This window comes from Streptomyces sp. NPDC039609, assembly GCF_055596705.1.
The window spans coordinates 57,672-112,811 of the sequence record NZ_JBVIUJ010000018.1; the positions used below are offsets into that span (position 1 = coordinate 57,672).

Genomic DNA, 55,140 nt, shown 5'->3' on the forward strand with positions numbered 1-55,140 from the left:
GGACGTCCAGCGGCAGGGGCTCGTCGTCGGCGATGACCGCCATGCCGAGGGAACGGAAGGGTTCGCCCGCGGCCCGCTCGATGTCCTGGAGCAGCGGGAGTTCGGCCGGTGCGGCCGCTCGGATGCGCATGGTCCAGTATGGCGCGAGCTCAGTCCGAGCCGCCGCCCCCTCCGCCGCCTGCCTCGCCGGCGCCCCAGGATCCGTCGCCGCCGCCACCGAACCAGCCACGTCCGGTGGCGTAGCCGTCCGTACCGCCGCCCTGGCCCAGCAGTCCGCCGTCGCGAGAGAAGCGCGGCAGGAAGAGGGCGAGTGCCGGGTCGCCGTAGAGGGCGACGTACAGCAGGACCAGATTGCCGTCCGTCACCTCGCGACGATGCGCGGGCAGCGGGTGCCGCTCCCGCAGCCCGGCCAGCAGCCGTCGGGCGGCTCGGGTCGTGGGAGGGAGGAACAGCAGGGCGAGCGCGGCGACGGTCGGTACGGCGCCGAGGGCGAGCGCCAGGGCGAGCTCGGCGCCGGACGGGCGCGTGATCAGCAGGCCCGTCACCACCGTCGCCATCGCGCAGACCAGCAGCCCCCGGGCGACGAGCAGCCGACCGTGCGGGCGGAGGAGCCCCGCCCGGCCCAGCTCGGCGCGCAGCGCGTCGACGGCCCGTCGCGCCCTGGGCTGGGCGGCCAGCACTCTTATGCCCAAGGCCCGCCGCAGCGAACTGTGCACTCCCAGCTGGACCGGATCGCGGGTCCGGCCGGGTCCGCCGTTGGCCCGAATCGTGCCCTTCCGGCCGGCCGCCACGGCGCCGCGCTGGTGCAGCGCGACGAGCGCCACGACCACGGCCGCCCGCCGTCCGCCACGGAGCAACGCCAGTGCCTGCGGGGCGAGTTCGGTCCGCTCCGGGCTGCGGGTTCGCAACAGCGCGAGTGCCGCGGGCAGTTGTGCGCAGGACGCACCGATGAACCACCAGGTATCCGCCCCCATGACGCCCCACCCCCCCGAGGGTGTTGTGCCCGTGAGAGCCTGATCATCACGCGCGAATGGCTGAAATCTGAGGTTCTTTTGAGGTCTTCCCGGCCACCGGCCCGCCGCTGAGGCCTCAGGCGCCGGTGGTGATCAGTTCGTCCGCCGGGGTGTTCACCGGCTGAGGTGTTCCCGTGAGGTCGAGGACGAAGAGCGGGATGCCGAGCTCGTCGGCGCGGGAGCGGGCGTCGGGGGTGTAGCCGGCGAGGGAGAAGAAGACGCTCACGGACGAGCTGCTGAGCCCGTTCAGCCAGAGGCATTCGACCGCCCGCAGCGCGGCGGGGCGGGTGCTCGGGTCGACCTGGGCGACGAGCCCGGGCGCTCGGAGGTCGACCCCGGACGCGGTCCGCTCCTCGGGCTGGACGACGTTGCGGAACCCGAGCCAGCGCAGATACCCGGCCGACGCGGCCACCGCGTCCCTGGCGGTACGGATGGTCACGGGCCGGAACGAGGGCCTCGGCGCGGCGGGGTGCGGGGCCGTCGGCGGCAGCGGGATGTGCGCGGGGTAACGCTCGGTGAACGCCCGACTCCGTCCGGCTCCGAGGCCGTGGCTCGTGACGTCGTGGAGGTCGCCCGCGGACTGGTCGGGGAGGTCGCCCTCCGAGTCGTGGAGGTCGCTCTCCGGGGCGTCGCCGGTCCATATGCCCGAGGCCGGCGACGCTTCGTCCGTCCCGTCGGTCGGGGCCGGCCCCGGGGCCGCGCCCGGCTCGACGCCGTCCGTCCCCTCGCCGGCGCGTGCGCCCGGAGGGTCGCCGGCCCGGGACTCGGCGCGGTGACCGGTGTCCGTACCGCCTGGCAGGGCCCCGGGGCCGGGGCGGCCGTGGGAACCGAGCGTGCCGGGCGTCGCGTCGGTGGCCGTCGTGTTCGCGCGTCTGTCCTTCGGGTCCGGGCTCGGCGTCCCCGGGGCGGCCCGCCCGGGCCCAGGCTGCCGCGGGAGTGTCCGTGCCGGCGCCGGCACGCCCGGCAGCGAACCGCCGTCGCCGAAACCCGGCTCGCGGACCGGGACGCGGAGGACCGTGCCGCAGGTGCAGCCCAGCTCCGGGTGGGGCCATTCGTCCTCACGCCCACAGGCGACGCAGCGCACCGCGACCCATTCGTCTGTCCAGTTGCGGTGCGTGACCGGCTCACCCGTCGCTCCGGGGATCACCGGTGGCACCACCGGTGTCCCGCAGGCGCACGGGAAGACCGGCGCCGCGTACGGCTGCGTACGGAGGCATTCCGGGCAGCGCACCGGTACCGACTCACCCACACCGAACCCCACGCCGAACCCCCTGTCTTCCCGTCCCCATCGTCCACCAATCCGCCACGGGAGGGGAGGGACTTCGGCCAACGTCCGAGGCCGGTCCCTTGACGGCCCCGGACCCCCCGACCTACATTGCTTCCACATAGTAGAACAATACTTCCGCAATACGGAAACGGCCACCGAGACGGTGGGTGACCCGTTTCCGCCTGGCCGAAGCAGGAGCCCTCCCATGCCTCGTATGACCGCCGCCGCAGCGGCCGTTGAGATCCTCAAGCGCGAAGGCGTCACCAACGCGTTCGGCGTGCCCGGCGCGGCGATCAACCCCTTCTACCGCGAGCTCAAGAACGTGGGCGGCGTCAGCCACACGCTCGCTCGCCACGTCGAGGGCGCGTCCCACATGGCCGAGGGCTACACCCGTGCCAAGGCCGGCAACATCGGTGTCTGCATCGGTACCTCCGGCCCCGCGGGCACCGACATGATCACCGGCCTGTACTCCGCGATCGCGGACTCGATCCCGATCCTGTGCATCACCGGCCAGGCCCCGGTCTCCAAGCTGCACAAGGAGGACTTCCAGGCCGTCGACATCGCCTCGATCGCCAAGCCGGTCACCAAGGCCGCCACGACGGTCCTCGAGGCCGCCCAGGTCCCCGGCGTCTTCCAGCAGGCCTTCCACCTGATGCGCTCCGGCCGTCCCGGCCCCGTCCTCATCGACCTGCCGATCGACGTCCAGCTGACCGAGATCGAGTTCGACCCGGAGACGTACGAGCCGCTGCCGGTCTACAAGCCGCAGGCCACCCGCGCCCAGGCCGAGAAGGCCCTGAGCTTCCTGCTGGAGTCCGAGCGCCCGCTGATCGTCGCCGGCGGCGGCATCATCAACGCCGACGCCTCCGACCTGCTGGTCGAGTTCGCCGAGCTGACCGGCGTCCCGGTCATCTCCACCCTCATGGGCTGGGGCACCATCGCCGACGACCACGAGCTGAGCGCCGGCATGGTCGGCGTCCAGACCGCGCACCGCTACGGCAACGCGACCTTCCTCGAGTCGGACTTCGTCCTCGGCATCGGCAACCGCTGGGCCAACCGCCACACCGGTTACAACATGGAGGCCTACACCAAGGGCCGGAAGTTCGTCCACGTCGACATCGAGCCCACCCAGATCGGCAAGATCTTCGCCCCGGACTACGGCATCGCCTCCGACGCCAAGGTCGCGCTGGAGCTCTTCATCGAGATCGCCAAGGAGTGGAAGGCCGCGGGCAAGCTCCCCGACTTCTCCGCCTGGGCCGCCTCCGCTCAGGACCGCAAGGCCACCCTGCAGCGTCGTACGCACTTCGAGAACGTCCCGATCAAGCCGCAGCGCGTGTACGAGGAGATGAACAAGGCCTTCGGCCCGGAGACGCGCTACGTCACCACCATCGGCCTCTCCCAGATCGCCGCCGCGCAGTTCCTGCACGTCTACAAGCCGCGCCACTGGATCAACTGCGGCCAGGCCGGCCCGCTCGGCTGGACCATCCCGGCCGCCATCGGTGCCGCCACCGCGGACCCGGAGACCCCGATCGTCGCGCTGTCCGGCGACTACGACTTCCAGTTCATGATCGAGGAGCTGGCGGTCGCCGCCCAGCACAAGGTCCCCTACGTCCACGTCCTGGTGAACAACGCCTACCTGGGCCTGATCCGCCAGGCGCAGGGCAACCTGGGCATCAACTTCGAGGTCAACCTCGAGTTCGAGAACATCAACACCCCGGAGATCGGCGTCTACGGCGTCGACCACGTCAAGGTCGCCGAGGGTCTGGGCGTCAAGGCGATCCGCGTCACCGACCCGGAGAAGCTGGGCGAGGCGTTCGAGGAGGCCAAGAAGCTGGCCGTCGAGCACCAGGTCCCGGTCGTCGTCGAGGCCATCCTGGAGCGCATCACCAACATCGCGATGAGCAAGACGGTCGACATGAGCGATGTCACCGAGTTCGAGGAGATCGCGACCGAGCCCGGTCACGCTCCGACGGCGATCAAGGCCCTGAAGGTCTGATCAGTCGTCGGAGGTGACGGCCCCCGCTCCGAGAGCACCGGAGCGGGGGCCGCTCCACGTCCGTACTCCCTGCGCCCGTACCAGCGTCGCCCCCGCCTCCGTCCAGTCGTAGAGGACGGACCTCCCCGCCCTCCTCCGCCGTACGAGACGGGCGTCGAGCAGCACCTTCAGATGCCGTCCCACGGAGCCGAGCCCCTGCCCCGTCAGCGCCACCAACTGACTGGTGGACGTGGGGGATTCGAGCCGTACGAGCACCCCCGCACGCGCACTCCCGAGCAGCGCGCCGAGCGCATCGGGGACGGCCGGGCCCTCCGCGCCGGCCAGAGCCCCCGCACAGGGGTAGACGATCGCGAAGCGCTCCGTACCCTCCCATGACACCCATCCCCGGCTCGGTGTCACCGGCACGAGGAACAGCCGCCCGCCGGAGACCGACCTCGGTGGGAAGTCACGGGTGTTGACCTGCAGCCGCCCCTCACCCAGCCAGCGCGTCCGCCCCGGGGACAGCTCGTCGAGCGCCGCCGCCCACCCGCCCGCGGTCAGCCGCGCCGTACGCGCCATCACATCGGCCTCCAGGACGCGTCGTCGGCGCGGCCAGGTCGGCAGGACCGTCTCCCGCCACACCCAGGCGAGCAACTCCGCCATCCGGTACGGCAGATCAGTCGCCGAAGCCAGCGGCTCGGGGACCGGACCGCCCAGCGAGACCGCCAGATCCGCCACCGCCGCCGCGGGCGGCGTCTCCCGGATCCGGGCCACCTCCTCCTCGAAGGACGGCTCGCCCTCGCCCAGCGGGGTGGGGGTCACGAAATCCGCGTTCCACGCGGTCCCGAGCGCGGCCCGCACCAGCAGGGCGTCGAGCGGCTCGGCCGCGAGCCGCGCCCGGTAGGCGGGCAGACGGTCCGTCAGCCATGCGCTCTCGCCCGGGTGAGCGGGCTTCGGCAAGTCCAGCGCCTGCAGCGCGGCGATGGTCTCGGCCAGCGGGGACACCAGGAACCGGCTGCCCGCGAGCGCGTCGGCGTCGATCTGCCACCAGCCCATGGTTTCGCCTCCCGACGAAACAGTACCGGCGTCCCGTCGCGCTCTCGGAGACTCCGGCCCATGCGTAGCTATCAGGAGCTGTTCCGTACACCGGAGTTCACCCCGCTCTTCCTCACGGCGTCCGTCCAGGTCGCGGCCCAGACGGTGGCCGGTCTGGGGCTCGCCACGCTCGTCTTCCGGTCGACGGGCTCACCCTTCCTCTCCGCCCTCGCCCTCTTCGGTCCCGCGCTCGCCCAGGTCCTCGGCGCGACGACGCTCCTTTCGGCCGCCGACCGGCTGCCGCCGCGCGCCGCCCTGGCCTGCATCGCGCTGGTCTTCGGCCTCGGTACGGCCGCCCAGGCCGTTCCCGGGCTGCCGACGGGCGCGGTGTTCGCGCTGCTCCTCGTGCAGGGCCTCGTCGGCTCCGTGGGCGGCGGGGTCCGTTACGGACTTCTGGGCGAGATCCTCTCCCGCGAGGGCTATCTGCTCGGCCGCTCGACGATGAACATGGCCGTCGGCGTCTGCCAGATCGCCGGGTTCGCGACCGGCGGGCTGCTCGTGGCGACGCTCTCGCCGCGCGGGACGTTGCTGATCGGCGCCGCCCTCCACCTCGTCGCGGCGCTCCTCGCCCGTCTGGGCCTCAGCCGCCGCGAGCCACGGGTCGCCGGCCGGGCCTCTGCCGCCGAGACCTGGCGTACCAACGCGCTCCTGTGGTCCTCGCGCCCGCGCCGGCTCGTCTATCTCGCCCTCTGGGTCCCCAACGGGCTGATCGTCGGCTGTGAATCGCTCTTCGTCGCGTACGCCCCCTACGCCTGGGGGCGTGGGGGGACCCCCATCGACGGCGCCGGGCTGCTCTTCGCCTGCGCCGCGCTCGGGATGCTGGCCGGGGACACCGTCGTCGGACGATTCCTGCCGAAGAAGCGGCGGACCCGGCTCGGCCCGCCGCTCCAGATGCTGCTGGCAGCCCCGTACCTGCTCTTCGCGCTCGATCCGGGGCTGCCCCTCGCCCTGGTGGCGGTGACGGTGTCCGCCGTGGGCTACAGCGCGAGCCTGCTGTTCCAGGAGCGGCTGCTGGCGCTGGTGCCGGACGGGCTCAGCGGTCACGCGCTGGGGCTGCACTCCTCGGGAATGCTGACGTTCCAGGGGCTGAGCGCGGCGCTGGCCGGCGCCATCGCCCAGGTCACCTCGCCCGCGGCGGCGATGACGGTGCTCGCCGCCGCCTCGCTGGCGGTCAGCGGGGTGCTGGTGCTCACCGGGGGGCCTTCGAGCGGACCACGACCGTCTCCTCACAGGGCCCGTCGGCGAACAGCTTGAGCGCCTCCAGCTCATCCTTGTCCGCGCTCAGTCCCCAGCGCAGCTTGCTGCCCAGCCATTCGGCGACGTAGCGGCAGTACTGAGTGGAGGAGGACGGGACCCAGCCGGCGGGGTCGCGGCCGGCCTTGTCCTTCTGGCTTCGGGCGGTGACGGCGGCGAGGGTGCCGGGGGGAGCCGAGGTCGTTGGCGTACCTCTCGCGCCGGGCCGCGGTCCAGCCGGAGGCGCCGGACTCCCAGGCCTCGTTGAGGGAGACGACGTGATCGACGCGGAGGGCGGCGGGGTCCGTGACGGTCTGACCGTCGTAGTACGAGGTCCACCTGCCGCCCATGAGCGTGCAGCCGGGGCCGGTCTTCGGGGCGTCGACGGCCTCCTCCAGAAGGACCTCGGCGCGGGTGTCGCAGCCGTCGGCGGGGTCGAGTCCCTTGTTCCAGTGGGGGAAGGCGGACAGCTTGTAGCCGGCCGGGTTCTCGGCCGCCTCGGTGAGGTCGGCGAGCGCGTCGGGGAAGAGGACGACGTTCGCGGACAGCGCCGGGGAGGGCACGGCGAGGGGGACAGGATCAGCGCGAGCGGGGCCAGGCCCCGCACCAGGTTCTTGATCATGTACGAGTGGATAGTGGTGGGGGAGGGGCGCACAGGGGGAGAACCACGGTGCGCTCGCCCGTGCGGGTGTGGATCTTCACCGCAGAAACGATGCGTGGTCGCCCGCGAGGGTGGACGGCACGCGAAAGAGCGCGGAACCAGGGACCGTAAACCTGGTTCCGCGCTCTCGTTGTGCCCGCCCGACGGTGCGAGGCTGGCGCGACAGGACGTTCGCGCCGCCGGGCGGAGTCTTGGGGGGAGGTGGGGCGTTGGGACCGCGGCGGCGACGACGAGCTGCTCGGGGATCCCTTCCTTCAGGTCAAGAAGGGGCCCGGTTCGCCCTTACCACCGCACTGGCTCGCACACCGCCGCGGTCCTCACGCTGTCCGTTCCGCCGGCCACCCCTCATCCGGGCCGTCGGTTCGGACGGCGTACGGCAGCTGACCTCCCGTCAAGTGCCGTACGCGGTCTGGAAACCGTGGAGAGATCAGTCCTCGCGCAGGGCGCGGACCGCCTCCTCCACGCGCTTGCCGTAGTCCGCGTCGGCGGCGGCGAAGTGCGCGATGTTCTTCTCGATGACGTCCTCGCGGGAGACCTGGGAGAGGCCACCGGCGATGTTGGCGATCAGCCGCTTCTTCTCGTCCTCCGACATCAGGCGGTAGAGCTCACCGGCCTGGAAGAAGTGGTCGTCCTTGGCGTGCTCGGGCGCCGCGTGGGTGCCGGTCCAGCCGTGGATCGCCAGCGGGGCGGAGAGCGCCTCGTCGGTCTGCGAGGGACCGGCGTACGAGTTGGGCTCGTAGTTCTTGTCGTGGCGCGAGCCCTGACGGGTGGCCATGAAGCCGTCGCGGCCGTAGTTCTCGGCCACCGTCGCCTTCGGGGCGTTCACCGGCAGCTGGGTGTGGTTGACACCGAGGCGGTAGCGGTGGGCGTCCGCGTAGGCGAAGAGGCGGCCCTGGAGCATCTTGTCCGGCGAGGGACCGATGCCCGGGACGAAGTTGTTCGGGGAGAACGCGGCCTGCTCGACCTCGGCGAAGACGTTGTCCGGGTTGCGGTCGAGGACCAGACGGCCCACGCGCTGCAGCGGGTAGTCGCTGTGCGGCCACACCTTGGTGAGGTCGAACGGGTTGAAGCGGTAGTCCGCGGCCTCGGCGGCCGGCATGACCTGGACGTACAGGGTCCACGAGGGGTTCACACCGCGCTCGATGGCCTGCAGCAGGTCGGTCTGGTGCGAGTTCGCGTCCTGGCCGACGACCTCGGCGGCCTGCTCGGCGGAGAGCGAGCGGATGCCCTGGTTCGTCTTGAAGTGGTACTTGACGAAGAAGGCCTCGCCCGCCTCGTTGGTCCACTGGTAGGTGTGCGAGCCGTAGCCGTTCATGTGACGGTACGAGGCCGGGATGCCGCGGTCACCCATGAGCCAGGTGATCTGGTGCGTCGCCTCGGGGGCGTGCGCCCAGAAGTCCCAGACGTTGTCCGGCTCCTGCTTGCCCGTGAAGGGGTCGCGCTTCTGGGAGTGGATGAAGTCGGGGAACTTGATCGGGTCCTTGATGAAGAACACCGGGGTGTTGTTGCCGACGAGGTCGTAGTTGCCCTCTTCGGTGTAGAACTTCAGCGCGAAGCCGCGCGGGTCACGGACGGCGTCCGCGCCACCGAGCGAGTCGGCCACGGTGGAGAAGCGGATGAACGTCTCGGTCCGCTTGCCGACCTCGGAGAGGAAGGAGGCCTTGGTGAAGCCGGTGACGTCGTCGGTCACCTCGAAGTAGCCGTACGCGCCGGAGCCGCGGGCGTGCACCACACGCTCCGGGATCCGCTCACGGTTGAAGCGCGCGAGCTTCTCCAGCAGGTGCTGGTCCTGGAGGAGGATGGGGCCACCGACGCCGGCGGTGGCGGAGTTCTGGTTGTCGGCGACGGGGGCGCCGGACTCGGTCGTAAGCACGCGCTTCGACATCGTGACCTTCCGTACGGGAGCTGCACTGTTGGGTGCTCTGGAGCGTAAATACGCCCGGAACGAGACGTCAACAGTTTGTTGAAAATGAAGTGTGGTGTTCCGGACGGCGGCGGCGCCTGGGCGCGACAGGACAGTTGTCAGCGCCGCCGCCGTCCGGAAATCAGGGCCCCGTGAGGGGGATGGGTCAGACCTGCTGGCCGGAGAGGCGCTCGACGGCGCGCAGCAGGGCCGAGTGGTCCAGGCCGCCGTCGCCCTGCGCACGCAGGGAGGCGACGAGCTGGGCGACGACGGCACCGACCGGGAGGGACGCACCGACGTTGCGGGCGGCGTCGGTGACGATGCCCATGTCCTTGTGGTGCAGGTCGATCCGGAAGCCGGGCTTGAAGTCCCGGTTCAGGAAGTTGTCCTTCTTGCGGGTCAGGACCGTGGAGCCGGCCAGACCGCCGTTGAGGACGTCCAGGGCGGCCTGGAGGTTCACGCCGGACTTCTCGAGGAAGACCACGGCCTCGGCGCACGCCTGGATGTTGACGGCGACGATGAGCTGGTTGGCGGCCTTCACGGTCTGGCCGGAGCCGTGCGGACCGCACAGGACGATGGTCTTGCCGAGGGCCTCGAGGACCGGCAGGGCCTCGTCGAAGTCGGCCTGCTCGCCACCCACCATGATCGACAGGACGGCCTCGATGGCGCCGGCCTCGCCGCCGGACACCGGGGCGTCGATGACGCGGATGCCCTTCTCGGCGGCGTTCTTGGCGAGGTCGATCGAGGTCTGCGGGGTGATCGACGACATGTCGATGATCAGCGCGCCCTGCTTGGCGTTCTCCAGGATGCCCTCGGGGCCGTAGGAGATGGCCTCGACCTGCGGGGAGGCGGGCACCATCGTGACGACCACGTCGGCGTCCTTGACGGCCTCGGCGATCGACCCGGCGACCGTGCCGCCGGCCGCGGCGAGGCGGTCCAGCTTGTCCTGCTCCAGGGTGAAGCCGGTGACGGAGTAACCGGCCTTGATCAGGTTCTCGGACATGGGCGAACCCATGATGCCGAGGCCGATCCACGCAATCGCCGGGCGGGTGGGCTGGGAGGAATCAGGGAGGTTGCTCATTGGGGGTACCTCTCGGGGTTGTGCGATGTCAGGGGGAGCTGACGCCCGGCTCGGGCGGACGGGGGTGTCGGCCCCCGTCCGGTGTCAGCGGGCGGCGCGGGCCTCGGCCGGGAGCCACTCGAAGGACGCGGCGGCGTCGGCGGCCTTGTACTCCAGGCCGACCCAGCCGTCGTAGCCGGCCTTCTTGAGCTCGTCGAGGAGCTGCTCCAGCGGCAGGTCGCCCGTGCCCGGCGCGCCACGGCCCGGGTTGTCGGCGATCTGGACGTGACCGGTCTTGTCGGCGTACTGCGCGATGACCTGGCTGACGTCCTCGCCGTTCATCGACAGGTGGTAGATGTCGAGGAGGAACTTGGCGTTGTCGAGCCCGGTGGCCGCGTTGACCTTGTCGACGACCTCGATCGCGGAGGGGGCGCTCACCAGCGGGTAGAGCGGCGACTCCGGCTTGTTCAGGGTCTCGACCAGCAGGATCGCGCCGATCCGGTCGGCCGCGCGGGCCGCCAGGACCAGGTTCTCCAGGGCGAGGGTGTCCTGGATCTGCGGGTCGACGCCTTCCACGCGGTTGCCGTAGAGCGCGTTGAGCGCCTTGCAGCCCACCGAGGCGGCGAAGTCGGCTGCCACCTCGATGTTGGCGCGGAAGCGGTCCGACTCCTCACCGGGTACGGAGAGGGCGCCGCGGTCGGGGCCGGGCAGCCGGCCGGCGTAGAAGTTCAGGCCCACCAGCTGGGTGCCGGCGTCGTCCAGAGCCTTCTTGAGCGCGTCGAGCTCGCTCTGGTCGGGGGTGGCGGTGTCGATCCAGGGCCACCACAGCTCGACCGCGGTGAAGCCCGCCGCGGCGGCGGCCGCGGGGCGCTCCAGGAGCGGGAGTTCCGTGAAGAGGATCGACAGGTTCACATCGAAGCGCTGGTCCGTGTATCCCATGAGGGGCGGCGCTCCTTCCGTATAGCGGAAGTAAGTTTCTGTCTGACGGAATGTTGCAAGCGGGGCGCCCCACTTGTCAAGAGGGTCCGGCAGCTCAGGGCTGCCGTCGGCCGACTCCCGGCCAGTAGCGTGGGGGCATGGTGCGTTTGAAAGTGGAGTTCACGACCGAGCCGTTCGACCTCGACGAGGCACCGGCCCACGCGGTCGTGGCTCGTGAGGTCATCCAGGCGGCCCAGCTGGACGCGGTGGATGTCGGTCCCTTCGGAAACACGGCGGAAGGGGGCGCCGACGCGGTGCTGACGGCCGTGGACGCGCTGCTGCGCAAGTCCCTGGCGGCCGGCGCGACCCGTGTCTCCCTCCAGGTCAATGTGATCGGGGAGGAGTCGTGATCGAACACCCGCTGATCGCCGCGGTGAAGCCGCTGGTCGACGCCATGGGCGCGGAGATACTGGGCCCCGAGCAGGCCGAGCGCGACGACGTGGTGCTCGCCTGGGAGGGGGAGGACGTCCTCGCCGTGCGTCTGCCGCAGCTCTCGGACTCGCTGGACCACATTCTCGCCGCGATGGAGCGCAGGCACGGGATGCCACTGGCCGAGCTGGACCGCAAGACCAAGCAGGAGGCGGTCCGGATGCTCGAGGCGCGCGGCGCCTTCTCGGTGCGACACGGGGTGGAGACGGTGGCCGGGGCACTCGGTGTCAGCCGGTTCACCGTGTACAACTACCTGAACCGGGAGACCGCCCTGAGCAGGGAAAAGGCCCCCAAGGAGGGCTAGTTGATCATGATTGGCCACAAGCCGTCGTCCAGATGTCGGGACGACGGCTTCTGTGTGACCGAGTTTTCAACAAAGTGTTGACGTGGTGTTGCGGGAGGGCGTTAGCTATCCGCAGCCCGTCCGACGCACAGCGAAAAACAGCCACGGAGGCTTCCCGTGACTTCAGGTACGACACCGGGCCTGGCCCGGTTCAACACCTCGGCGGACAGCGACGCTGTCGCCGCCCTCCACGAGGTGTGCTCCAGCTCGGCGTGGGGGAGCAAGCTGCTCGCCCAGCGCCCCTACACCACCGCCGAAGCCCTGTTCCTCGCCAGCGACGCCGCCATGGCCGAGCTGACCGCCGAGGATCTGGCCGAGGCGATGGCGGGCCACCCGCCGATCGGTCGTCCGAAGGCAGGGGACCCGACCTCCTCCCGCGAGCAGAGCGGGATGGCCGGCGCCTCCGAGGAGCTCAAGGCCGAGATGCTCGAACTCAACCTGGCCTACCAGGACAAGTTCGGTCATGTCTTTCTGATCTGCGCGACCGGCAAGACCGGTGAGCAGATGCGCGACGCGGTCCGTGAGCGGATCGAGCACTCGCCCGAGCAGGAGCGGGAGATCGTCCGCACCGAGCTGGGCAAGATCAACCGCATCAGGCTGACCCGGCTCGTAGAGCGCGCAGAGAACGAGGAAGAGAACGCATGAGCACCGACACCACCGCTTCGGTGTCCACCCACATCCTGGACACCAGCATCGGCCGCCCCGCCGAGGGCGTGGTCATCACGCTCGCGGCCCGCAGTGGCTTCGACGCGCAGTGGGTCACGCTCGGTGGCTCCGCCACCGACGCGGACGGGCGCTGCAAGGACCTGCCGGCCCTGCCGGAGGGCACCACCCACGTACGTCTCGACTTCGAGACCGAGGCGTACTTCTCCAAGAAGCAAGCCGAGGCGCAGCAGGACGCCCCCCGCGTAAGGGACAGCGGTGCGTTCTTCCCGGAGGTGGCGATCACGTTCGCCGTCAAGCCGGGCGAGCATTACCACGTACCGCTGCTGCTCAACCCGTTCGGCTACTCCGTTTACCGAGGGAGCTAGCAGACATGCCCACGATTCTCGGCCAGAACCAGTACGGCAAAGCAGAGAACCGCGTCGTCAAGATCACGCGGGACGGCGCCACCCACCACATCAAGGACCTGAACGTCTCCGTCGCCCTCTCCGGCGACCTCGACGACGTCCACCTCACCGGCTCCAACGCCCACTGCCTGCCCACCGACACGACCAAGAACACCGTGTACGCCTTCGCCAAGGAGTACGGGATCGAGTCGGCCGAGCAGTTCGGCATCCACCTGGCGCGTCACTTCGTGACCAGCCAGGAGCCGATTCACCGGGCGCGCATCCGGATCGAGGAGTACTCGTGGGAGCGCATCGCCAGCTCCGACGCCAACTCCAAGTTCATCGGCTCGGACGAGGTGAACCACTCCTTCGCCCGCAAGGGCCAGGAGACCCGCGTCACCCAGATCACCTACGACGGTGAGAAGTGGGAGGTCATCTCCGGCCTCAAGGACCTCATCGTCATGAACTCCACCAACTCGGAGTTCTGGGGCTACATCAAGGACAAGTACACGACCCTCCAGGAGGCGTACGACCGCATCCTGGCCACGCAGGTATCCGGTCGCTGGCGGTTCAACTGGACCGACGACGACCAGCGGATGCCCAACTGGGAGCGGTCCTACGGGCAGACCAGGAAGCACATGCTCGAGGCCTTCTCGGAGACGTACTCGTACTCGCTGCAGCAGACGCTGTACCAGATGGCCACGCGGATCATCAACCACCGTTCGGAGATCGACGAGGTCCGCTTCTCGCTCCCGAACAAGCACCACTTCCTGGTCGACCTGGAGCCCTTCGGGCTCAAGAACGACAACGAGGTCTACTTCGCCGCCGACCGGCCGTACGGCCTCATCGAGGCCACCGTGCTCCGTGACGGAGCCACGGCGCTGATCCCGGCCGACATGACCAACCTCTAAGCGGCACCGCGTGGCCGCCCCCGCCCGCCCGCAGTCGGGCGGGGGCAGTCACCACCGGAGGGACGTACCCATGGCACAGCCCGCAACGGGGCCGGCACCTGCCGAAGGCCCGTGTTCCACACCGCCGGACACCTCCTCGGCCACGTCGACCGATGTCCACCCGGTGGACGAGAAGCTCCCCGCCTCACGGCTCGTCCCCGCCGCGCTCCAGCACATCGCCGCCATGTACGCGGGAGTCGTCACGCCCCCGCTGATCATCGGCCAGGCGGTCGGCCTGGACGCCGCGGGAATGACCCGGCTCATCGCCGCGAGCCTCCTCATCGCCGGCTGCGCCACCATCCTCCAGACCCTCGGGGCCGGCCGCTTCGCCGGGAACCGGCTCCCGTTCGTCAACGCCGCCTCGTCCGCGGGCATCGCACCGATGCTCGCCATCGCCGAGACCAGCGCCCCCGGCCACCAACTCCCCGCCATCTACGGCGCGGTGATGGTCGCCGGAGTGTTCTGCCTCGCCGTCGGCCCGTTCTTCGGCCGGCTGCTCCGCTTCTTCCCGCCGCTCGTCACCGGCGTCGTGATCACCCTGATCGGCGTCACCCTGATGCCCGTACCGGTCAGCTGGGCCCAGGGCGGGAACAAGGAAGCCGCCGACTTCGGCGCCATGAAATACCTGGCACTCGCCGCCTTCACGCTCGTGGTGATCCTGCTCTTCCAGCGCTTCGCCAAGGGCTTCCTCAAGCAGATCGCCCTGCTGCTCGGTCTGTTCATCGGAACACTCGCCGCGATCCCCTTCGGGATGGCCGACTTCACCGCCCTGCGCGAGGCGCCCGTCGCTGCCCTGCCCGGACCCTTCGCCTTCGGCGCACCGGAGTTCCAGCCCGCCGCGATCCTCTCCCTGTGCATCGTGATGCTGGTGCTCATGACCGAGTCCAGCGCCGGGATGCTCGCCCTCGGCGAGATCTGCGAGCGCAGGAGCGACGGCCGTACGATCACCCGCGGTCTGCGGACCGACGGCATCGCCACCCTGATCGGTCCCGTCTTCGGCGGCTTCCCCACCTCCGCCTTCGCCCAGAACGTCGGAGTGGTCTCGCTGACCCGGGTCCGCTCCCGCTACGTCGTCGCCGTCGCGGGCTGCGCCCTGCTCGTCCTCGGCGCCTTCCCGGTCCTCGGCGCGGTCGTGTCGATGGTCCCCATGCCGGTCCTCGGGGGTGCCGGCATCGTCCTCTTCGGCTCGATCGCCGTCTCCGGAATCCGTACCCTCTCGGAAGCCGGACTCGACGACAGCTCCAACATCATCCTGGTGGCCGTCGCGCTCGGAGCGGGCATCATCCCGCTCGCCGCGCCCACCTTCTACGCCGACTTCCCGGCCTGGGCACAGACCGTGCTCGGCTCGGGCATCAGCGCGGGAGCGCTCGTAGCGGTCTCGCTCAATCTTTTCTTCCACCATCTCGGCACCCGGAGCCGTCACACGGCCCCGGCACTCAAATCCTCCTAGGGTCCTGCCGTGCCCACACCACCCCCGAGGAATGAAGGAAGCACCGCCATGGCAGCACCTTCGACTGTCGAACGCATCGTCGTCGAGAACTGTGCGATCGCGACCGTAGACGCCAACGACACCGAGTACGCCACCGGCTACCTCGTCGTCGCCGGCAACAGGATCGAGTCCATCGGAGCCGGCAAGGCGCCCGAGGGCCTGGAGAACGTGGTCCGCCGGATCGACGCCACCGGTCATCTCGTGACGCCCGGTCTGATCAACACCCACCACCACTTCTACCAGTGGATCACGCGGGGCCTGGCCACCGACCACAACCTCTTCAACTGGCTGGTCGCCCTCTACCCGACCTGGGCCCGCATCGACGAGGCCATGGTCCGCGTCGCCGCCCAGGGTTCGCTGGCCATGATGGCCCGCGGTGGTGTCACCACCGCGATGGACCACCACTACGTCTACCCGAAGGGCTCCGGCGACCTGTCCGGCGCCATCATCGGGGCCGCCCAGGACATGGGTGTCCGCTTCACCCTCGCCCGTGGATCGATGGACCGCAGCGAGAAGGACGGCGGCCTGCCGCCGGACTTCGCCGTCGAGACCACCGAGGGCGCCCTCGCGGCGACCGAGGAGACGGTGAAGAAGTACCACGACGCCTCCTTCGACGCGATGACCCAGGTCGCCGTGGCCCCCTGCTCCCCGTTCTCCATCTCCACCGAGCTGCTCCGGGAAGGCGCCGCGCTCGGCCGCCGTCTCGGTGTGCGGATGCACACCCACGGCTCGGAGACCGTGGAGGAGGAGAAGTTCTGCCACGAGCTCTTCGGCATGGGCCCGACGGACTACTTCGAGTCGACCGGCTTCCTCGGCGAGGACGTGTGGATGGCCCACTGCGTCCACATGAACGACTCCGACATCGAGGCCTTCGCCCGCACGAAGACCGGTGTCGCCCACTGCCCGTCCTCCAACGCGCGGCTGGCCGCGGGCATCGCCCGCGTCCCGGACATGCTGCGCGCCGGGGTCCCGGTCGGCCTCGGTGTCGACGGCACCGCCTCCAACGAGTCGGGCGAGCTCCACACCGAGCTGCGCAACGCGCTCCTCATCAACCGTCTCGGCGCCCACCGCGAGTCCGCGCTCAACGCCCGCCAGGCGCTGCGCCTCGGTACGTACGGTGGCGCCCAGGTCCTCGGCCGCGCCGACAACATCGGTTCTCTGGAGGCCGGCAAGCTCGCCGACTTCGTGCTCTGGAAGATCGACGGCATCGGCCACTCGTCGATCGCCGACCCGGTCACCGCGATCGTGTTCGGCGCCGCTGCCCCGGTGACGGCCTCGTTCGTCAACGGCAAGCAGATCGTCGAGAACAACCGCCTGCTGTTCGCGGACGAAGAGGCGATCGCCCGCGACGCGCGCGCGGAGGCCCAGCGCCTGGCCCGTATCACGGCCCAGGGCTGATCCTCCCCAAGGAGTCCGACCGAGGGGGACGGCCCTCGGTCGGTCGCCACGGACCCGAGCGGGGCCCGTGGCCGGCCGGACGGGGGGTGCCCGTACGTAAAGAGGTACGGCACCCCCCGGACGGTCGACGTGTGTCAGCCCTCCAGGCCTCCCCGGGCACACGACGCATTTCGAAGGATGAAGAAGTACCCCCCACTTCCTCATGAGCCGCACCCGTGAGGCGCACGACCTGCACCGCTTTGCACCACCTCCATGACACCCACGTCCCCGCCGACGTGTTACCCGACCGGAGGAACCTCCGTGGCCACCAAGCCCAGGTTTCGCAATGATGCGCACGACGCAGGCGCCGACACCGAAGACCAGAAGCATCCGGTCGACGAGACTCTGCCGCCCCTGAAAATGTTCACCAGCGGTCTTCAGCACGTGGCCGCCATGTACGCGGGGGTCGTGGCCCCGCCCCTGATCGTCGGCGCGGCCGTCGGACTCTCCGGCACCGAACTGACCTTCCTCACCGGAGCCAGCCTCTTCACCGCGGGACTCGCCACCTTCCTCCAGACACTCGGCGTCTGGAAGATCGGCGCCCGGCTGCCGTTCGTCAACGGCGTCACCTTCGCCGGCGTCGCCCCCATGCTGGCGATCGTCGACACCACCGACAACAAGGCCGACGCCCTGCCGATCATCTTCGGCGCGATCATCGTCGCGGGTCTCCTCGGCTTCATAGCCGCCCCGTACTTCTCCAAGCTCGTCCGCTTCTTCCCGCCCGTGGTCACCGGCACCGTGATCACCCTCATCGGCATCTCGCTCCTTCCGGTCGCCTTCGGCTGGGCCCAGGGCCCCAATCCGACGGCCGAGGACTACGGTTCGACGACCTACCTCACCCTCGCGGCGATCACGCTCGTCGTCGTACTCGTCCTGCGCCGCTTCACGCGGGGCTTCCTGAAGCAGATCGCCGTCCTGGTCGGTCTGGTCATCGGCACCCTCATCGCGATCCCGTTCGGCGTCACGGACTTCAGCCCGGTGGCCGAGGCGTCCGTGATCGGCTTCCCGTCGCCGTTCCACTTCGGCGCCCCGCAGTTCGCGCTCGCCGCGATCATCTCCATGTGCGTGGTCATGCTGGTCTCGATGACCGAGTCGACCGCCGACATGCTCGCGCTCGGCGAGATCGTCGACCGTCCGGCCGACGAGAAGACCATCGCGGCCGGACTGCGCGCCGACACCCTCGGCTCCGCCATCAGCCCGTTCTTCAACGGCTTCATGTGCAGCGCCTTCGCTCAGAACATCGGTCTTGTCGCCATGACGAAGATCCGCAGCCGCTTCGTGGTCGCCTGCGGCGGTGGCTTCCTGGTCCTGATGGGCCTGTCGCCGATCGCGGCCTCGCTGATCTCGGTCGTTCCGCGGCCGGTGCTCGGCGGCGCGGGCGTGGTCCTCTTCGGCTCGGTCGCGGCGAGCGGCATCCAGACCCTGGTCAAGGCCGGCCTGGAGAAGGACAACAACGTGCTGATCGTGGCGGTCTCGCTGGCCGTCGGCATCATCCCGATCACGGCGCCGGACTTCTACCACGCATTCCCGGAGACCGCGAAGATCATCCTGGACTCGGGCATCTCGACCGGCTGTGTCGCGGCGGTCCTGCTGAACCTGGTCTTCAACCACCTCGGCAAGCGCGGCGACGAGGACACGGTCACCGCACCCATGGAACCGGGCGAGGAGATCTCCGAGGCCCGCACCTCCAAGGCGGCGCACGTCCACTGAACGCGCCCCGTCCGTCCATCGAGCCGGTCCCCGCGGATGCCGCGGGGGCCGGTGTCGTGCGTGGAACGGCAGACCTCGGTGTCCATGCGGAGCTCGCCGCTTCCGCCGACCCCGACGCGGTGCCGACGGTCGTCCTCATCAACCCCAACACGTCGACGGACACGACCGCGATGATGACCGCGATCGCCCGGCGGACGCTGGGACCGTCGGTCCGTGGGGTGACCGTGGCGCGCGGCCCGCGGATGCTCACCGACCCGGATGCCCTGCGCGCCGCCGCCCCGGAGGTGGTCGCCGCCGGCCGGCGAGCCCTGGTCTCCGGCACCTGCCGGGCGCTGGTGGTGGCCGCGTTCGGCGACCCGGGGCTCGCGGAACTGCGGGCGCTCACCCTGGCCTCGGCGCGCGGGCCGGTGCCGGTCCTCGGCATCGGGGAGGCGGCCGTGCTGGAGGCCGCCGCGTCCGGGCGGCAGTTCGGCATCGCGACGACCACGCCGGGGCTGGCAGGGTCCATCGTCGAGCGCGTCGCCGCACTCGGCCTCTCCGACCGCTTCACCGGCCTCCGTCTGACCGAGGGAGACCCGCAGGCCCTGTCCGCCGACCCGGATGCGCTCCGCGAGAGCCTGGCGCGGGCGGTTCGGGAGTGTGTCGTACGGGACGGTGCCCGGGCCGTCGTCATCGGTGGCGGCCCACTGGGCGAGGCGGCCGAGTCCTTGCGCGCCCGGTTCGAGACACCGGTGATCGCCCCGATCCCGGCGGCCTGCCGCAGGCTCGCGAAGCTGCTGGGACCCGGGCCGGAAGGCACCCCGCCCTCATGACCACGCGGAGCCGCGCGGCTCCCCACTACACCGGACGCCAGTCCGGGCGTCGGCCGCTCAGGCCCACCACACGGTCGAGCAGGGGAGCGCCGTCCGGGACCGGGACGATCGGGCCGAAGAAGCCCTCGTCGGCCGGAGCGTCCTCCTCCGGAGTCAGCAGGGCCTCGGACACGGCCAGTTCCTCCTCGCTCACCTCGTACGCCTGGCCCGTCGAGCGCGCCAGGTCCCAGCCGTGGATCAGCAGCTCGTTCAGCGCGACCTTGCCCATGACGGCCGCGGGCATGTCGATGCCGCCCGCCTGGGTGTCCCCCTCCCAGGCGCCCGGCTCGCGCCAGGCCGCCGCCAGTTCGTTCAGGGCCTTCGGCAGGGCCGCGCGCCAGTCGTCCTCCAGGACCGGCCGGACCGATCCGGGCGGTGTGCCGGTCGTCGCCCCGAAGTCCTTGCGGGCCGCGTCGCGGAAGGCCACGCTCAGGCTTGCGACATGGGCGAGCACCTCCCGCACTGCGTACTCGGGACAGGGTGTCGGGTCCCCGAGCCGCTCGTCGCCGATGCCCTCGGCGAGTCGTGCAACCCGCTCGGCGGCCGTTCCCAGATCGATGTGCTCCGTCTTCTCCATGCAAACTGAGACCGTCGAGGACGCCAGAACTCATCGGTCCGTGCCGATCCGGCGCCCGCACTCCTTCGCCAGCACGGGATAGGCCGCCGCGATCGCCTCGTACAGCCGTCGGCTCAGCAGTCGTTCGGCCTCCGCCCGGCCCGTCGACCCGTACAGCCCGTCGAGCAGCGTCTCGTACCGCGACAGCGCGTGCCGCAGATAGCTCACCTGCCACCGCACCAGCGCCCCCGCCGCCACCCCTCCGGGACTCCGGGCGCCGAGCAGATGGCGATGTCGCACGGCCCGCCGCTCCAGCTCGGCGGCGGGGAGACGCGGCACCTCGATCGGCTCCGCCCGGATCGCGGCGAGGACCGCATGCCGACGGGCCTCGGCCCCCGCCTCGCCGGCCGAGGAGCGCCGTCCCGAGGAGGCGGCGCACCGGGTGAACTCCGGTGTCCGCTCCACCGCCTCCACCCGCGCCAGGCGATACAGCCGCACCGGCGCGATCGACCACCGCCGCGGATCCCGCCCCTGCACGTCGGGCGCCCCCAGCAGGTCGCGCACCATCGCGTCGGTCCAGCCGCGCGCCCGCAGTCCGGCGAGCGTCACATACGTCATACGGTCCGTCATGCTTCCCCCTGCATTCGGTCACGGAGAGTGACGAACCCAGTGAAACGCACCCCACTGACAGTCGCACCGGTGGCCGCCCTCTTGCCGACCCGCCGGACACCTGTCATACAGGTCTGGACCATTCCGACGGACGGAGGCATTCCTGTGCAACGCCCGCTCGCCGCCGCCGTGTTGACCGTCGCCGCCCTCGCCCTCGCGGCATGCTCCGGCGGCCCGGAAAAGGACACCCGCAGCCCCACCGCCCCCACCGGAGTCACAGCGTCCGCCGGCAGCGCGAGCACCGTCCACGTCATGTGGGGCGCGGCCGCCGACGACCGCGGGGTCACCGGCTACGAGGTCTACCAGCAGGGCCGCAAGGTGAAGGACCTCCCCGCCACGACGCTCATGGTCGACATCGTGAACCTCGCCCCCGCCACCCCGTACACCTTCACCGTCCGCGCCCGCGACGCCGCCGGAAACCGCTCCGCGCCCAGCGCGCCCGTCCCGGCCACCACCCTCGCGGCGACCGCCCAGGACCGCACACCCCCGACGGCCCCGCGAGCCCTGCGCGCCGCCCCCGACGGCAGCCACGCGGCCACCCTGACCTGGACCCCGGCCCGCGACGACACCAGGATCACCGCGTACGACATCTACCAGGCCGACGCCCGCGTCCACACCGTCCCCGGCACGGCGACCACCGCCCGCATCACCGGCCTGCGGCCCGGCACGGTCTACTCGTTCACCGTCCGCGCCCGCGACGCCGCGGAGAACTCCTCCCCGGACAGCAACCCGGCCGACCTCACCACCACCCCGGCCCCCGGCGCCGCCCCCAACACCGCCCCGACGAACCTGAAGGCGACCGCCACCAAGGGCGAGATCACCCTCACCTGGACCCCGCCGGGCACCGGCGCCCCGGTCAAGGAGCACCAGCTCTATCTCAACGAATCCTTCGCCACGACGATCATCTGGGGCGCCGAGCCCCCACCCGGCCCCGCCACCTACACCTTCACGGTCCCCACCACCCCCGGCACCCGCTACAGCGTCAAACTCCGAGCCCGCCTCCCCGACGGGACCTGGGGTGACTTCTCCGCCCAGCGGACCGTTGTCGTCCCATGACGGCGCCGCCACAGGCGTCGGCGTCCGGCGCGCGCCGGAACTACCCTGGGAAAGGTGGCAGGGACCGTGCTCTCCAACACCGGGCTCGACGCGTTCCTCGACGGAACACCGGAGCTCCGCGACCCTTCGTCCGCACGCGCCGCCGACGCCGTGCTCGGGTTGTTGTCGCTGCGCGGGGCCGACCGGCGGAGCGGGCTGCCCGAGCCGACCGTGCACCTCGTGCGGCATCTTCTCGTCGAGGACGTACCGGCCTTCGTGTACGCGACGCCCGAGGAACTGGCGGCCTACCCCGCCGTGCTGGTGGCGCTCACCGAGCGCGTCCGGGAGGCCGGGCGGCTCAACGCCAAGCGGCAGGCGCGGATCGTGGCCGCCATCGAGGAGATCGTGCCCGACTTCGAGCGGGCGATGCGGGATCCCGGCAATCTGACCTGGCAGCGCTGGTACGCCTCGCTGCTGCGGGCCGACGGCGCCGACCCCGCTGACGCCGATGCCGTGCGTGCCTGGCTCGCCGCCCACGACGGGGTGACCCCGCCGGACGGGCTGCGCAGGGCCGACCTGATGAACCGCAGCGAGCTCGCCGACATGGTGCTCGCCGAGGCGCTCACCAGCGCATACGTACGAGAGGTGGAGGTACCCTCGCCCGCCGGGCCGCTGCTCTCCGACGGGGACGTCTCGCACGGGGTCGGCGAGGTCGCGGGCCGGCTGGTCGACCGCTGGACCGCCGAGGGGCTCGCCGGGGCGCTCGCGGGGCCGTACGCCCATCTCGCGCCCGGCCCTGACGCCTTCCCGCACCTCGTCCTCGCCGACACCCTCCTCGACGAGCACCTGAACTACTACGAGGACTCCGCCGTCCCCCTGCCGCCGCCGCCCGTCGAGGCACACGACCCCCAGCGGTCCGTCGAGGCCGGTGCCGATCTGCTCGCCGCCGCTGTCGAGGAGATGAAGAGCGAGACCGGCGGCCTGTACGACGGGGAGGCCGCCCATCTGCTGTACGCGCTCTACCAGCGGGGCTCCTGCGCCGAATCGGTCGCCCGCAGGGCCGCCGAGTTCGAGGACTGGCCGGTCGACCCCCGTCTGGAGGACGCGCCCGTACTCGTACCGGCGAAGGCCCATGACGCCTATGTCGTCCCGCCCGTCGACGAACTGTCCCGGCTCGTGGGGACCCCCGTCACCGACGACGACCGCGCTCGCCTCGAACCGTCCGCCCGGGCCATGGCCGACACCGTCGACCGGCTGGCCGGGACCGGGATGGTCTTCCGTACCGGCGACGCCTTCGGCCTCACCCCGTGGGGCGTCGAGGTGCTGCACTACCTGATGCGGGTCCGGGGCGTCGCGGCACCCGACGCCGCGGAGACCACCGCCTGGGACGCCCCGACCGTGATCGCCGCCGCGGAGGGCTGGGCCGCCTCCCCGGCCACGCGCGTCCTGACCGACTGGCTCCACGCCCGCGGGGACACCGACGCCGCCTGGTCCCAGCTGCTCGCCGCCCTCGGCACCGTCAACGCCGGGACCTACGAGGCCGCCGACACCCGAGCAGTGTTCGGCTTCCTCGACCCGGCCGCCGCGCCCGTCGAGGCCCTGCGCGGAGCGCTCGACGACCCGGTGATGGGCGCGTACGCGTACGGCGTCCTGCGGGCCAGGGGCGAGCCGGCGGACGAGACCCGAGTGCCGCTGTCCGCCCGCGCCGTGCTGATCCTGGACCGGCTCTCCCGCCGCACGGCCGGGCGGGCGGTCCTCGACTCCGCCGCCGAGGGCTGGCCGGGCGGTGTCGACGCGCTGGTGAAGGAGATGGCGGCGGCCGACCCGTACCGGGCGGAGCGGACGCTCGGCGCGCTCGGCCTCAAGGTGCCCGGGCTGTCCGGGGCGAGGACGGGGAAGCCGCGGGCACGACGCCGGAACCGGGGGAGGCGCCGCGCCCGCTGAGCGACCCCGTGGGGGATCGAGCGACGCCCGTCAGGAGACGGCCGTCAGGTACATCCCGGAGGCCCCGGCGCCGGCCGTGTTGCGGCAGGAGAAGTTCCCGCTCGGCTGAGCGTGGATCAGCGCGAGACAGCGGCCGAGCGCCGACTGGCCGTAGTGGTTGGGGTGCACGTTCTCCTGGATCGGGCCCTGCGTCTCGTTCTGGTCGATCCAGCGCACCCATTCGCTGGTCGTGGCCGAGGCGGGCACCGTGGCGCTGACCTGCTTGCTGGCCTTCGCACACACCTCGCGGCCCTGCAGCATGTCCCGCAGATCCATGAACTGCACGCCCTTGGCCGCGGCGACACCCTTGAGACGGTTGGCGACCTGCGGGACGAGCGAGTCCCGGGCCCAGTCGGAGTCCAGGTTCCAGAACGGGCAGCCGCCCGTGTTGGTACGGCTCCAGCCGCTCTCGCCGTAGCGGTTGTCCGCGGCGCGCGGGATGGGGGAGGGGTACGACTGGAGGACGATCCGGTAGGAGGAGGCGGCATACCCGGCGCCGGACATCACCGCCCGGATCTCGTCCACGGACTTGCCGACGCCCGCCATCGCGGCGTCGATCTTCGCGTCGACCTCGTCCTGCTGGTCGTCGTGGCAGTACGAGTACCAGACGATGTAGTCGGTCGCGCAGTTCCGGATGATGTCGGCGAAGCCCAGGTCGTTGCCGCCGATGGACAGCACGATCGTCTTCACGTCGTGGGAGGCCGCGACAGCGGCGAGCTGGTCGGCCTGCGGGGCCTCACCCTTGTACGCCCGTCCGCCGTTCGACGACCGGAAGACGTTCTCGGTCGTGGCGCCGGAGCAGGCGATGTTGATCAGCGCGGAGGCGATCCCGGTGGCGCTCTTCACCTCGGACGCGTCGGAGCGGTGGCAGCCGTTGGCGGCGGTGGTGCCGTACACCCGGGAGGGGTCGTACGTGCTTCCCGTCCATGCCCGGTCGGTCCCGTTGCGGCTGCCGCTGGTGGTGAGGCTGTTGCCCTGCCAGCGCCCGGCTTCTCCGGAGATGTAGCTGTCGCCCATCGAGACGACGGCGGTGGGGCCGGAACCGGAACTCGCGGCGGCGGGGGACGTGCCACCGGCGGCCACCAGGCCGGTGACGGCCAGCGAGGCGGCGAGAACCGCGCGCAGGGCGCGGTGGGGAGTGCGGCGGGGGGTGGGCATGGCTGTGCTCCTGCGTCCTTGCAGTGGAGTGAGGGACAGCCGCCGGCCGGTGGCAAGGCGGAATCTGGCATGCCGTGGCTTGTTACCGCTAGGTAGCTGCGCGTCTCGGTTGCGTCACATGCCCTGTGAAACGCACTGGAGCGAAAATGGCTCCGCCCCCGGTGCTGTGCGTTCACCGGGGGCGGAGCCTGTTCGTGATGTGACCGAAGGTGCTGCTCGGCTGCTGTGCGGGTCAGCCGGCCAACTGGTCAGCCGGTCAGCTGGTCGTACGCCGGGAGAGTCAGGAAGTCGGCGTAGTCGGCGTCGAGAGAGACGTGCAGCAGCAGGTCGTGCGCCTGCTGCCACTTGCCGGCCGCGAAGGCCTCCTCGCCGATCTCCTCGCGGATCGCGGCCAGTTCCTCCGCCGCGACCTTGCGGGCCAGTTCGGGAGTGGCCTTCACGGTCTTTCCGTCGTGCTCGAAGACCACACCGGCGTTGATCCACTGCCAGATCTGCGAGCGCGAGATCTCGGCCGTGGCGGCGTCCTCCATCAGGTTGAAGATGGCGACCGCGCCGAGGCCGCGGAGCCACGCCTCGATGTAGCGGGTGCCGACCTGGACGGCGTTGCGCAGGCCGTCGTACGTCGGCTTCGCGTCGAGGGAGTCGATCGCGATCAGGTCACCGGGCGCCACCGAGACGTCCTCGCGCAGCCGGTCCTTCTGGTTCGGCCGGTCGCCGAGCACCGCGTCGAAGGAGGCCATGGCGATCGGGACCAGGTCCGGGTGGGCGACCCAGGAGCCGTCGAAGCCGTCGCCGGCCTCGCGGTCCTTGTCCGCCTTGACCTTCTCGAAGGCGACCTTGTTGACCTCGGCGTCCTTGCGGGACGGGATGAAGGCCGCCATGCCGCCGATCGCGTGCGCCCCGCGCTTGTGGCAGGTGCGGACGAGGAGCTCGGTGTACGCGCGCATGAACGGGGCCGTCATCGTGACCGCGTTGCGGTCCGGGAGCACGAACTTGGCGCCGCCGTCACGGAAGTTCTTGACGATGGAGAACAGGTAGTCCCAGCGGCCCGCGTTGAGGCCCGCCGCGTGGTCGCGGAGCTCGTAGAGGATCTCCTCCATCTCGTACGCGGCCGTGATCGTCTCGATCAGCACGGTGGCGCGGACGGTGCCCTGCGGGATGCCGACGTAGTCCTGGGCGTAGACGAAGATGTCGTTCCAGAGGCGGGCCTCCAGGTGCGACTCCGTCTTCGGGAGGTAGAAGTACGGGCCCTTGCCGAGCTCGATCAGGCGCTTGGCGTTGTGGAAGAAGTACAGGCCGAAGTCGACGAGCGCGCCGGGTACCGGCCGGCCCTCGAACGTCAGGTGGCGCTCCTCCAGGTGCCAGCCGCGCGGCCGCATGACGACCGTGGCCAGCTCGTCGGCCGCCTTGAGGGCGTACGACTTGCCCGACCTCGGGTCGGTGAAGTCGATGTTCCGGGTGTACGCGTCGATCAGGTTGACCTGGCCGAGGACCACGTTCTCCCAGGTGGGGGCCGAGGCGTCCTCGAAGTCGGCGAGCCAGACCTTGGCGCCCGAGTTCAGGGCGTTGATCGTCATCTTGCGGTCGGTCGGGCCGGTGATCTCGACACGGCGGTCGTTCAGGGCCGCCGGGGCCGGCGCGACGCGCCAGGAGTCGTCCGCGCGGATGGCGGCGGTCTCCGGGAGGAAGTCGAGGGTCGAGGTACGGGCGATCTCGGCGCGGCGCTCCGCCCGGCGGGCGAGGAGCTCGTCCCGGCGTGGCGTGAACCGCCGGTGCAGCTCCGCCACGAAGGCGAGGGCCGCGTCGGTCAGCACCTCCTCCTGCCTCGGCAGGGGCTCGGCTTCGACGACGGCCAGGGGGGACGGCGCTGGTGCGGACATGAACTGTCACTTCCTTCAGCGGGCTTCACGGGCGGTGCCTTGCGGCCGCCGGGCGTCGCGGTTCGGCACGGAGTGCCGCGTGCGCCGAGATACGACCGCGAGCGCCGTCAGAGGATCAGGCGCTTCTGAACAGTGGATACTAGTTTCCTCATGGTGGAAGTTCAATCGTTTGTTGATGTCGAGATTCTCCGGATCGACAGAAGGTGGCGCTCAGTGCCACGTTCTTCACTCCAGGTGCGCCAGATCCGCCTCCGTGTCGATGTCGTAGGGCTCGGCCACATCCGAGCAGTCCACGAGCGTGATCGCATCCCGGTGCGCCCTCAGATAGTCACGTGCCCCCTGGTCGCCGACCGCACCCGCCGCGATGCCCGCCCAGCGCGCCGCGCCGAACAGCACCGGATGGCCCCGCTTCCCCTCGTACGAGGCCGCCGCGAGGGAATCGCGCGAGCGGTACGCCGACCGGACCCGCGCCACCGCCTCGGCGCCGATCCCCGGCTGGTCGACCAGGGAGACCAGCGCGGCGTCCACCGGCAGCGCGTCGGCGGCGAGCGAGGCCAGTCCGGACCGCAGCGACGACCCCATGCCCTCCGCCCACTCCGGGTTGTCGACCAGGACGCAGCCGGGGAGCTCGGCCCGCTCCCGTACGAGACCGGCCGAGGCCCCCAGGACGACGTGGATCACCTCGCAGCCCCCCTCGCGCAGCACGCGCACCGCGTGCTCGACCAGCGGGCGGCCGCGATGGGTCAGGAGCGCCTTGGGGCGGCCACCGAGGCGCCGCCCACCGCCCGCGGCCAGCAGCAGACCGGCGATCTGCGGGGAGGAACGAGGTGTCTGTGTCATGAGGACTGCATACCCCATGCGCCCCCGTGCGCCGGGCGTGCACACGGACGCCTGAATTACGTCCACGGAGTGGCGCACCCGGCGCGCGATGGCGTTAACTGGCTCGCGACTCCCGGCGCCTGACCATCGTTCGACGGGTCTGGTCGGTGTGTGGAGTTCGCCGCACAGTGTCGTGCGAGGGGGAGAACTTGTTGCGAAGCGTTGGGCAGAGGCGTGTGAGGACCGGCAGCGGCGAGGACCCGAGGGTGGCGGAGCTGCGTGCCGCCGTCTCCCGGCTCCGTCGCGAACTGGCGGGCCATCCGGTCGAGTTCACCGACCGGGGCATCGCCGAGGACGAACTCGCCGCGCTGGACGCGATGGCCGCCGGCGGAGTCCCCGAGGTACGGCGACTGCGCCGCTCCCTGCTGCTCATCGCCGGCTCGATCGGCTCCGTCAGCGCCCTGTCGAACGGTCTTACGGGTGTCCGTCAGGCCGTCGAGCTCTTCGGAGAGCCCCCGCGCGAGCTTCAGTGACGTCGTCGCGTGCGACGGGGTCGGCCGCGGCTTGCGGGGCGGCGGCGCCTGTCCCATAGTCCAAGGTATGGACGCGCGCGAGGCGGCGCTGCGTCAGGCGTACGACCATGCCGTCCGCTGGCTGGCCAGCCTGTCCGACCGCCCGGTCCCCGCCCGCGCCTCGGTCGACGAGATCGTGCGCGCGCTCGGTGCCGCACTGCCCGACGATCCCGGCACACCCGCCGACGTCGTCGACCTGCTGGCCACGGCCTGTGAACCCGGGCTCACCGCGTTCCCCAGCGGCCGCTTCTACGGATTCGTGGTCGGCGGCGGCGAACCGGCCGCGCTGGCCACGGACTGGCTGGTCAGCGCCTGGGACCAGAACTCCGTGATGCGCACCGTCACCCCCGCGTACGCGGCGGCGGAGGAGATCGCCGGCGCCTGGCTGCTCGATCTGCTCGGTCTGCCGGACGACAGCGCCGTCGGCTTCACCACGGGCGCCACGATGGCGAACTTCACCTGCCTCGCCGCCGCGCGCGACGAGGTGGTCCGGCGCGTCGGCGGGGACGTCGCCCGTGAGGGACTCGCGGGCGGGCCGGCCGTACGGGTCGTCGCCGGCGAGCACCGCCACATGGCCATCGACCTGGCGCTGCGCTACCTGGGCCTCGGGAGGCCCGAGCTGGTGGCGGCGGACGACCAGGGACGCATCCGGCCGGAGGCCCTCCGGGAGACGCTGGCGGCCGGCGGGCGGAGCCCCACCCTGGTGATCCTTCAGGCCGGAGACATCCACTCCGGCGCCTTCGACCCCTTCGCCGAGACGATCCGGACCGCTCGCGAGGTGGACGCATGGGTGCACGTCGACGGCGCCTTCGGGCTCTGGGCCGCCGTCTCACCGCGGTACGCGCATCTGACGGCGGGCTGCGATCAGGCCGACTCCTGGGCGACCGACGCCCACAAGACCCTGAACGTCCCGTACGACTGCGGCCTGGCGATCGTGCGCGATCCGTCCGCGCTCAGGGCGGCGATGGGACTGCGGGGCGACTACCTCATCCAGCACGCGCTCGGCGACCCCATCGACAAGGTCCCCGAGCTCTCCCGGCGCGGCAGGGCCTTCCCCGTATGGGCCGCCCTCAGATCCCTCGGCCGATCAGGCGTGGCCGACCTCGTCGAACGGCTCTGCCGGCACGCCTCCGCGTTCGCCACCGGCATCGCCGGGATCGACGGCGCCACCGTCCTCAACGACGTGGTGTTCACCCAGGTCTGCGCCGAGTTCGGCGACGACGCCCGCACGGAGCGGGTGCTCACCCGGCTGCTCGACGACGGCACGACATGGATCAGCGGCTCCACCTGGCACGGCCGCCGGGTCATGCGCATCTCGGTCAGCAACTGGTCCACGACCGACGACGACGTGACGCGCGCGCTCGACGCGATACGGCGGGCCGCCGCGGGCGAGTGAGGCGGCGGGTACCCGGGCCCGCGGCCCGGCCGCCGCCACGAGGGGCCCGCACCCTGAGGGGCTGCCACCGCGAGGGGCCTGCGCCCTGCGGGCCCGCGACTCGGCGTGGCTACCGTCGGATCAGGCGGCGCGCCGTCGCCGTCGCCACCGCCGCAGTGCGGGAGTCCACGCCGAGCTTGGCGAAGATGTGCACGAGGTGGGACTTCACCGTCGCCTGGCTGAGGAACAGCGCCTTGCTGATCTGCTGGTTCGACAGCCCCTCGCCCACCAGCTGCAGCACCTCCAGCTCCCGCTTCGTCAGCGCCTCCGCCGGCGTCCGCATCCGGTCCATCAGCCGGTGCGCCACCGCAGGGGCCAGCGCCGACTGGCCCGCCGCAGCCGTACGGACCGCCGCCGCCAGCTCCTCCGGCGGCGCGTCCTTCAGCAGATAGCCCGAGGCGCCCGCCTCGACCGCCGCCAGGATGTCCGCGTCCGTGTCGTACGTGGTCAGGACGAGGACCCTCGGGCCACCGGCCCGCGCGGTGATCGCCGCCGTGGCCTCCGAGCCGTGCATCCCGGTCCCGAACTGCAGGTCCATCAGCACCACGTCCACCCCGCCCGCCGCAGCCAGCTCCACGGCCCGCTCGGCGGTCGCCGCCTCGCCGACCACGGCGAAGTCCGGCTCCGTGTCCAGGACCGCGCGCAGCCCGGCCCGTACCACCGGATGGTCGTCGGCCAGCAGAAGACGGATCGTCATGTCGACACTCCAGCGGGAAGAGGGAGGGAGACGGCGACAGCCGTGCCCTGACCGGGCGCGGACTCCACCGTGAACGTGCCACCGAGCGACTCCGCCCGCGAACGCATGGCCGGAAGCCCGAATCCACCCTCCGGGGAGGCGGTGAGCAGAGCAGGGTCGAAGCCCTTGCCGTCGTCGACCACGTCCAGCGTCACCGACGCGTCCATGAACGACAGCGTGATCTCCGCGCGCGCCGCCGAGGCGTGCCGCGCCGTGTTCGCGAACGCCGACTGCGCGATGCGCAGCAGCGCCACCTCGTACGGGGTCGGCAGCTCCGCCGGCGTCCCGCTCAGCGTGAAGCGCGCCCGCAACGGCACCTCGGGGCTCGGTTCGCAGAGCCGCTCCAGCGCGGCCGCCAGCGAACCGTGCTCCAGATCCGGCGGCGACAGCGCCCGTACGAACCGCCGCGCCTCCGCCAGGTTGTCCTGCGCCGCCCGCCGCGCCCGCTCGATGTGCCCGGCGGCCGGCGAGCCCTCCGGCAGGGTCCGCTCTGCCGCCCGCAGCAGCAGCTGGATCGAGGAGAGACCCTGTGCCAGCGTGTCGTGGATCTCGCGGGCGAGGCGTTCGCGCTCCGCGAGCGTGCCCGCGTGCCGCTCGGCCGCCGCCAGTTCTGCCCGGGTCTCGATCAGCTCCTCGACCATCCGCCGTCGCCGCTCGCTCTCCCGGTACAGCGCCTGGTAGCCGAGCACCGTCGCCACCGCCACCGCCGCGCCGAGCAGGGGCCCGATGAAGACACCGGGGTTGAGCGGCGCACCGTGCCGTACGTACGACAGGATCGCCGCGACCGCCGTCAGCCCGACCGCCGGCAGCGACCAGCGGATCGGCAGCAGGTGCAGCTGGAGGAAGTACAGCGGAAAAGCCACCCACAGCCCGTCGGGGGTGGCCCACAGCAGCGCCAGCCAGGACACGCACAGCGCCGCCAGCCACACCGCGGCGGCCCGCTGGGAGTCTCGTACGGACGGCAGGGCCGAGCCCGTCGCGTACACCGCGGCGGTCACCACCGCGAGGGCGACGCCGGCACCCGAGTCCGCCCGGACCGCCGCCAGCGCGAGCAGGCCGGCCATCAGCAGATGCAGGCAGAGGCGCAGCGCGCGCAGGACGGGGGTGAGGGAACGCGGGTCCATGATCTGTCCAGCGTAGGCGGGGGCAGAAAATCCGGACTCAACCGAAAGTTTGATTGCGGAGCCATCCGTGGCGCGATGCCGCGGCCCGCCGGCCGCCGGGAAGCTTGGTGCCATGTTCGTGGCATGGAGAGACCTGAGATTCGCCAAGGGGCGTTTCACCCTGATGGGCACGGTGATCGTGCTGATCACGCTGCTCGTCGGACTGCTGTCCGGGCTGACCTCCGGGTTGGCCCGCGAGAACATCTCGGCGATCACGGGGCTGCCCGCGGACCGGTTGTCCTTCGCCGCCCCGCCCTCCGGTCAGTCGGTCTCCTTCACCAACTCGACGGTGACGGAGAGCGAGTGGCGGCAGTGGGCCAAGCGGCCCGGTGTCACGAGCGCGCAGCCGCTCGGCATCCGCACGCTCAACGCCGCCGCCGGGGACCGTACGGCGGCCGTCTCCGCCTTCGGTACCGAGCCGTCGGCCGGTCTCGCGCCGGAGAGCGGGAAGCTCGGACCCGGCCGGGTCGTCCTCTCCGAGTCCGCCGCTAAGGAGCTCGGTGTCGCGGAGGGCGGGGCCGTACGCCTCGGTCCGCTGGAGGCCACCGTCGCGGCCGTGTCGGGCGACGCCTCGTACAGCCACACGCCCGTGGCCTGGACCTCGCTCGACGACTGGCAGCAGCTCGGGCACAACGGCACCACGCCGAAGGAGCAGGCCACCGTCATCGCGCTGAGCGTCGCCCAGGGCGCGGACGTCGGGGCGGGCGACGCGGCGCTGGGCACCGAGTCGCGGACGATCGACGAGGCTCTGACCGCCATAGGGTCCTACCAGGCCGAGAACGGCTCGCTGCAGATGATGCGCGGCTTCCTCTTCGTCATCTCCGCGCTGGTCATAGGGGCCTTCTTCACCGTCTGGACGATCCAGCGCAGCGGGGACGTGGCCGTGCTGAAGGCGCTCGGCGCCTCGACCCCGTACCTGCTGAGGGACGCGCTCGGGCAGGCGGTGCTGATGCTCACCGCGGGCACGCTGCTCGGCACCGGCCTCGCGGTCGGCGCCGGCGTGCTGATCAGCGGTGGGGACGTGCCGTTCGTCCTGGAACCGCTGACCGTGCTCGGGCCCGCCGCCGTGATGATCGTCCTCGGTGTCCTCGGCGCCGCCCTGTCCATCCGGCGGATCACCGCCGTCGACCCCCTGACCGCGCTCGGGAGTGCCCGATGACTCTGCTGCTCGACGACGTGACGCTGACGTACCCGGACGGCGAGGGGCGGCTCACCGCCCTCGATTCGGTCTCCCTGGAGGTGCCGGCGGGCCACCTGACCGCGGTCGTCGGCCCTTCCGGCTCCGGAAAGTCCAGCCTGCTGGCGGTCGCCGCGACGCTCGTCAGCCCGGACCGGGGGCGGGTGGTGGTGGCCGGGACAGAGACGGCTTGGCTGGATGCGGCGGGGCGGGCGGCGCTGCGGCGCGAACGGGTGGGGATCGTCTTCCAGCAGCCGAATCTGCTGGGGTCGCTGACGGCGATGGAGCAGTTGCAGGTGATGGCGCATCTGTCGGGAGCCAGGCCGAAGGCGGTACGGGAACGGGCCCTGGCCCTCCTGGACGCGGTCGGCCTCGCTGACCTGGCGGGGCGCCGCCCGCACCAGCTCTCGGGCGGCCAGCGTCAGCGCGTCAACATCGCGCGGGCGCTGATGAACGAACCGTCGGTGCTGCTGGTCGACGAGCCGACGAGCGCGTTGGATCATGAGCGGGGGGCGGAGGTCGTGGCCTTGCTCGCGACGCTGACGCGGGAGCGTGGGACGGCGACGGTCCTGGTGACGCACGACTACACGCATCTGGCGTGCGCGGATGGGACGGTACTGGTCCAGGACGGCCGGGTCACGGAGCGGGCGGCGGCGGTTTGATCTTGGGCGCGCGCCCCGCCGGGGCGGCGCCCCCTTCCACAACCGGAGTGGCTGGGCGGCCCGGTGGGCGCCGCACTTTCGGGCGCAGTGCGCCCCCGGGCGCTACGCTCCGCCGTTGGTCGCCGCGGTGTTCGCCAGCGCCGTCGAGAGTTCCTGCGCGACCTCCTGGAGGATCGGGACGATCTTCTCCGTCGCCGCCTCCGTCACACGCCCCGCCGGGCCCGAGATCGAGATCGCCGCCGCGGTGGGGGAGTTGGGGACCGACACCGCGAGGCAGCGGACTCCTATCTCCTGCTCGTTGTCGTCGACCGCGTACCCCGCGTCCCGGACCAGCGCGAGCGCGTCCAGGAAGCCGTCCGGCGTGGTGATCGTCTTCTCGGTGGCGGCCGGCATTCCCGTACGGGCGAGCAGCGCGCGCACCTCCTCCGCCGGGGTGTAGGCCAGCAGTGCCTTGCCCACGCCCGTGGAGTGCGGCAGCACGCGCCGGCCGACCTCGGTGAACATGCGCATCGAGTGCTTGGACGGCACCTGGGCGACGTACACGATCTCGTCGCCGTCGAGCAGCGCCATGTTCGCGGTCTCGCCGGTCTCCTCGACGAGCCGCGCGAGGTACGGGCGCGCCCAGGTGCCGAGCAGCCGGGAGGCGGACTCGCCCAGGCGGATGAGCCGGGGGCCGAGCGCGTACCGGCGGTTGGGCTGCTGGCGTACGTAACCGCAGGCCACGAGTGTGCGCATCAGTCGGTGGATGGTGGGCAGCGGCAGTCCGCTGCTGGCGGAGAGCTCGCTCAGCCCGACCTCGCCACCGGCGTCGGCCATCCGCTCCAGAAGATCGAAGGCACGCTCGAGGGACTGGACGCCACCGCTCGCGGCGGCGGGCTTGGCGGCGTCGGTGGTGCTGGCGCTGGACGTCGGCACGTCAAGGTCCTTTCGGGGCAGGCGGGCAAGGCAGCAGCCTACCGGGCCGTCCGGTCGGACACACGGTCCCGGTCGCGGTGTACGGGCCGGTCAGGGGGGTGTTTGTCCGGTGTCGGCGGCTGCCCGGCGACATCCGCCTCCTCCCTGCATGTACGGAGCTACGTTCTACTGTACGAAATTCTCATTCCACTTCATGGAAACGTCCAAGTTGAGTGCGGGGCGAGCGGCGGCGACGGGGTCATGCTGGAAGTGTGCCCTTGACGGCATGTCGTCCCGAGTGAAGACTCCTTCAACAGTTCGTTGAAATTCTGCTGGAAAGGGGTACGGGTGGACGTCAACCTGGTACTGCGCTCGACACGCGTCATCACCCCCGAGGGGACGCGGCCCGCGTCGATCGCCGTCTCCGGCGGGACCATCGCCGCCGTGCTGCCGTACGACGCCGAGGTCCCGGAGGGCGCCCGGCTGGAGGACGTCGGCGACGACGTCGTACTCCCTGGGCTCGTCGACACCCATGTGCATGTGAACGACCCCGGCCGCACCGAGTGGGAAGGCTTCTGGACCGCCACCCGCGCCGCTGCCGCCGGTGGCATCACCACGCTCCTCGACATGCCGCTGAACTCGCTCCCACCGACCACCACGGTCGAGCACCTGCGGGTCAAGCAGGATGTCGCCCGCACCAAGGCGCACATCGACGTCGGCTTCTGGGGCGGCGCGCTGCCCGACAACGTCAAGGACCTGCGGCCGCTCTTCGACGCCGGTGTCTTCGGCTTCAAGTGCTTCCTGTCGCCGTCCGGTGTGGACGAGTTCCCCGAGCTGGACCAGGAGCAGCTGGCGAACTCGCTCGCCGAGATCGCCGGGTTCGGCGGCCTGATGATCGTCCACGCCGAGGACCCGCACCACCTCGCCGCCGCCCCGCAGAAGAGCGGCGAGAAGTACGCCGACTTCCTCGCCTCCCGGCCCCGCGACGCCGAGAACACGGCGATCGAGAACCTGATCAACCAGGCCCGGCGCCTGAACGCCCGCGTCCACGTCCTGCACCTGTCGTCCTCCGACGCGCTGCCGCTGATCGCCGCCGCCAAGGCCGAGGGCGTCAAGATCACCGTCGAGTCGTGCCCGCACTTCCTCACGCTCACCGCCGAGGAGGTCCCGGACGGCGCCACCGAGTTCAAGTGCTGCCCGCCGATCCGCGAGGCGTCGAACCAGGACGCGCTCTGGAACGGTCTCGCCGACGGGACGATCGACTGCATCGTCTCCGACCACTCGCCCTCCACGGCCGACCTCAAGACCGCCGACTTCGCCTCCGCCTGGGGCGGCATCTCCTCCCTCCAGCTCGGCCTGCCCGCGATCTGGACCGAGGCCCGCCGCCGCGGCCACAGCCTGGAGGACGTCGTCCGCTGGATGTCCGCGGGCCCCGCGCGCCTCGCCGGCCTGGAGAAGAAGGGCGCGATCGAGGCCGGCCGCGACGCGGACTTCGCCGTCCTCGCCCCCGAGGCGACCTTCACCGTCGACCCGGCCGAGCTCCAGCACCGCAACCGCGTCACCGCCTACGCGGGCAGGACCCTGCACGGCGTCGTCACCTCCACCTGGCTGCGCGGCGAGCGGATCGTCGACCGCGGCATCCTCACCGAGCCCTCCGGCAGCCTCCTCGAAAGGAACAACTGACGTGTCCGCCATACCCAGCTTCACCGGCGACGCCAGCCCCTACGGCGGCGGCGACCCGTACGCCGACTACCGCACGGCGGACTTCCCCTTCACGCAGTACGCGGACCTCGCCGACCGCCGTCTCGGCGCCGGTGTGATCGCCGCCAACGACGAGTTCTTCGCCGAGCGCGAGAACATGCTCAAGCCCGAGGCCGCGGAGTTCGACCCCGAGCACTTCGGTCACAAGGGCAAGATCATGGACGGCTGGGAGACCCGTCGCCGCCGCGGTGTGTCGGCCCAGCAGCCGCACCCGACCGAGGACGACCACGACTGGGCGTTCGTACGTCTCGGTGCCCCCGGCGTCGTACGCGGCATCGTCGTCGACACCGCGCACTTCCGCGGCAACTACCCGCAGGCCGTCTCCGTGGAGGCCACCTCCGTGGCCGGCTCGCCCTCGCCCGAGGAACTCCTCGCGGACGACGTGAAGTGGACGACCCTCGTCCCGCGCACCGCCATCGGCGGGCACGCCGCCAACGGCTTCGCCGTCGACGTCGAGCAGCGCTTCACCCACCTCCGGGTCAACCAGCACCCCGACGGAGGCATCGCGCGCCTCCGCGTGTACGGAGAGGTCGCCCCGGACCCGAAATGGCTCGGCGTGCTCGGCACCTTCGACCTCGCCGCGCTCGAGAACGGCGGCCAGGTCGAGGACGCCTCCGACCGCTTCTACTCCCCGGCGACCAACACCATCCAGCCGGGCCGCTCCCGCAAGATGGACGACGGCTGGGAGACGCGCCGCCGCCGCGACAAGGGCAACGACTGGATCCGCTACAGCCTGGTCGCCGAGTCCGAGATCCGCGCGGTCGAGATCGACACCGCGTACCTCAAGGGCAACAGCGCGGGCTGGGCGGCGCTCTCCGTGGCGGCCGAGGGCTCCGAGGACTGGACCGAGATCCTGCCCCGGACCCGCCTCCAGCCCGACACCAACCACCGCTTCGTGCTGGACACACCGGCGGTCGGCTCCCGGGTCCGGATCGACATCTACCCCGACGGCGGTATCTCCCGCCTCCGCCTCTTCGGTTCGCTCACCGACGAGGGCTCTGCGCGCCTGACGGCGCGCCACCAGGAACTGGGCGGGTAACGACACCCCGCCCGGCCCGCGAGGGCGCACCGGCCGACAGCACCGGTGTGCCCTCGCGAAAGCCCCCTCCTGTTTTTTGGGCTCGGTCGCCTCCGGGCGCTTCGAGCCGGGCTCGCTGCCCCGACCGTGCTCGCCCCGCTCGTTCCTCGCGGGCCTGCGCACGCTCGCAGCTGTTCCCCCGGCGCGCCCTTCGGCTCACGCGCCGGGCTCCCGGGGTGACCGCCGAGGAGGGGGCCGTCGTTCGGGTCGGGGCGTTGTTCCGGTCTACGCCGCGTGGCCGCCGTCCACCGAGAACTCCGCGCCCGTCACGTACTCCGCGCCCGGGCCCGCCAGGAACGCCACCGTCGCCGCGACCTCGTCCGCCGTGCCGAAGCGGCTCAGGGCCGTCAGGGACGCCTGGTCCGCCGCGTACGGGCCGTCCGCCGGGTTCATGTCGGTGTCGACCGGCCCCGGGTGGACGATGTTCGCGGTGATGCCGCGGCCGCCCAGCTCTCGTGCCAGCGCCTTGTTCAGTCCGATCAGCGCCGACTTGCTCATCGCGTAGAGCGTGCCGCCGGGCCCCGGTACGCGCTGCGTCATGCACGAGCCGATCGTGATGATCCGCCCGCCCCGGTCCATCCGCGCGGCCGCCGCCTGGGCGGCGAGGAAGGCCCCTCGTATGTTCACCGCGAGGACCCGGTCCACATCCGCCAGAGCCAGCGACTCCAGCGGGGCGACCACCCCGACCCCGGCGTTGTTGACCAGGACATCGATCCTGCCGAGGGCGTCCGCCGCCCACTCCACCGCGCCCGCCGCGTCCCCGGCGTCCGATGCGTCGGCCCGCAGGGGAAGCGCCTTGCGGCCGGTCGCCTCGATCCGCGCGGCGACCTCGTTCGCCCGCTCCTCGCCGGTCACGTAGGTGAACGCCACGTCGGCGCCCTCCTCGGCCAGCCGGAGCGCCGTCGCGGCGCCTATCCCGCGGCTGCCGCCCGTCACCAGGACCGCCTTGCCGTTCATCGTGGACATCCCGAAACCTCCGTAAGAACACTGCCAAGTGGTTGCGGGTTCAATCGAACTCGGCGGGTCGTCACGGTGCTGGCGGCAATCGGACACCGACGCCCACCGATGAGTTCCGCCGAGCGGTGGAGTCGGAGCTTGTGAGACACGATGGACCGGGGGATCCCGGCAGAAGCGAAAGGGCAGCACCATGGGCAAGCTCTCCCTCACCCAGTTCGTGACGATCGACGGCGTCTACCAGGCACCCGGCGGGCCCGACGAGGACCCCAGCGGCGGCTTCGAGCACGGCGGCTGGTCCGTCCCGTACGGCGACGACGACTTCGGCGCCTTCATGGACGAGGTGTTCCAGCGGCCCGCCGCCTTCCTGCTCGGCCGCCGTACGTACGACATCTTCGCGGGCTACTGGCCGAAGCAGACCGACCCCGCCAACCCCGTCGCCTCGAAGCTCAACTCCCTCCCCAAGTACGTCGCCTCCACCACCCTCAAGACGGCCGACTGGGCCGGCACGACCGTCCTCGGCGGCGACGTCGTCAAGGAGGTGGCGGCGCTGAAGGACCGTCTGGACGGCGAGGTGCAGATGCACGGCAGCGGCGGCCTCGCCAAGTCCCTGCTGGCCGCCGACCTCATCGACACGCTCCACCTGCTCGTCTTCCCCGTCGTCCTCGGTACGGGCCTGAACCTCTTCGACGGCGCCCGGCCCACCGCCTTCCGCAACGTCGGGACCAGGACGACCGGCTCGGGCATCGCCATCAGTACGTACGAACTGGCGGGCCGCCCCGAGTACGGGAGCTATGTGTAGCCGAAACATGTAGCCGCCACCGGTTTCTCCGGGTACGGTGATCGTCCCGCGTGCGAGCCGCCGAAGTCTCCACCCCGTCCGACGAGTTGGAGCAGGCCCGCGATGACGTCGATTGCCGCTTCCGTACCCCTTCGCGCCCCGCGCCGCGCCTGGCTCACCGACCTCCCGGTGCTGCTCGTCGCCGTCGTCTGGGGCGCCAGCTACCTCGCGGCCAAGGGCATCACCACCACCCACACGGTCGTCGCCGTCCTGGTCCTGCGGTTCGCCGTCGTCCTGCCCGCCCTCGTCGTCGCCGGGTGGCGGGGGCTGCGGGCGCTGACCGCCCCCCAGTGGCGCGGCGCCGGACTTCTCGGCCTGATCCTCAGCGGGATCTTCCTCCTGGAGACCTACGGAGTCGTCCACACCTCCGCCACCAACGCGGGCCTGATCATCAGCCTCACCATGATCTTCACGCCGCTGGCCGAGGCCGCCGTCACCAGGACCCGGCCGCCCCGCGCCTTCCTGGCCGCCGCCGGGCTCTCGGTGGCCGGCGTGGTGCTGCTGACCCAGGGCGGAGGCTTCACCACCCCGTCCCTCGGCGACCTGCTGATGCTGCTGGCCGCCTTCGCCCGGACCGTGCACGTGCTGGCCATGTCCCGGATCAAGGCGGTCGAGGGCGCCGACTCGCTCTCCCTCACCACCGTCCAACTCGGCTCCGCCGTCGCCGTCTTCGCCCTGCTCGCCGCCGCCCCCGGCACCGGCGCGTCCCCCTGGTCGGTGGCGCTCGACTTCGGCCCGCGCGAATGGGCCGGGCTGCTCTTCCTCTCCGTCTTCTGCACGCTCTTCGCCTTCTTCGTGCAGATGTGGGCCGTCCGCCGCACCTCCCCCTCGCGCGTCAGCCTCCTGCTCGGGACGGAACCCCTGTGGGCCGCGGCCGCCGGCATCGCGATCGCCGGTGACCGGCCCGGTGTGCTCGGCATCGCAGGCGCCGTTCTCGTCCTCGCGGGGACGAGTTGGGGCCGTCGAGCCGCGGACGAGGGCGGCCGGTAGGTTCTTGCGCCATGCGTTCACTCTCGTACGACATAGAATTCCGCGCCCGCGCACGGCGCACCCAGGGATGGGGACTCGGGCTGCTGGCCCTCGCCGGACTGATGTGGATCTGGCTGGCCGTGCTGATCTTCTCGCCGTACGAGGCCGAGTGGGACGGCCGGAGCAAGGACTGTGTCTCCCGCTGGAGCAGCGAGAACCTGCACAACAGCGACAGCAGGTGCGTCGACGAACGCGACTGGCCCGAGCTCCTCGCCGTGCTCGGCGGCTCGGTTCCCCTCGCCGTCGTCGGCAGCGTCCTCTACACCAGCGGTTCGGTCTCCCACCGCATGGCCGAGCACCTCGCCGAGGTCACCCGCCTCACCGAGGCGAGCGCCTGACCCGGACCCGCGCGTAGCGGTCGGCGACGCGCCGCCCGGCGGCAAGGTACGGGGCGAGGTCAGGGACGCTCGGAGAACTGCAGCACCCCGCCGACGGCGAAGCACACCGCTCCCGCGAGCGTGCCCCAGTTCGCGATGTCGACATTGAGCAGATTCCCGGTCGCCGGCCGGGTGAAGGCGGCCAGTGCCGACACCATGAAGAGGACCGACCCCAGCTGGTTGATCGCGACGATCCACCAGGCCAGGTCGTGCGCGCGCACGCGCGGCCTGCCGTGGCAGACCTCGACCAGGGCGAGGTGCCCCGAGACCAGGAACAGGGTGCACCCCACCATGTCGGGGGCCCAGACGAGCCGGTTCATCTGATGCACCGAGAGTCCCTGGAGCAGGGAACTCAGCAGATTGACGCCGAACACGAGCGTGCCGGCGAACAGCAGGAAGGTGCTGAGCCAGTCGATCCGGGCCGGTTCGTAGCGCCACCACGACCAGGGCCGCGCGGTGAGCCTGCCCGCCTCGCCGTCCCGGCGGGGTGTGTTGATGCTCTGGAGGAGTGAGGCGTACCCGCCGGTGTTGAAGAACAGGCCGCCGGTGAAGTAGATCCAGGCGCTCGTCACGTCGCCCGGGCCGAACTGCGCCAGTCCGGCTCCGAGGGCGAAGAGCGCGCCGCCGACCGTGAACGCGCCCGCAGCGATGGCGTTCAGCCTGCGCGCGCGGGCGACGGCCACCGCGTCCGCCCGTCGGGTGCGGGCTTCCGCCTCGCCCGTGGCCCGTACGGTCAGCCGGGCTCGTTTGCGGGCCAGGCGGGACTCCCAGACCGCGGTGCCCCCGTCCCGTGGTCGCCAGGTGAGCCGGGTCGTGAACGGTCCCGCACCCTCGGCGTGCTCCTCGGCTCTGCCCACCCGCCGACTGTATCCCGTTGGCGACAAAGGGCGCCTTTCGGGCATGCGCTAGGTCAGCACGTTGACGGCGCGGGCGACGACGAGGCCGAGGATGAGCAGGGAGACGAGCGACTGCACCGCCATGGCCATCTTGGCCCAGGGGGCCAGTGGCATGACGTCCGTCGGGCTGAAGGCGGTGGCGTTGGTGAGCCCGAGGTAGAGGTAGTCCACGAAGCGCGGACGCCAGCCGGGGGTGGCGAGCTCGGGGCTGAGCTGCTGGGGGAAGGCGAGCGCCGGAGCGGCGGGCATGTGGTGGGCGCGGGCCGCCGCACCACCGCAGTCGAGTTCGAAGTACAGCAGGGAGAAGGCGAGGACGGTGCCGGCCCAGACGGTCCCGCCGGTCTGCAGCAGACTCGCCGCGGAGGCGGTCTCCTTCCCACCGTGGATGATGTCGTCCGTCAACTGGACGGTCGACCAGACGGCGCCGAGCGCCAGGACACCGACCAAGGCGATCGACACGGCGCGCAGGGCGGCCGAGCGGCGGTCGATCCGGCCCGGGTCTCCCGCGATCAGCGCAAGCAGGAGCAGGCCTTCGATGCTGGGGAGCACCCAGCTGGGGGCCAGCCGAAGGGCGTCGGGGAGCAACAGGGTCAGCGTCATCGCGGCCACGACGGCGGTGGCCATCGGCCAGCGGGCCTCGCCGGCGACCTCGTCCTGCCGCTGCGGCCCCGCAGGGGGGTCGGTGGCGTGCTGTCGGCTCACGTCGGTAGCCCCCTGTCGGTGTCGCCACCACCCCACTACACCTCCGACGGCCGCGCAGCGCCCGGGATCCGTCCGGGTCAACCGAGCGACCGGAACGGCGGATGTCGCGTCAGGTGCGCCGCTTGGTGTCGGCGATCATGACGATCGCGAAGCCGACCACCGCGATCGCGATATTGGTGAGGATCTCCCGGCCCTCCAGGAACGAGACGTTCTCCGTCAGGAACCGGGTGAACCCCATGAACGGGAACCAGCCCGTCAACTCGCGCAGCACCCCCGCGATGCCGCCGATCAGCACCACACCGCCCACGAACTCCAGAATCTTCTTCATGGGCCGATCCTGGCGTCGCGCTCCTCGCGCCCGCGTCGGCCGGTGGGACAGAGCCGGTGCTACCGAAGTCTCGTACCGCGCGACTTTGGTAGCCATCGGCCGTTCCGACCCGGCCCCGCCCCCCTGACGTGCGTACTTTGGTTCGTATGACTCGTACGGACCGCTACGCCTGGCTGCTGCCCTCGGCCATGGCCGACCCTCCGGCCGACGCCCCACCCGGCCGCAGGCCGCGCCGCACCGTACGCGACTGGGTCGTCGACACCACCCTGTTCCTCCTCGCGGTCCTCTTCGGCATGATCGCGGCCGACGCCACCGACGACCTGAACAGCCACGCCGTCGCCGTGGCCGACCAGGTCGTCGGTGCCGCCGCCTGCTGCGCCCTCTGGCTGCGCCGTCGCTGGCCCGTCGGCCTCGCGGTCGCGCTCAGCCTCGTCAGCGTGGCCGCGCCCCTCGCCGGCGGCGCCTTCCTCGTGAGCCTGTTCAGCCTCGCCGTCCGGCGGCCCTTCCGCCAGGTCGCCTGGGTCGGCGCGCTCTCCCTCGCCGGCACCACCGCCCAGGTCTTCGTGCGCCCCGACCCCGCCACCGGGACCGTGCCCGGGATCCTCATCGGCTTCATCCTGGTCCTGCTCATGACCGCCTGGGGGATGCTCGTACGGTCCCGGCGCCAGCTCGTCGAGGCCCTGCGCGAACGCGCCCGGCGCGCCGAGGCCGAGGCGGAGCTGCGCGCCGAGCAGGCCCAGCGACTCGCCCGCGAGGCCATCGCCCGCGAGATGCACGACGTCCTCGCCCACCGGCTCACCCTGCTCAGCGTGCACGCCGGAGCGCTGGAGTTCCGGCCCGACGCCCCGCCGGAGCAGGTCGCCCGCGCCGCCGGAGTCATCCGGGACAGCGCCCACGAGGCCCTCCAGGACCTCCGGCAGATCATCGGCGTCCTGCGCGCCCCGGGCGAGGGCGCGGAGGGCGACCGGCCGCAGCCCACCCTCGCCACGCTCGACGCGCTGGTCGCCGAGTCCCGCGAGGCCGGTACGAAGGTCGTCCTCGACTCCACGATCGACGATCCGGAGGCGGTCCCCGCCTCCACCGGCCGCACCGTCTACCGGATCGCGCAGGAGGGCCTCACCAACGCCCGCAAGCACGCCCCCGGCAGCGAGGTCACCCTCACCGTGCGCGGCCGTCCGGGCGACGGACTGACCATCGACGTCCACAACCCGGCCCCCACCGGACCCGTCCCGCACGTCCCCGGCTCGGGTCAGGGACTCATCGGCCTCACCGAGCGCGCCACCCTCGCCGGCGGGCGCCTCGACCACGGCCCCGCCCCCGGCGGGGGGTTCGCCCTGCACGCCTGGCTACCGTGGCCCTCATGACCATCCGTCTGCTCGTCGTCGACGACGACCCCCTGGTCCGCGCCGGCCTCACCTTCATGCTCGACGGCGCCGACGACATCGAGATCGTCGGCGAGGGCACCGACGGCCGGGACGTCCCCGACCTCGTCGCCCGCCTCGCCCCGGACGTCGTCCTGATGGACATCCGGATGCCGCACGTCGACGGCCTCACCGCCACCGAACTGCTGCGCGCCCGCCCCGACGCCCCCGAGGTCGTGGTCCTCACCACCTTCCACGCCGACGAGCAGGTGCTGCGCGCCCTGCGCGCGGGTGCGGCCGGATTCGTCCTCAAGGACACTCCGCCCGCCGAGATCGTCGCCGCCGTGCGCCGCGTCGCCTCCGGCGACCCGGTGCTCTCGCCGGCCGTCACCCGCCAGCTGATGAGCCACGTCACGGGCCGGCCGGAGCAGCCGAGGAGCGCGACCGCGGCGGGCAGGCTCGCCGAACTCGCCCAGCGCGAACGCGAGGTCGCCGTCGCCGTCGGCCGCGGGCAGTCCAACGCCGAGATCGCCGCCGCCCTCTACATGAGCGTGCCGACCGTCAAGACCCATGTCTCACGGATTCTCGCCAAACTCGGCCTCAACAACCGTGTCCAGATCGCGCTTCTCGTCCACGACGCCGGCCTCCTCGACGAAAACGACACCGCCTAGGGTGGGGCGATGTCCGTCATCGAACTGGGGGAGTGGGGCGCGGACTTCACCGCGAATCCGTATCCCTACTACGCGAAGCTCCGCGAGAGCGGTCCCGTCCACCACATCCGTATGCCCGACGGCTGGGAGTTCTGGCTCGTCGTCGGACACGAGGAGGGGCGGGCGGCCCTCGCCGACCCGCGTCTGGTGAAGTCGCCGTCCGTCATCGGCGTCGTCCCGGTCGACGAGGAGGTCATCGGCCCCAACCTGCTCGCCGTGGACGCACCCGACCACACCCGGCTGCGCAAGCTCGTCGCACGGGAGTTCACCGGGCGGCGGGTGGAGGCCCTGCGTCCCCGCATCCAGGAGCTCGCCGACGGACTCGTCGACGCCATGGCCCCGGCGGGCCGCGCCGATCTCGTGGACTCCTTCGCGTTCCCGCTGCCCATGACCGTCATCTGCGAGCTCCTCGGTGTCCCGGCGGCCGACCGGGACTCCTTCCGGCACTGGTCGAACGAGCTGGTCGCGCCGGCCACCGGAACCCCCGCGCGGGAGGTCGTCGAGGGCTTCGGCGCGTACCTCGACGATCTCATCGAGGACAAGCGGGCCTCCGGTCCCCAGGACGACCTGCTCTCCGCGCTGATCGCCACGCGCGCCGAGGACGGCGACCGGCTCTCCCTGCCCGAACTACGGGCGATGGCATACCTGTTGCTCGTCGCGGGGCACGAGACCACCGTCGGTCTGATCACCAACACGATGCGGGCCCTGTTCGCCCACCCCGACCAACTCGCCGAACTCCGAGCCGACTTCGGGCTGCTCGACGGGGTGATCGAGGAAGGGCTGCGCTACGACGGGCCTGTGGAAACCACCACCTTCCGGATCGCCAAGGAGCCGACCACCGTCGGAGGCACCGACATCCCGGCCCGCTCCGCCGTCTTCGTCTCCCTCGCGGCCGCCGACCGCGACCCGAACCGCTTCCCCGAACCGGACCGCTTCGACATCCGCCGCGAACCGCGCGGCCATATGGCCTTCGGGCACGGCATCCACTACTGTCTCGGCGCACCGCTCGCCCGTCTCGAGGGCACCATCGCGATCCGGACACTGCTGGAACGATTCCCGCGGCTGGAACTCGACCCCGAGGGCGCTCCTTGGGAGTGGATGCCCGGCCTGCTCGTCCGCGGTGTGCGCCGCCTTCCCGTCCGGTGGTGACCCCGATGACCGATCCCTCGCACGACCTCGACCTCGACCTCGCGCGGAAGGTCCTGGACGCCCAGCCGTTCAGCCGGCTCGTCGGCGCCCGGATCACCGCCTTCGGCGACGGCGCGGCCACGCTCGAGGTCGACCTCCGCGAGGAGCTCCAGCAGCAGAACGGGTTCGCGCACGGCGGTGTGCTCTCGTACGCCGCCGACAACGCGCTCACCTTCGCGGCCGGCACCGCGCTGGGCGCGGCCGTGCTGACCGCCGGCTTCTCCATCCAGTACGTCCGCCCCGCGCGGGGCCGCACGCTCGTCGCCCGCGCGAGCGTGGTCCACGCGGGACGACGGCAGGCCGTGGTCCGGTGCGACCTGCTGACGGTGGACGAGGCGGGCGACGAGACCCTGTGCGCGGTGGCACAGGGAACGGTCCTCTCGGCGAACGGCTGAGGGGACGCGCTACGACATGATCTCGGCGTAGGACGGGATCCGGCCCACGACGGGATCCCGACGTAGGGCTGGATCCAGCGCTACGACATGATCCCGACGTAGGACTGGATCCGGCCCACGACGGGATCCCGCTCTACGACGGGATCTCGGCGAGCGCGACAGGTCGGCGCTCGCGCCGTGAGCGCTCGCAGGCCTCCGCGATCCGCAGGGCCTCAAGCGCCTCGCGGCCGTCGCACGGATTGGGTGCCTCGCCGCGGACCAGCCGGACGAACGCGTCCAGTTCCGCCTCGTACGCGGGGGCGAACCGCTCCAGGAAGCCCGGCCAGGGCTTGACCGGGGCGGGCGGTCCCGAGGGCTCCACCGAGGTGAGCGGGGTCCGGTCGTCCAGGCCGACGGCGATCTGGTCCCGCTCGCCCGCCAGCTCCATCCGGACGTCGTAACCGGCGCCGTTGCACCGGGTCGCCGTCGCGGTCGCGAGCGTGCCGTCGTCCAGGGTGAGCACCGCCGCCGCGGTGTCCACGTCGCCCGCCTCGCGGAACATCGCGGGGCCCGCGTCCGAGCCGGTGGCGTACACCTCGACGACCTCCCGCCCGGTCACCCAGCGCAGTATGTCGAAGTCGTGCACCAGGCAGTCCCGGAAGAGACCGCCGGAGAGCGGCAGATACGCGGCGGGCGGCGGGGCGGGGTCGGAGGTGGCCGCGCGTACGGTGTGCAGGCGGCCGAGCCGACCCGTCCGCACGGCCTCGCGGGCGGCGGCGTACCCGGGGTCGAAGCGGCGCATGAAACCGAGCTGGAGCTCCGTGCCCGCGGCCTCGACCGCCCGCAGCGCACCGAGCGTGCCGGGCACGTCCAGGGCGATGGGCTTCTCGCAGAAGGCGGGCAGTCCGGCACCCGCCGCACGGCCGATCAGCTCGGCGTGGGCGGCGGTGGCGGAGGCGATGACGACGGCGTCGAGGGCGTGGTCGAGGAGGGCGTCGACGGTGGGCGCCGCGCCGGCGCCGATCGCCCCGGCGACCTGAGCGGCCCGGGTGGCGTCCGCGTCCGCCACGACAAGCGATTCGACCTCCGGATGGCGGGCGAGCACGCCCGCGTGGAAAGCCCCGATACGTCCCGTTCCGATCAGTCCGATGCGCATGGCCCCCAAGGTGGTGCCGAACGGAGACCCTGTCAAGGATTTGTCAGGACAATCGGACTTCACCACTTCCTGTCATCTTCTCCTCGGGCTACGCTCCCGTCCGTGTCCAAGCCGCCGTCGTCCGCCTCGCTGCCACCCTTCTCCGTGGACCGCACCAGCCCGGTCCCGCTCTACTACCAGCTCGCCCAGCAGCTGGAGGCGGCGATCGAGCAGGGGGTCCTGACCCCCGGAAGCCTGCTCGGCAACGAGATCGACCTCGCCACCCGGCTGGGCCTGTCCCGCCCCACCGTCCGCCAGGCCATCCAGTCGCTGGTCGACAAGGGCCTCCTGGTCCGCCGGCGGGGCGTCGGCACCCAGGTCGTGCACAGCCAGGTCAGGCGCCCGCTGGAGCTCAGTAGCCTCTACGACGACCTGGAGGCGGCCGGCCAGCGCCCCGCCACCCGCGTTCTCGCCGACCGCGTGGAACCCGCCACCGCCCGGGTCGCCGCCGCCCTCGGCGTGCCGGAGGGCAGCGACGTGCGGTACGTGGAGCGGCTCCGCTCCGCGCACGACGAGCCGATGGCGTATCTGCGCAACCATCTGCCGGCCGGACTCCTCGACCTGGACCCCGGACAACTGGAGACCACCGGCCTCTACCGCCTCATGCGCGGCGCCGGTATCACTCTCCACAGCGCCCGCCAGACCGTGGGCGCCCGGTCCGCCACGGCGGCCGAGGCGGACCTGCTGACCGAGGAGGAGGGAGCCCCGCTGCTCACCATGGAACGCACCACCTTCGACGACACCGGTCGTGCCGTCGAGTTCGGATCGCACCTCTACCGGGCCTCCCGGTACTCCTTCGAGTTCCAGCTCCTGGTGCGCCCCTAGCCGTACACCCGCCCCGCGAAGATCCGCGCGATCCCCATGACCGATACTGCAATGCACGCAGAAGGACACAAAGGAGGGCACGGCCTCGTGACCAGGCTTCGGACAGGAGGGGTACGCGCCGCAGTCGGCGCCGTGCTCGCGGTGGCGCTCACCGCCGCACTCGCCGGGTGCAGCAGCACCGGCGGGAAGCGCGCGGAGGACGCCCGCAAGGCGGCCGCGGCCCAGGGGAAGGCGGCCGTGAACACCCCCCGGTGGACCTTCGCCATGGTGACCCACTCGGGCGACGGCGACACCTTCTGGGACATCGTCCAGAACGGCGCCGAGCAGGCGGCCGTGAAGGACAACATCAACTTCCTCTACGCCCACAGCGACGAGGCGCAGCAGCAGGCGCAGCTCATCGACTCGTACATCGCCAAGGGCGTCGACGGACTCATCGTCACCCTCGCGAAGCCCGACGCGATGAAGACCGCCGTCGAGAAGGCGGTCAAGGCCGGAATCCCGGTGATCACCGTCAACTCCGGATCCGAGCAGTCCAAGGCCTTCGGCGCGCTCACCCACATCGGTCAGGACGAGACCGTCGCGGGGGAGGCCGTCGGTGAGGAGCTGGACAAGCGCGGGAAGAAGAAGGCGCTGTGCGTCCTCCACGAGCAGGGCAACGTCGGCCACGAGCAGCGCTGCGCCGGGGCGAAGAACACCTTCGGCGGTGACCTGCAGAACCTGTACGTCGACGGCACCAACATGCCCGACGTCCAGGCGTCCATCGAGGCCAAGCTCCAGTCCGACCCCGCCATCGACTCCGTCGTCACCCTCGGCGCGCCGTTCGCCGACGCCGCCGTCCAGGCGAAGAAGACAGCGGGCTCTGAGGCCGAGGTCGACACCTTCGACCTCAACGCCAAGGTCGCCTCCGCGCTCTCCGCGGGCACCCTCGGCTTCGCCGTGGACCAGCAGCCCTACCTCCAGGGCTACGAGGCCGTCGACCTGCTCTGGCTGTACAAGTACAACGCCGACGTCCTCGGCGGCGGCAAGCCGGTCCTCACCGGCCCCCAGATCATCACCAAGGACGACGCCGAGGCACTGAAGGGCTACACGGAGCGGGGCACTCGATGAGCGCGACCGCCCCGTCCGACCTCGACCACGTCGACGAGCGGCTGCTGCGCACCTCCCCGCTGAAGAAACTGCTGGCCCGCCCCGAGCTCGGCTCGGTGGTCGGCGCGGCGGCCGTCTTCCTCTTCTTCTCGCTGATCGCCGACAGCTTTCTGCGCGCCTCCAGCCTCGGCACGGTCTTCTACGCGGCTTCCACCATCGGCATCATGGCGGTGCCCGTAGCGCTGCTGATGATCGGCGGGGAGTTCGACCTCTCGGCCGGCGTGATGGTCACGACCTCGGCGCTGATCTCCTCGATGTTCAGCTACCAGATGACCGCGAACGTCTGGGTCGGCGTCGGGGTCTCGCTGGTCGTCACCCTCGCCATCGGCGCCTTCAACGGCGTCATGCTGACCCGGACCAAGCTGCCGAGCTTCATCATCACGCTCGGCACGTTCCTCATGCTGACCGGACTGAACCTCGGCTTCACCAAGCTGATCAGCGGCACGGTCTCCACCAAGTCGATCGCCGACATGGAGGGCTTCCCCTCCGCCAGGAAGCTCTTCGCCTCCCAGCTGACCATCGGCGACGTCGAACTCAAGGTCACCATTCTGTGGTGGATCGGCCTGGTCGCGGTCGCCACCTGGATCCTGCTGCGCACCCGCTTCGGCAACTGGATCTTCGCCGTCGGCGGCGGTGCCGACGCCGCCCGCGCGGTCGGCGTCCCGGTCGCCAGGACCAAGATCGGCCTCTACATGGGCGTGGCCCTCTGCGCCTGGATCTCCGGCCAGCACCTCCTCTTCTCCTTCGACGTCGTCCAGTCCGGAGAAGGCGTCGGGAACGAGCTGATCTACATCATCGCGGCCGTCATCGGCGGCTGTCTGATCACCGGAGGCTACGGCTCCGCCATCGGCTCGGCGGTCGGCGCGTTCATCTTCGGCATGACCAGCAAGGGCATCGTGTACGCGGAGTGGAACCCGGACTGGTTCAAGTTCTTCCTGGGAGCGATGCTCCTGCTGGCGACCCTGCTGAACGCCTGGATCCGCAGGCGCGTGGAGGCAACCAAATGACCACCCCCCAGCCCACCGCCCCGGCGCCCGCACTCGTCGAGCTCGACGACGTCAGCAAGTACTACGGCAACATCCGCGCCCTCGAAGGGGTCTCCCTGGAGGTCCACGCGGGCGAGATCACCTGCGTCCTCGGCGACAACGGGGCCGGCAAGTCCACCCTCATCAAGATCATCGCGGGGCTGCACCGGCACGACGCCGGCACCTTCCGGATCGAGGGCGAGGACATCGCGCTCTCCAGCCCGCGCGAGGCCCTGGACCTCGGCATCGCCACCGTCTACCAGGACCTGGCCGTCGTCCCCCTCATGCCGGTCTGGCGGAACTTCTTCCTCGGCTCCGAGCCCACCAAGGGCGCCGGACCCTTCAAGCGCCTCGACGTCGAGCTCATGCGCGAGACCACCCGCACGGAGCTGCTGCGCATGGGCATCGACCTGCGCGACGTCGACCAGCCCATCGGCACCCTCTCCGGTGGCGAGCGCCAGTGCGTGGCCATCGCCCGCGCGGTGTACTTCGGCGCCAAGGTCCTGGTCCTGGACGAGCCGACCGCCGCCCTCGGCGTCAAGCAGTCCGGAGTGGTCCTGAAGTATGTGGCCGCCGCCCGTGACCAGGGCCTCGGAGTGGTCCTCATCACCCACAACCCGCACCACGCCTATCTCGTCGGCGACCGTTTCATCCTGCTCAAGCGCGGTGTCATGTCGGGCAGCCACACCAAGGATTCGGTCACCCTGGACGAGTTGACCCGGCAGATGGCGGGCGGCAGCGAGCTGGAGGACCTCCGTCACGAGCTGGAGCGCCCCACCGCGCCGTAGCCCCCGCGCCGCCGTCGCAACCCGCCTCCCGACACCGCACCTGGCAGAATCGAGCCGATGAGTACCTACCGCGATCTGACCCAGCGCGGGGCCACCCGAGGCGCCGCGCTGCGGACCGTCGGCTCCCGAGAGCGGCGCTCCCACCTGACCGCGCCCCGGGTGCCCACCGTCGGCATCGACATCGGCGGTACGAAGGTCATGGCCGGCGTCGTCGACGCGGACGGCACCATCCTGGAGAAGGTCCGCACCGAGACCCCCGACAAGTCCAAGAGCCCCAAGGTCGTCGAGGACACCATCGTCGAGCTGGTCCTGGACCTCTCCGACCGGCACGACGTGCACGCCGTCGGCATCGGCGCGGCCGGCTGGGTCGACGCCGACCGGGCCACCGTCCTCTTCGCCCCGCACCTCGCCTGGCGCAACGAGCCGCTCCGCGACTCCCTGCAGTCCCGGCTGGCCGTCCCCGTCATGGTCGACAACGACGCCAACACCGCCGCCTGGGCCGAGTGGCGCTTCGGAGCCGGACGGGGCGAGGATCACCTCGTCATGATCACCCTCGGTACCGGCATCGGCGGGGCGATCCTGGAGGACGGCCGGGTCAAGCGCGGCAAGTACGGGGTGGCCGGCGAGTTCGGCCATATGCAGGTCGTCCCCGGCGGCCACCGGTGCCCCTGCGGCAACCGCGGCTGCTGGGAGCAGTACAGCTCCGGCAACGCCCTGGTCCGCGAGGCCAGGGAACTGGCCGCCGCCGACTCCCCGGTCGCGTACAACATCATCGAGCGGGTCAAGGGGCACGTCCCCGACATCACCGGCCCGCTCATCACCGAGCTGGCCCGCGAGGGCGACGCCATGTGCGTCGAGCTCCTCCAGGACATCGGGCAGTGGCTCGGCGTCGGCATCGCCAACCTCGCCGCCGCCCTCGACCCCTCCTGCTTCGTGATCGGCGGCGGCGTCAGCGCCGCCGACGACCTGCTGATCGCGCCCGCCAGGGACGCCTTCCGGCGCCACCTCACCGGCCGCGGCTACCGCCCCGAGGCCCGGATCACCAAGGCCCAACTCGGCCCCGAGGCCGGCATGGTCGGCGCCGCCGACCTCGCCCGGCTCGTGGCCCGCCGCTTCCGCCGTGCCAACCGCCGCCGCGCCGAGCGCCACGAGCGGTACGAGCGCTACGCCCAGGCACTGCGCGGCGGCACCGAAGGACGCACCTCCCGCACCACCCAGGACCCGGATTCATGACCGTTCCCTCCCCGACCACCTCACCCGAGCAGGAGACCAAGCTGCCGGAGGACAGGCGCCACATGATCCGCCGCCGCTGGCTGACGGCGATCATCATCGTCCTGCTCGTCGGCATCCCCGCCGGCTATCTGGTGATCTCCGCCGGCCAGAGCCGCGACAGCGGTCGCGACAAGGAGCGCGAGTCCTCGGCCACCGGGCTGGTCGACAACTGGCCGTCGCTGATGAAGCGCCGCGTCTTCGAGGTCCCGGTCCCCGCGGGCAGCACCGGGGTCGCCTACTACGAGACCAGCAACTGGAAGACCAGTCGGCTGTACGTCCAGTTCACGACGAACGGCGGCGGGCTCGACACCTTCCTGAACGACGTCGGCTCCAGCCGCTCCGAGCTGGTCCCCGGCGAGGTCACCATCGGCGAACGCGACGCCGCCATCGCGGGCTGGGACTTCACGACGGACCAGAACTGGTCCGGCACCACCGTCCGCAAGGACAAGCCGCGACCCAGCCAGGACATCACCGTCGACCTCACCGACCCCGCCGCCCCGAAGGTGTTCGTGGTCTCCACGACCACGCCGTGACGGTCCCGGTCGTCGGGAGGTGCGCGACCCGAAGCCGGCCCGCAGCGCGGCCTCGTCCAGCGCGAAGCCGTCGTCCCCCGAGACCAGGGGTACGGTCACCAGCCGGGCGCCGGCCAGGTCGGCGCAGGCGGAGTAGGCGTCGTAGCAGGGTTCGAACGTGAGGACCTCGTCCCCCGGGTCGCAGAGGGCGAGCAGGGCGGCCGACAGCGCCTCGGTGGCACCTGAGGTGACGACACCTCGGTGTCCGGCCGGTACCGGACACCCGTGGTGCGCCGCCGGTAGGAGGCCACCCTCCTGGGCGTCGCGCGGCGCCACTCGGTCGGCGCTCGCCCGGGAGGCGCCGGTCCCGCCACGGGAGCAACCGCGAGGGGCAGCCGGGACCCGGCTGCCCCTCGCCGCGTTGCCGCAGCCGCGAAGAGCCGCCCTGCGCCGACGAGGCGCGCCGGTTCCACAGGCCCCGCCTGGAAGGGCTTCCCTCGGAGATGAGAGGGTCTGGCGAGTGAGTGAGACACTGACGAACACCCTGCAATACCGCCTCGACGGGCGAGAAGACGCTCCGGTACTGGTGCTGGGCCCCTCACTGGGCACCACATGGCACATGTGGGACCGCCAGATACCCGAGCTCACCCGTCAGTGGCGCATCGTCCGTTTCGACCTGCCGGGGCACGGCGGGGCACCCGCGCGACCCTTCACCTCCGTCGCCGAGCTGGGCGACCGCCTGCTCGCCACGCTCGACGAGCTGGGCGTCCAGCGCTTCGGCTACGTGGGCTGCTCCATCGGCGGCGCGGTCGGCCTCGACCTCGCCCTGCGGGCGCCCCATCGGGTCGCCTCCCTCGCCCTGGTCGCCGCCTCGCCCCGGTTCGGCAGCGCCGACGAGTTCCGCCAGCGCGGTGTGATCGTCCGGACCAACGGCCTCGAACCCATGGCCCGCACCGCCCCCGAGCAGTGGTTCACCCCCGCCTTCCGCGCGGCGCAGCCCGCGATCGTCGAGTGGGCCGTGCAGATGGTCCGCACCACCGACCCCGGCTGCTACATCGGTGCCTGCGAGGCGCTCGCCGGCTTCGACGTACGGGAAGCCCTCGGTCGCATCGGCATCCCCGCCCTCGTGCTCGTCGGTGCCGACGACCAGGTCACCGGACCCGCCGAGGCCCGCACGCTGGTCGCCGGGATCGCCGACGCCCGGCTCGCCGTCGTCCCCGGCGCCTCCCACCTCGCCCCGGTCGAGCAGCCCGCCGCCGTCACCGAGCTGCTCACCAGCCACTTCGCCGGGATCGTGCACGACACGCAGAGCGCCCTGCCCGCCTTGGCGATGCCGCCCGTCTCCGCCCCGGTCGTGCCCGTCGCCGAGATCGCGCCCGCCGAGCCGGCGGGCGAGGAGCAGGGGGACGTGCGGCCCGACCCGTACGACCACGGCGTCAAGCTGCGCCGCGAGATCCTCGGCGACGCGCATGTGGACCAGGCCTTGGACGACGAGTTCGGCGCCGACCTCCAGGCCCTCGTCACCCGCTACGCCTGGGGCGAGGTCTGGAGCCGCGAGGGTCTGGACCGTCGCACCCGCAGCTGCGTGACGCTGACCGCGCTGATCGCGGGCGGCCACCAGGACGCGCTCGGCGACCACACCCGGGCCGCCCTGCGCAACGGTCTGACCCCGGACGAGATCAGGGAGGTCGTGCTGCAGACCGCGGTCTACTGCGGGCTGCCGGCGGCCGAGAGCGCCCTGCGTGTGGTGGGACGGGTGATCAAGGAAGAGACCACCCCCCAGGCGTAGGCTGACCGGGCCCCGTCCGGCCCGTCGTGAGGTGGAGTCCCGTGAAGCTGACGAAGAAGTCGCACGCCTGTGTCCGTCTGGAGAAGGACGGGCGGACGCTCGTCATCGACCCGGGCGGCTTCAGCGAGGAGGACTCGGCGCTCGGCGCCGACGTCCTGCTGGTCACCCACGAGCACGCCGACCATTTCGACGAGGACCGGCTGCGGGCCGGCCTGGAGTCCAACCCGGCGGCCGAGATCTGGACGCTGCGCAGCGTCGCGGAGAAGCTCTCGGCCGCCTTCCCCGGCCGCGTCCACACCGTCGGCCACGGCGACACCTTCAGCGCGGCCGGCTTCGACGTCCAGGTCCACGGCGAGCTGCACGCGGTGATCCACCCGGACATCCCCCGGATCACCAACGTCGGCTTCCTCGTGGACGGCTCCGTCTTCCACCCGGGCGACGCGCTGACCGTCCCCGACCACCCGGTGGACACGCTGATGCTGCCGGTGATGGCCCCCTGGAGCAAGATCTCCGAGGTCATCGACTACGTACGCGAGGTGAAGCCGCGCCGGGCCATCGACGTCCACGACGCCCTGCTCACCGACCTCGCCCGGCCCATCTACGACCGGCAGATCGGCGCCCTCGGCGGCACGGACCACGGCCGGCTGACGCCGGGCGACTCGACCGAGCTGTGATCCACCGGCCGCGGGGCGGGTGACTGTCACACCCCGCCGTTAGGCTTGCGCTCATGCGCATCGCGACCTGGAACGTCAATTCGATCACCGCCCGCCTGCCCCGACTCCTGGCCTGGCTGGAGAGCACCGGCACGGA

55 protein-coding genes and 2 pseudogenes (2 of these 57 running past the window's edge) are annotated in these 55,140 nt (G+C 71.6%); 35 read left to right on the forward strand and 22 right to left on the reverse strand.

Annotation, left to right across the window (positions count from 1 at the left end):
• From ACZ561_RS36490 to ACZ561_RS36500, 3 genes and pseudogenes are all read right to left on the reverse strand, one after another.
• Window positions 1-130 carry the 5' portion of a GNAT family N-acetyltransferase gene (locus tag ACZ561_RS36490; RefSeq protein WP_471003823.1) on the reverse strand. Its footprint begins 422 nt before the window's first position, so only the first 130 of its 552 coding nucleotides appear in the window; it begins with the start codon at window positions 128-130; its stop codon lies off the left edge, out of view.
• A 19-nt stretch (window positions 131-149) separates the two neighbouring features.
• Window positions 150-974, reverse strand: a complete 825-nt coding sequence (locus ACZ561_RS36495; RefSeq protein WP_471003825.1) for a TIGR04222 domain-containing membrane protein — start codon at window positions 972-974, stop codon at window positions 150-152.
• Between the two features lie 115 nt (window positions 975-1,089).
• Window positions 1,090-1,518: pseudogene (locus tag ACZ561_RS36500) on the reverse strand (hypothetical protein); the annotation flags it as partial.
• Window positions 1,519-2,494: 976 nt separating this feature from the next.
• On the opposite strand from ACZ561_RS36500, the gene gcl reads away from it, so the two are divergent.
• Entirely contained in the window at window positions 2,495-4,273 is a 1,779-nt protein-coding gene (gene gcl / locus ACZ561_RS36505) for a glyoxylate carboligase (protein WP_471003967.1), read from the forward strand.
• Here the strand turns inward: gcl and ACZ561_RS36510 are convergent, their stop codons facing one another.
• A complete protein-coding gene (locus ACZ561_RS36510) occupies window positions 4,274-5,308 on the reverse strand; it encodes a transcriptional regulator (RefSeq protein WP_471003827.1) in 1,035 nt (344 codons plus the stop codon). It abuts the gene before it with no gap.
• A 60-nt stretch (window positions 5,309-5,368) separates the two neighbouring features.
• On the opposite strand from ACZ561_RS36510, the gene ACZ561_RS36515 reads away from it, so the two are divergent.
• Window positions 5,369-6,601: an MFS transporter gene (locus ACZ561_RS36515; RefSeq protein ID WP_471003829.1), complete on the forward strand. Its 1,233-nt coding sequence runs from the start codon at window positions 5,369-5,371 to the stop codon at window positions 6,599-6,601.
• A gap of 11 nt (window positions 6,602-6,612) precedes the next feature.
• On the opposite strand, the gene ACZ561_RS36520 is transcribed toward ACZ561_RS36515, so the two are convergent.
• From ACZ561_RS36520 to ACZ561_RS36535, 4 genes are all read right to left on the reverse strand, one after another.
• Window positions 6,613-7,143, reverse strand: coding sequence for a GmrSD restriction endonuclease domain-containing protein (locus ACZ561_RS36520; RefSeq protein ID WP_471003830.1), 531 nt, complete (start codon window positions 7,141-7,143; stop codon window positions 6,613-6,615).
• A gap of 525 nt (window positions 7,144-7,668) precedes the next feature.
• Complete coding sequence (locus ACZ561_RS36525) at window positions 7,669-9,126, reverse strand: catalase (RefSeq protein WP_471003832.1); 1,458 nt, start codon at window positions 9,124-9,126, stop codon at window positions 7,669-7,671.
• A gap of 184 nt (window positions 9,127-9,310) precedes the next feature.
• On the reverse strand, window positions 9,311-10,225 hold the full coding sequence (locus tag ACZ561_RS36530) for a 2-hydroxy-3-oxopropionate reductase (RefSeq protein ID WP_471003834.1): 915 nt from the start codon (window positions 10,223-10,225) through the stop codon (window positions 9,311-9,313).
• An 84-nt stretch (window positions 10,226-10,309) separates the two neighbouring features.
• Window positions 10,310-11,143: a TIM barrel protein gene (locus tag ACZ561_RS36535; protein WP_376436844.1), complete on the reverse strand. Its 834-nt coding sequence runs from the start codon at window positions 11,141-11,143 to the stop codon at window positions 10,310-10,312.
• Window positions 11,144-11,283: 140 nt separating this feature from the next.
• Here ACZ561_RS36535 and ACZ561_RS36540 point away from each other — a divergent pair, with 140 nt between their 5' ends.
• From ACZ561_RS36540 to ACZ561_RS36580, 9 genes are all read left to right on the forward strand, one after another.
• Window positions 11,284-11,532, forward strand: coding sequence for a YkoF family thiamine-binding protein (locus ACZ561_RS36540; protein ID WP_329125284.1), 249 nt, complete (start codon window positions 11,284-11,286; stop codon window positions 11,530-11,532).
• Window positions 11,533-11,576: 44 nt separating this feature from the next.
• Entirely contained in the window at window positions 11,577-11,915 is a 339-nt protein-coding gene (locus ACZ561_RS36545) for a helix-turn-helix domain-containing protein (RefSeq protein WP_329125282.1), read from the forward strand.
• Between the two features lie 156 nt (window positions 11,916-12,071).
• Entirely contained in the window at window positions 12,072-12,599 is a 528-nt protein-coding gene (uraD, locus tag ACZ561_RS36550; RefSeq protein ID WP_471003836.1) for a 2-oxo-4-hydroxy-4-carboxy-5-ureidoimidazoline decarboxylase, read from the forward strand.
• Window positions 12,596-12,985, forward strand: a complete 390-nt coding sequence (gene uraH / locus ACZ561_RS36555; protein ID WP_471003838.1) for a hydroxyisourate hydrolase — start codon at window positions 12,596-12,598, stop codon at window positions 12,983-12,985. Before uraD ends, uraH begins: the two co-directional genes overlap by 4 nt.
• Window positions 12,986-12,990: 5 nt before the next feature.
• Complete coding sequence (gene pucL, locus ACZ561_RS36560) at window positions 12,991-13,914, forward strand: factor-independent urate hydroxylase (RefSeq protein ID WP_471003840.1); 924 nt, start codon at window positions 12,991-12,993, stop codon at window positions 13,912-13,914.
• 70 nt (window positions 13,915-13,984) lie between these two features.
• A complete protein-coding gene (locus ACZ561_RS36565) occupies window positions 13,985-15,403 on the forward strand; it encodes a nucleobase:cation symporter-2 family protein (protein WP_471003842.1) in 1,419 nt (472 codons plus the stop codon).
• A 48-nt stretch (window positions 15,404-15,451) separates the two neighbouring features.
• On the forward strand, window positions 15,452-16,840 hold the full coding sequence (locus tag ACZ561_RS36570; protein ID WP_376436831.1) for an 8-oxoguanine deaminase: 1,389 nt from the start codon (window positions 15,452-15,454) through the stop codon (window positions 16,838-16,840).
• Between the two features lie 300 nt (window positions 16,841-17,140).
• Complete coding sequence (locus ACZ561_RS36575) at window positions 17,141-18,589, forward strand: nucleobase:cation symporter-2 family protein (protein WP_471003844.1); 1,449 nt, start codon at window positions 17,141-17,143, stop codon at window positions 18,587-18,589.
• A gap of 56 nt (window positions 18,590-18,645) precedes the next feature.
• Window positions 18,646-19,401, forward strand: coding sequence for an aspartate/glutamate racemase family protein (locus tag ACZ561_RS36580; RefSeq protein ID WP_471003846.1), 756 nt, complete (start codon window positions 18,646-18,648; stop codon window positions 19,399-19,401).
• Between the two features lie 25 nt (window positions 19,402-19,426).
• Here the strand turns inward: ACZ561_RS36580 and ACZ561_RS36585 are convergent, their stop codons facing one another.
• A complete protein-coding gene (locus tag ACZ561_RS36585; protein ID WP_471003848.1) occupies window positions 19,427-20,017 on the reverse strand; it encodes a TIGR03086 family metal-binding protein in 591 nt (196 codons plus the stop codon).
• Window positions 20,018-20,047: 30 nt separating this feature from the next.
• A complete protein-coding gene (locus ACZ561_RS36590; protein ID WP_471003850.1) occupies window positions 20,048-20,626 on the reverse strand; it encodes a hypothetical protein in 579 nt (192 codons plus the stop codon).
• Between the two features lie 144 nt (window positions 20,627-20,770).
• Between ACZ561_RS36590 and ACZ561_RS36595 the strand changes: the two genes are divergently transcribed.
• Both ACZ561_RS36595 and ACZ561_RS36600 read left to right on the forward strand, forming a co-directional pair.
• The gene (locus ACZ561_RS36595) at window positions 20,771-21,721 is read left to right on the forward strand and encodes a fibronectin type III domain-containing protein (protein ID WP_471003852.1); all 951 of its coding nucleotides are present in this window, start codon (window positions 20,771-20,773) and stop codon (window positions 21,719-21,721) included.
• A 54-nt stretch (window positions 21,722-21,775) separates the two neighbouring features.
• A complete protein-coding gene (locus ACZ561_RS36600) occupies window positions 21,776-23,644 on the forward strand; it encodes a hypothetical protein (protein ID WP_471003854.1) in 1,869 nt (622 codons plus the stop codon).
• Between the two features lie 30 nt (window positions 23,645-23,674).
• On the opposite strand, the gene ACZ561_RS36605 is transcribed toward ACZ561_RS36600, so the two are convergent.
• The 3 genes from ACZ561_RS36605 to ACZ561_RS36615 all read right to left on the reverse strand — a co-directional run bounded on the left by ACZ561_RS36605 (window position 23,675) and on the right by ACZ561_RS36615 (window position 27,561).
• Window positions 23,675-24,841 (reverse strand): GDSL-type esterase/lipase family protein, encoded by a 1,167-nt coding sequence (locus ACZ561_RS36605; protein ID WP_471003856.1) that lies wholly within the window; start codon window positions 24,839-24,841, stop codon window positions 23,675-23,677.
• 248 nt (window positions 24,842-25,089) lie between these two features.
• Window positions 25,090-26,721, reverse strand: a complete 1,632-nt coding sequence (aceB, locus tag ACZ561_RS36610) for a malate synthase A (protein ID WP_471003857.1) — start codon at window positions 26,719-26,721, stop codon at window positions 25,090-25,092.
• A 225-nt stretch (window positions 26,722-26,946) separates the two neighbouring features.
• Window positions 26,947-27,561 carry a nucleotidyltransferase family protein gene (locus ACZ561_RS36615; protein WP_471003859.1) on the reverse strand — a complete coding sequence of 205 codons (615 nt, stop codon included), beginning with the start codon at window positions 27,559-27,561 and terminating at the stop codon, window positions 26,947-26,949.
• A gap of 188 nt (window positions 27,562-27,749) precedes the next feature.
• Here ACZ561_RS36615 and ACZ561_RS36620 point away from each other — a divergent pair, with 188 nt between their 5' ends.
• Together ACZ561_RS36620 and ACZ561_RS36625 are read left to right on the forward strand one after the other, a co-directional pair.
• A complete protein-coding gene (locus tag ACZ561_RS36620; RefSeq protein ID WP_471003861.1) occupies window positions 27,750-28,073 on the forward strand; it encodes a DUF5955 family protein in 324 nt (107 codons plus the stop codon).
• Between the two features lie 67 nt (window positions 28,074-28,140).
• Window positions 28,141-29,508 carry a pyridoxal phosphate-dependent decarboxylase family protein gene (locus ACZ561_RS36625; RefSeq protein ID WP_471003863.1) on the forward strand — a complete coding sequence of 456 codons (1,368 nt, stop codon included), beginning with the start codon at window positions 28,141-28,143 and terminating at the stop codon, window positions 29,506-29,508.
• Between the two features lie 109 nt (window positions 29,509-29,617).
• On the opposite strand, the gene ACZ561_RS36630 is transcribed toward ACZ561_RS36625, so the two are convergent.
• Both ACZ561_RS36630 and ACZ561_RS36635 read right to left on the reverse strand, forming a co-directional pair.
• Window positions 29,618-30,244 carry a response regulator gene (locus ACZ561_RS36630; RefSeq protein ID WP_471003865.1) on the reverse strand — a complete coding sequence of 209 codons (627 nt, stop codon included), beginning with the start codon at window positions 30,242-30,244 and terminating at the stop codon, window positions 29,618-29,620.
• Window positions 30,241-31,407, reverse strand: coding sequence for a sensor histidine kinase (locus tag ACZ561_RS36635; RefSeq protein ID WP_471003867.1), 1,167 nt, complete (start codon window positions 31,405-31,407; stop codon window positions 30,241-30,243). Before ACZ561_RS36635 ends, ACZ561_RS36630 begins: the two co-directional genes overlap by 4 nt.
• Window positions 31,408-31,519: 112 nt before the next feature.
• Here ACZ561_RS36635 and ACZ561_RS36640 point away from each other — a divergent pair, with 112 nt between their 5' ends.
• Together ACZ561_RS36640 and ACZ561_RS36645 are read left to right on the forward strand one after the other, a co-directional pair.
• The gene (locus tag ACZ561_RS36640) at window positions 31,520-32,605 is read left to right on the forward strand and encodes an ABC transporter permease (RefSeq protein ID WP_471003868.1); all 1,086 of its coding nucleotides are present in this window, start codon (window positions 31,520-31,522) and stop codon (window positions 32,603-32,605) included.
• Window positions 32,602-33,285, forward strand: coding sequence for an ABC transporter ATP-binding protein (locus ACZ561_RS36645; RefSeq protein WP_471003870.1), 684 nt, complete (start codon window positions 32,602-32,604; stop codon window positions 33,283-33,285). Before ACZ561_RS36640 ends, ACZ561_RS36645 begins: the two co-directional genes overlap by 4 nt.
• Before the next feature lie 102 nt (window positions 33,286-33,387).
• Here ACZ561_RS36645 and ACZ561_RS36650 read toward each other — a convergent pair whose 3' ends face one another.
• The gene (locus tag ACZ561_RS36650) at window positions 33,388-34,200 is read right to left on the reverse strand and encodes an IclR family transcriptional regulator (protein ID WP_471003872.1); all 813 of its coding nucleotides are present in this window, start codon (window positions 34,198-34,200) and stop codon (window positions 33,388-33,390) included.
• 327 nt (window positions 34,201-34,527) lie between these two features.
• Between ACZ561_RS36650 and allB the strand changes: the two genes are divergently transcribed.
• Window positions 34,528-35,862, forward strand: coding sequence for an allantoinase AllB (allB, locus tag ACZ561_RS36655; protein ID WP_471003874.1), 1,335 nt, complete (start codon window positions 34,528-34,530; stop codon window positions 35,860-35,862).
• A 1-nt stretch (window position 35,863) separates the two neighbouring features.
• Complete coding sequence (gene alc, locus ACZ561_RS36660) at window positions 35,864-36,979, forward strand: allantoicase (RefSeq protein ID WP_471003876.1); 1,116 nt, start codon at window positions 35,864-35,866, stop codon at window positions 36,977-36,979.
• A gap of 264 nt (window positions 36,980-37,243) precedes the next feature.
• Here the strand turns inward: alc and ACZ561_RS36665 are convergent, their stop codons facing one another.
• A complete protein-coding gene (locus ACZ561_RS36665; RefSeq protein WP_471003878.1) occupies window positions 37,244-37,984 on the reverse strand; it encodes an SDR family oxidoreductase in 741 nt (246 codons plus the stop codon).
• Between the two features lie 181 nt (window positions 37,985-38,165).
• Here ACZ561_RS36665 and ACZ561_RS36670 point away from each other — a divergent pair, with 181 nt between their 5' ends.
• The 3 genes from ACZ561_RS36670 to ACZ561_RS36680 all read left to right on the forward strand — a co-directional run bounded on the left by ACZ561_RS36670 (window position 38,166) and on the right by ACZ561_RS36680 (window position 40,180).
• A complete protein-coding gene (locus ACZ561_RS36670) occupies window positions 38,166-38,774 on the forward strand; it encodes a dihydrofolate reductase family protein (protein ID WP_471003880.1) in 609 nt (202 codons plus the stop codon).
• A gap of 102 nt (window positions 38,775-38,876) precedes the next feature.
• The gene (locus tag ACZ561_RS36675; protein ID WP_471003882.1) at window positions 38,877-39,803 is read left to right on the forward strand and encodes a DMT family transporter; all 927 of its coding nucleotides are present in this window, start codon (window positions 38,877-38,879) and stop codon (window positions 39,801-39,803) included.
• 11 nt (window positions 39,804-39,814) lie between these two features.
• Window positions 39,815-40,180, forward strand: coding sequence for a hypothetical protein (locus ACZ561_RS36680; RefSeq protein WP_471003884.1), 366 nt, complete (start codon window positions 39,815-39,817; stop codon window positions 40,178-40,180).
• Between the two features lie 59 nt (window positions 40,181-40,239).
• Here the strand turns inward: ACZ561_RS36680 and ACZ561_RS36685 are convergent, their stop codons facing one another.
• The 3 genes from ACZ561_RS36685 to ACZ561_RS36695 form a co-directional block, all read right to left on the reverse strand.
• On the reverse strand, window positions 40,240-41,076 hold the full coding sequence (locus tag ACZ561_RS36685; protein ID WP_471003886.1) for a hypothetical protein: 837 nt from the start codon (window positions 41,074-41,076) through the stop codon (window positions 40,240-40,242).
• A gap of 48 nt (window positions 41,077-41,124) precedes the next feature.
• Window positions 41,125-41,817 carry a hypothetical protein gene (locus ACZ561_RS36690; protein ID WP_471003888.1) on the reverse strand — a complete coding sequence of 231 codons (693 nt, stop codon included), beginning with the start codon at window positions 41,815-41,817 and terminating at the stop codon, window positions 41,125-41,127.
• 109 nt (window positions 41,818-41,926) lie between these two features.
• A complete protein-coding gene (locus tag ACZ561_RS36695; protein ID WP_471003890.1) occupies window positions 41,927-42,145 on the reverse strand; it encodes a hypothetical protein in 219 nt (72 codons plus the stop codon).
• Between the two features lie 146 nt (window positions 42,146-42,291).
• Here ACZ561_RS36695 and ACZ561_RS36700 point away from each other — a divergent pair, with 146 nt between their 5' ends.
• Genes ACZ561_RS36700 through ACZ561_RS36715 form a run of 4 tightly spaced genes read left to right on the forward strand, consistent with a single transcriptional unit; the run spans window position 42,292 to window position 45,799 of the window.
• On the forward strand, window positions 42,292-43,509 hold the full coding sequence (locus ACZ561_RS36700) for a sensor histidine kinase (protein ID WP_471003891.1): 1,218 nt from the start codon (window positions 42,292-42,294) through the stop codon (window positions 43,507-43,509).
• Window positions 43,506-44,177, forward strand: coding sequence for a response regulator transcription factor (locus ACZ561_RS36705; RefSeq protein ID WP_376430697.1), 672 nt, complete (start codon window positions 43,506-43,508; stop codon window positions 44,175-44,177). The genes ACZ561_RS36700 and ACZ561_RS36705 overlap by 4 nt, the downstream gene beginning before the upstream one ends.
• Window positions 44,178-44,186: 9 nt before the next feature.
• Window positions 44,187-45,365, forward strand: a complete 1,179-nt coding sequence (locus ACZ561_RS36710) for a cytochrome P450 family protein (protein ID WP_471003894.1) — start codon at window positions 44,187-44,189, stop codon at window positions 45,363-45,365.
• 5 nt (window positions 45,366-45,370) lie between these two features.
• Window positions 45,371-45,799, forward strand: coding sequence for a PaaI family thioesterase (locus ACZ561_RS36715; RefSeq protein ID WP_471003896.1), 429 nt, complete (start codon window positions 45,371-45,373; stop codon window positions 45,797-45,799).
• Between the two features lie 133 nt (window positions 45,800-45,932).
• Here ACZ561_RS36715 and ACZ561_RS36720 read toward each other — a convergent pair whose 3' ends face one another.
• Complete coding sequence (locus ACZ561_RS36720; RefSeq protein WP_471003898.1) at window positions 45,933-46,934, reverse strand: Gfo/Idh/MocA family oxidoreductase; 1,002 nt, start codon at window positions 46,932-46,934, stop codon at window positions 45,933-45,935.
• A 144-nt stretch (window positions 46,935-47,078) separates the two neighbouring features.
• Here ACZ561_RS36720 and ACZ561_RS36725 point away from each other — a divergent pair, with 144 nt between their 5' ends.
• The 6 genes from ACZ561_RS36725 (at window position 47,079) to ACZ561_RS36750 (ending at window position 52,562) form a co-directional block, all read left to right on the forward strand.
• Entirely contained in the window at window positions 47,079-47,798 is a 720-nt protein-coding gene (locus tag ACZ561_RS36725; protein ID WP_471003970.1) for a GntR family transcriptional regulator, read from the forward strand.
• A gap of 87 nt (window positions 47,799-47,885) precedes the next feature.
• On the forward strand, window positions 47,886-48,905 hold the full coding sequence (locus tag ACZ561_RS36730; protein WP_471003900.1) for a sugar ABC transporter substrate-binding protein: 1,020 nt from the start codon (window positions 47,886-47,888) through the stop codon (window positions 48,903-48,905).
• Window positions 48,902-49,951: an ABC transporter permease gene (locus ACZ561_RS36735; protein WP_471003902.1), complete on the forward strand. Its 1,050-nt coding sequence runs from the start codon at window positions 48,902-48,904 to the stop codon at window positions 49,949-49,951. The genes ACZ561_RS36730 and ACZ561_RS36735 overlap by 4 nt, the downstream gene beginning before the upstream one ends.
• A complete protein-coding gene (locus ACZ561_RS36740; RefSeq protein WP_471003904.1) occupies window positions 49,948-50,757 on the forward strand; it encodes an ATP-binding cassette domain-containing protein in 810 nt (269 codons plus the stop codon). Before ACZ561_RS36735 ends, ACZ561_RS36740 begins: the two co-directional genes overlap by 4 nt.
• Before the next feature lie 57 nt (window positions 50,758-50,814).
• Window positions 50,815-51,990, forward strand: coding sequence for an ROK family glucokinase (locus ACZ561_RS36745; RefSeq protein WP_471003906.1), 1,176 nt, complete (start codon window positions 50,815-50,817; stop codon window positions 51,988-51,990).
• Window positions 51,987-52,562 (forward strand): hypothetical protein, encoded by a 576-nt coding sequence (locus ACZ561_RS36750; protein WP_471003908.1) that lies wholly within the window; start codon window positions 51,987-51,989, stop codon window positions 52,560-52,562. The genes ACZ561_RS36745 and ACZ561_RS36750 overlap by 4 nt, the downstream gene beginning before the upstream one ends.
• A gap of 48 nt (window positions 52,563-52,610) precedes the next feature.
• Here ACZ561_RS36750 and ACZ561_RS36755 read toward each other — a convergent pair.
• Window positions 52,611-53,162: pseudogene (locus ACZ561_RS36755) on the reverse strand (aminotransferase class I/II-fold pyridoxal phosphate-dependent enzyme); the annotation flags it as partial.
• On the opposite strand from ACZ561_RS36755, the gene pcaDC reads away from it, so the two are divergent.
• The 3 genes in view from pcaDC to ACZ561_RS36770 are tightly spaced (at most 53 nt apart) and all read left to right on the forward strand, a layout consistent with a single transcriptional unit that may run on beyond the window.
• Complete coding sequence (pcaDC, locus tag ACZ561_RS36760) at window positions 53,062-54,330, forward strand: bifunctional 3-oxoadipate enol-lactonase/4-carboxymuconolactone decarboxylase PcaDC (RefSeq protein ID WP_471003910.1); 1,269 nt, start codon at window positions 53,062-53,064, stop codon at window positions 54,328-54,330. The pseudogene ACZ561_RS36755 and the gene pcaDC sit on opposite strands and share 101 nt — an antisense overlap.
• Window positions 54,331-54,371: 41 nt before the next feature.
• The gene (locus ACZ561_RS36765; RefSeq protein ID WP_471003912.1) at window positions 54,372-55,004 is read left to right on the forward strand and encodes an MBL fold metallo-hydrolase; all 633 of its coding nucleotides are present in this window, start codon (window positions 54,372-54,374) and stop codon (window positions 55,002-55,004) included.
• Between the two features lie 53 nt (window positions 55,005-55,057).
• A protein-coding gene (locus ACZ561_RS36770; protein WP_471003914.1) for an exodeoxyribonuclease III crosses the window boundary here: on the forward strand, window positions 55,058-55,140 show its 5' portion. It continues 697 nt past the right edge of the window; the window shows 83 of its 780 coding nt (coding positions 1-83); its start codon is at window positions 55,058-55,060; its stop codon lies off the right edge, out of view.

Excerpts from the sequence above, each read along its gene's own strand:
- ACZ561_RS36495 (WP_471003825.1), bottom strand. The coding sequence starts at position 974 with ATGGGGGCGGATACCTGGTGGTTCATCGGTGCGTCCTGCGCACAACTG.
- gcl (WP_471003967.1), top strand. The coding sequence starts at position 2,495 with ATGACCGCCGCCGCAGCGGCCGTTGAGATCCTCAAGCGCGAAGGCGTC.
- ACZ561_RS36510 (WP_471003827.1), bottom strand. The coding sequence starts at position 5,308 with ATGGGCTGGTGGCAGATCGACGCCGACGCGCTCGCGGGCAGCCGGTTC.
- ACZ561_RS36515 (WP_471003829.1), top strand. The coding sequence starts at position 5,369 with ATGCGTAGCTATCAGGAGCTGTTCCGTACACCGGAGTTCACCCCGCTC.
- ACZ561_RS36525 (WP_471003832.1), bottom strand. The coding sequence starts at position 9,126 with ATGTCGAAGCGCGTGCTTACGACCGAGTCCGGCGCCCCCGTCGCCGAC.
- ACZ561_RS36530 (WP_471003834.1), bottom strand. The coding sequence starts at position 10,225 with ATGAGCAACCTCCCTGATTCCTCCCAGCCCACCCGCCCGGCGATTGCG.
- ACZ561_RS36535 (WP_376436844.1), bottom strand. The coding sequence starts at position 11,143 with ATGGGATACACGGACCAGCGCTTCGATGTGAACCTGTCGATCCTCTTC.
- ACZ561_RS36545 (WP_329125282.1), top strand. The coding sequence starts at position 11,577 with ATGGGCGCGGAGATACTGGGCCCCGAGCAGGCCGAGCGCGACGACGTG.
- uraH (WP_471003838.1), top strand. The coding sequence starts at position 12,596 with ATGAGCACCGACACCACCGCTTCGGTGTCCACCCACATCCTGGACACC.
- pucL (WP_471003840.1), top strand. The coding sequence starts at position 12,991 with ATGCCCACGATTCTCGGCCAGAACCAGTACGGCAAAGCAGAGAACCGC.
- ACZ561_RS36565 (WP_471003842.1), top strand. The coding sequence starts at position 13,985 with ATGGCACAGCCCGCAACGGGGCCGGCACCTGCCGAAGGCCCGTGTTCC.
- ACZ561_RS36570 (WP_376436831.1), top strand. The coding sequence starts at position 15,452 with ATGGCAGCACCTTCGACTGTCGAACGCATCGTCGTCGAGAACTGTGCG.
- ACZ561_RS36585 (WP_471003848.1), bottom strand. The coding sequence starts at position 20,017 with ATGGAGAAGACGGAGCACATCGATCTGGGAACGGCCGCCGAGCGGGTT.
- ACZ561_RS36590 (WP_471003850.1), bottom strand. The coding sequence starts at position 20,626 with ATGACGGACCGTATGACGTATGTGACGCTCGCCGGACTGCGGGCGCGC.
- ACZ561_RS36605 (WP_471003856.1), bottom strand. The coding sequence starts at position 24,841 with ATGCCCACCCCCCGCCGCACTCCCCACCGCGCCCTGCGCGCGGTTCTC.
- aceB (WP_471003857.1), bottom strand. The coding sequence starts at position 26,721 with ATGTCCGCACCAGCGCCGTCCCCCCTGGCCGTCGTCGAAGCCGAGCCC.
- ACZ561_RS36615 (WP_471003859.1), bottom strand. The coding sequence starts at position 27,561 with ATGACACAGACACCTCGTTCCTCCCCGCAGATCGCCGGTCTGCTGCTG.
- ACZ561_RS36625 (WP_471003863.1), top strand. The coding sequence starts at position 28,141 with ATGGACGCGCGCGAGGCGGCGCTGCGTCAGGCGTACGACCATGCCGTC.
- ACZ561_RS36630 (WP_471003865.1), bottom strand. The coding sequence starts at position 30,244 with ATGACGATCCGTCTTCTGCTGGCCGACGACCATCCGGTGGTACGGGCC.
- ACZ561_RS36635 (WP_471003867.1), bottom strand. The coding sequence starts at position 31,407 with ATGGACCCGCGTTCCCTCACCCCCGTCCTGCGCGCGCTGCGCCTCTGC.
- ACZ561_RS36640 (WP_471003868.1), top strand. The coding sequence starts at position 31,520 with ATGTTCGTGGCATGGAGAGACCTGAGATTCGCCAAGGGGCGTTTCACC.
- ACZ561_RS36645 (WP_471003870.1), top strand. The coding sequence starts at position 32,602 with ATGACTCTGCTGCTCGACGACGTGACGCTGACGTACCCGGACGGCGAG.
- ACZ561_RS36665 (WP_471003878.1), bottom strand. The coding sequence starts at position 37,984 with ATGTCCACGATGAACGGCAAGGCGGTCCTGGTGACGGGCGGCAGCCGC.
- ACZ561_RS36670 (WP_471003880.1), top strand. The coding sequence starts at position 38,166 with ATGGGCAAGCTCTCCCTCACCCAGTTCGTGACGATCGACGGCGTCTAC.
- ACZ561_RS36675 (WP_471003882.1), top strand. The coding sequence starts at position 38,877 with ATGACGTCGATTGCCGCTTCCGTACCCCTTCGCGCCCCGCGCCGCGCC.
- ACZ561_RS36680 (WP_471003884.1), top strand. The coding sequence starts at position 39,815 with ATGCGTTCACTCTCGTACGACATAGAATTCCGCGCCCGCGCACGGCGC.
- ACZ561_RS36695 (WP_471003890.1), bottom strand. The coding sequence starts at position 42,145 with ATGAAGAAGATTCTGGAGTTCGTGGGCGGTGTGGTGCTGATCGGCGGC.
- ACZ561_RS36700 (WP_471003891.1), top strand. The coding sequence starts at position 42,292 with ATGACTCGTACGGACCGCTACGCCTGGCTGCTGCCCTCGGCCATGGCC.
- ACZ561_RS36705 (WP_376430697.1), top strand. The coding sequence starts at position 43,506 with ATGACCATCCGTCTGCTCGTCGTCGACGACGACCCCCTGGTCCGCGCC.
- ACZ561_RS36710 (WP_471003894.1), top strand. The coding sequence starts at position 44,187 with ATGTCCGTCATCGAACTGGGGGAGTGGGGCGCGGACTTCACCGCGAAT.
- ACZ561_RS36715 (WP_471003896.1), top strand. The coding sequence starts at position 45,371 with ATGACCGATCCCTCGCACGACCTCGACCTCGACCTCGCGCGGAAGGTC.
- ACZ561_RS36720 (WP_471003898.1), bottom strand. The coding sequence starts at position 46,934 with ATGCGCATCGGACTGATCGGAACGGGACGTATCGGGGCTTTCCACGCG.
- ACZ561_RS36735 (WP_471003902.1), top strand. The coding sequence starts at position 48,902 with ATGAGCGCGACCGCCCCGTCCGACCTCGACCACGTCGACGAGCGGCTG.
- ACZ561_RS36740 (WP_471003904.1), top strand. The coding sequence starts at position 49,948 with ATGACCACCCCCCAGCCCACCGCCCCGGCGCCCGCACTCGTCGAGCTC.
- ACZ561_RS36745 (WP_471003906.1), top strand. The coding sequence starts at position 50,815 with ATGAGTACCTACCGCGATCTGACCCAGCGCGGGGCCACCCGAGGCGCC.
- ACZ561_RS36750 (WP_471003908.1), top strand. The coding sequence starts at position 51,987 with ATGACCGTTCCCTCCCCGACCACCTCACCCGAGCAGGAGACCAAGCTG.